The organism is Mesorhizobium sp. M1365 (genome assembly GCF_040317865.1).
Classification (GTDB): Bacteria; Pseudomonadota; Alphaproteobacteria; order Rhizobiales; family Rhizobiaceae; genus Mesorhizobium.
Genome location: NZ_JAMYLG010000037.1, coordinates 1 through 51,960, shown reverse-complemented (window position 1 = coordinate 51,960; position 51,960 = coordinate 1). Strand labels below are relative to the sequence as shown.

The following is a 51,960-nucleotide window of genomic DNA, read 5'->3' as shown; positions in this document are numbered from 1 at the left end:
CCGGCCTCGAGCCCGATCCGCTCGATGCGCAAGGCGGGACCTTTCAGAACCGCGGTGAGGTCGTCGGGGTGGCTGACCACCTTGACCTCGCGGCAGATCTTGCCAGTTTCATCGACAATGCAAACGGCGGTCTCTTTTACCGAGATATCCAATCCGGCATAATGCTTCATGCTGCGTTTCCTTTCCTGATGCTTGTGGCTGTAGCTGCAGACCACGTTCTATCATCAGCTCGGAGCGCAGCACCTCCGTCCATCACCGTCAAAGATGGGGCTCAAGCCGAATATCCCATCTGATTCAGGCTCCTGGGTGGGCGAGCGGACCGTGATGCAGGAAGCGCTGTTCTACGAGTTCAGCATCGAACGTCACGTTGCCATCAGACCATCTGCTTCGCTCGATTCACCGGTTCGTCGACCTGTCCGAACTGCGCTCGCATCTCCGGCCGTTCTATAACGAGACGGCCGGCCCTCGATCGATCCAGAACTGATGATCCGAATGCTGATCGTCGGCTCGGCATCCGCTCCGAGCGCCGGCTCTGGGAGGAAGTACATCTGAATCTCGCCTATCGCTGGTTTTGCCGGCTTGGCCTGGAGGGTGATGGCCCGGACCATTCCACTTTCTCCAAGAACCGGCACGGCCGCTTTCGCGACAGCGATCGGCTGCGCGAGTTGTTCGAGACTACGGTCCGCCGCTGCATCGAAGAAGATCTAGTCGGCAACGAGGGCTTCGCCGTCTATGCCAGCCTCATCAGAGCGGACGCGAACAAGCAGCGCTCAGCCGATGGATCGGAGCAGGTCGACTGGGAGACGATGGCGGCACACGCCGCTCGGTACAGGAGTATCTCGACACGTTGGACGATGCAGCGTGGGGTGCAGACCGTCACGCCGTCGCGGAGAGAAAAGGCACTCCTATCGGCCGCATTCTCACCGGGCAGGCTTTCGCCGGGATCGCTGTGGCATTGCAAAATTGGTATACTCTGTTTTCCCCACTGCCGATGCGGCCTCCCACTCGGAACCTTTGACGGCGTCAGGGCGAAAAGGAATGCGACGCTTCTTAAGCGTGTAAACCGGATCGTGCGGATGCGGTGCTCCAATAGGCTGTCGCTTGCCGAACCGTTCTGCTTCAACGACCGCTGGTGGGATCTGCTCTTCGAGCCAATCGTAGACCACTGTCCGTTCGGCAATCCGCCACTCCCCCTCCCTCTTGTGAAACAGATCGCAGTATCGGCCGCAGAGGAGCGCCTGGCGTACTTCTCCGTCGTTGTCCAGTCCGCGTTGCAGCGCGGTGAAATAGCTCTCGACCGCAGCCTCTGCCGAGCTGATGAATTCGATCAGGACGTTCGTGATCTGATGGATGTTGCGGGGTCCGCTCTTGAAGACGCTGAGCGCAAACCGGATGAAGCCCTCTGCCGAGCCGCAATTGGCCCGGTGATTGTCATGCGCATCGGGCCAGTACGCGCTGCGGAGCGCCGCTTCATCCGCGCGGCAGTACCGATAGAGGCAGTCGCGGATCGCCTCACGGTCAAGTAGTTCGGCAATTTTTTTCGCCTGGTCCATCGGCTCTGTCCCAATTCTGTGATTGGAGAGGTGTTTCGCCAACCCGCGTCCTGCAGTTTGCGCATCAGAGCACAGATGCCCCCCTGCGCAGTTGGATGAGGACGGTGCCGGGACAGGGATCGCGCGCCGTCCTTTCCCAGTGTGCGGCCACATGGTCGATCCCATTCAAGCCAGCCAGACTCTCGACTTGAATGACGTCCTATTCAACCGCGCAGCCGGTGTACGGTCGAGTTCCAGCGCCCGTTCGGGGCAGGATCGCGCGCCTCGCGATGCAGGCAGCTCCTCCCCTTCCGCAACTTCAATGTCACCGGGTAGGATGTAACCCTCGTCATCAAGCTTGAAGATGTCGGGCGCTTGCGCCGCGCATCGCGCGTGACCTTGGCATTTGGAATTTTGGACGATGATGCGCATGGCGCTGCCTCCATTGTCTGTGCCCCGGCTCGGGGCGGGCCTAAGACCAGTCCAAGATCAAATTTTCGATCCCGAACACATGGCCGCCAGTGGTTATGGGTGCCGTACCCCTCTTGATCCTGAAAGCCGGGATGCGCGCCAGCCACTCCTCCAGGCCAATGACAATCTCCCGCCGGGCAAGGTGTGAGCCAAGGCAACGGTGGGGACCATAGCCAAAGGCGGCGTGGCGGTTGTCCTCCCGCTCCAAATCGATCTTGTTGGGGCATTCGAATTCCGCCGGGTCACGATTGGCAATCATCGTGGCGCAGGAAACATAGTCCCCCTTCCGGATGGGCGCGCCTTCGAAGTCGATATCTTTCGTTGCCACGCGGATCAACTGAACGGTCGGATAGACGCGCAGCAATTCTTCGGCCGCGAGCACGATCCGTTCCGGTTCGCTCCGCAGCAATTGCTGATCTTTGAGGTTGCGCGCGAGGTAGGCCAAGTCAAAGCCTATAGCTGCTGCGACCGTGTCGAGCCCGGCGACGAAGACAAGCACGCCGATGCCGCGGACTTGCGTGTCCGTCAGCCGGCGGCCCTCGACCTGTGCCTGCACGATGAAGGTCATGAAATCGTCAACGGCGTCCTCGCGGCGCATGGCTGCAAGTTCGTCGATGAACGCCACGATCGTCCGGGCCGCCGCCGGGCGTTTCACATCGTCACCGTGGAGCAGGTCTTTCCCCCAGCCGACAAATGTGTCGAGTCGGTCATCCGGCAGCCCCAGAAAGCGAAGGAAGATGCTGACTGCGAAAGGAAATGCAAAATCGTTCATGACGTCGCAGCTTGTGCCCGACGCGGCGATCCTTTCGATCAGCTCGATCGCCCGTTCGCGGACAGCCGGTTCCAAAGCCATCACCCGCTTTGGCGAAAGCAGCGGATTGAGTAGCGAGCGAAAGACGCCATGGGCAGGCGGATCCAGTTCAAGCGGGATCATCGGCCAGTTTTCGCCAAGCGCGGACGCGAAGATGCTGCGATGGCTCGAAAACGTTTCGGCATCCTGCAGCACCCGGCGCTGGTCACTGGCGCGAGTGATGACCCAGGTACCCCGCCCATCGCGCGTGTTGCAGGGCGAATAGAAGATCGGCGGCCCGGCATGTACGCAAGCGACGGCTGCTTGCGGATCCCCGTTGGGCGTCGGTGACATCCCTGGTGACGTAAACAGGCTGAAGTCCCTCACCATTTCGGGCGGGACGTGATCTGGAACGGGATTGGTCGCCATTTTGCTTTCTCTACATCAGGCGTTCATGCGCTCGATTGAGGTTGCACTCTGTTCATAGAGTCGATTACCAGCATGGATACGTCCCGGCTTCAGGCGCTTGATATTCTGTTGCGCGACACAGCCCACCTGCGTACCAGAGCGGATGAGATCGGTTGCGAATTCAATCAGAAGGGGCATCTCGTCGCGCTGCGGTCGTAAAGCATAGCCGCCGCTTATCCCCGTTAGGGTTGAGAGACTGGTCAATCACCGCAGAGCTCGTTAGGCACTGCTGACGCCCCGCTGATAAAATTGTTGAAGCAAGTCGCGTGCCGGATAGGCGTACCGATGGCGCTGCATCAAGCGACGCCCAGCCTGCACTGGGCCCGCCGCCGCTAAGTTTGATGACCATCTGTCCATCATTCTTAGGACAACGTCCGACAACCGACATCCACGGTCGGTTTTGTCGAGTCCGCGACACCGGGCTGTTCAGCCTGGCTCCTGCTGCACTGGATTTAAGCCATTGCGTCGATCGCCTGGCGGGTGATGGCGAGCACACCATCCGGAGATGAATGAGGAAAAGATCAGCGGGCTGCAAGAGGTCGAGGTTCGCGATGCCAAGGGCAAGCCTGAGACGCGGTCGAGATCAAATACCGCCGCATCCATGTCCTGCCGCCGATCGGCAAACAGAAGCGCTATCCCGCGCTCGACCTCACGTGCTGTACGCCCAGGAGCGTGAGGAACCAAAGCATCGCCAAGGAACGGCTGGAAGCTGATCACCAACTGACCGTGCATTCCCACGACGATGCCATCGCGAAGCTCGACTGGTAGGCCATGCGCTGGAAGATCGAGACCTTCCAGAAAATCCTGAAATCCGGTTGCACAGCCGAAGAGGCACGGCTGCGGTTGGATGGGCTCAGGCGGACATTATGCGTTTTATCTTTTCTCGCCTTTGGCTGAAGGGATGGGCCGCTCAGGCGAGGGCCATGGATTCCAGATCAGATGGGAAATCGGTCAGCTTTCGGTAGCCATCAGCCGTGATCAGAACGGTGTCGGAATGGCGGTAGCCACCTTGGCGCCAGTAGATGCCCGGTTCGACACTGATGACCATGTTCTCTTGCAAGATGTCGTCGCTTCCCTCGGCAAGCCACGGTCCTTCGTGCCCGCTCATGCCGATACCGTGACCGTCCGGTGCAACAGGTTTCCGCCGAATCCTTCGGGACGCAGGAACAATATAACCTTGTGATCGACCTCATGGGTGCTGACGTGTATCAAGGGACGCTCGTCTGGTCACAGATTGAGACCGAAGATAGGAATCAGCAACTGCAGCCAAGCATCCCTGCCCGGCCGGACAAGAGGGACTTCCAGGCCTGCGCAGGACCAAGGGCGGGATCGCGAGCGGCGCGGTTGAGCGCAAGCCTCAGCGGCTCGCCCGATCTGCGAGCTGGGCTTTGATTTCCTTTCTTCTTGAACTCCGCTCATTCTGCCGCTATATTGCGTCAGAATCATTGGCGTCGAGACGAGGTCTGAGCCATGGGCGTGGCCCAATATGCGGATAACGGGATTTTCGCCCCGCGCCGGATTGCGGAAGCCTTCCGGACGACGAGCGAGGAGATCGCTCGCACGGCCGGGCTGGGCAAGGACGCGATCCAGCGCAAGGATCGGGTCCGGTCGGACAAGACCCAGCGGCGCTTGCGCGAGATGATCGAGATCATCAACAAGGTCGAGCCGCGCTTCGGTTCGGCGCTGATGGCCTATGCCTGGTATCGCTCGGAGCCGCTGCCAGGATTTTCCGGTCAGACGGCGATGCAGCTCGTGCGCAGCGGTCGGGCCGACGACGTGCTCGACTATATCGATGCGGTCGATTCCGGCGTGCACGCCTGACCCTGCGCATGCGTTATGACGGCAAGCTCTATCGGACATTGAACCCGATATATGCCCGCGAGCCGCTGTCGGGACGTGGCGCCGAGCTCTATGGCGGCCGGTTCAATCCTAAGGGCCTGCCGGCGCTCTACACATCTCCGTCCGTTATGACGGCGCTGCGGGAATCCAACCAGGTCGGCAACCTCCAGCCGACAACGCTCGTCTCCTATGACGCCGACCTCGACAACATTTTCGATTGCAGAGACGCGGCCGCGCTTGCGGCCGAAGGAATGGACGCCGCGACCCTCGCCGACATGACATGGCGTGATCAAATGAAGGCGAGCGGCGAGGCGAAGACGCAGGCTTTTGCCCGGCGCCTGATTGGCGCCGGCTACAACGGCCTCCTTGTCCGAAGCTTTGCTGCCGGTGCGACTGCCGAGGATATGAACCTCGTGCTGTGGAGGTGGTCCGACATTCCCCCGGCCCGTCTCATCCTGATCGACGACGAGAACCGCCTCTCGCGATAGAGCGCCTATGCGGCGATCCGGTGGCCCAGGTTGCCGCTGTCATCGCGAGATCCGCCTCGATCTCCGCGAGCTGACGGCTCTTCTCGGAAAATTCGCCGGCGAAGGCGAAATTGCCGCCATCGCGACTGGTAGGTACTTGGGGCTGCTCGAGCGAAGCATAGACCTTGCCTTGGCGGCCTTGTACCGCTGGCGAAAGCCAGTCTTGATCGAACTCGATCCCGTTCTCGATCCGTGTGAGGCGGCTTTCGCCTTCCTCCGGGCCGAAGCAGCTTTCGAAATCATTGCATTCCCGGCAACTGGGGGCGGTGCATAGCGAAAAACCTTCGGCCGCGCAGAGCTTCCGGTATTTCTTCCATTCCATGTTTTGGGCGTTGCCGGGCGCCAGCGTCGGAAAATGCGTGGCAAGCAGGCGGCTGAACTCGGCCCGATTAAGGCCAAGATTCTCCCAGACATGGTCAGCAGCCGTCCATGCTGATCAGCGTGCGGCCTATGCCAGTGAGTCGAGGCGATGGAGGGGTTCGCGAACAGCTCGTCCTCCGATATCGGCGGCCCGGCATTCTTCATCGGCAGGATCATGTCCGGCCTGGCAGTGACGATCGCCTCCTCGGACATCTGCTGTAGCCGGAGAAACACTCGACCGCATTGACAGCTTGATGATGCCGTCGCCTGCTGTGTCGCTGCTCGCGGCAAAGATCTTGCCGTCTTGCGCCGACAGCAGGAACAGGATGCGCTTGCGTTCCTTGATTGCTGCGGTCTGCTTTTCGGCTGCCTTCAGCTTTGCATCCATCTCGAGCGCCAACTTTTCGGCCTTTGGCATCGACGCCGAGCGCCTGGCAGACGACGCGCATCATTCAAGGACCCCTTTATGGCGGTGGTGCCCGGGCAGCTCGATGAAGGGCCCGTTCGATTTCGTCAACACATCGACCGCTTCCTTCGCGCCTTGCCATGCAAGGCCCGAATGTTGGACGGACTGACCGACAGAACACCCTGCGCCGACAGCTGACGCATGTAGCCGACATCGGGCACCTTCAGCGCGGCTTTCGGGTAGTAGCTCGTCGACTTGCGAGCGACGAGATGACTTTCCTCTAAGCGCGTAGACGATTCTCGGTGATCGAGCCGCCTATCGAGCGATCCGTGACAGATCGTACGTGACAGATCGTAAAGGACAGCTACGCCCTCATAGGCCTCGGCAGGCAAAGCGACGGCCAGCAGAACGAAGAGCACCGGCGCAAGCGCCGAGCGAAAACGGAAAACAACGTGCATTGGATCTTACCTCATGCAGCGGTCGGACCGGGAATGCGTGGCAGGTTCTCGGCAAGGAACCGCCAGTCGCCACGCTCGCGTTCGCCTTCCTTGCGCGTGCCGAAGAACTGGATGATCATCTTGCCGTCGGCGCCATAGGCTTCGAGAGACGTGACGTGACCGTCCCTCGTCGGCTTGCGCACGGCCCAGACCTCGCGGATGTGATGGGTCCTAAGATGCAGGTGGAAGGTTTCGTCGAGCACATTGATCCGCGGCCCGATCTGCTTGACCGACTTGATCGGGCCGGAATGGATCTGGACGCAGCCACGATTGCCGACAAAGCACATGATCGGCATCTCGTCTTCGGCCGCGTGTTGGAACAGGGTGCCAACGGCATCATTGTCGAGCAGCCAGGCGTAGTCCTCGCCGGCCATACGCATCGCCTGGCAGCGGCTGAGCTTGAGTGTTTTCAACATATCGTAGAACTGATGCACGTCGCTCAGCCGACTCCAGTGCTCGCGTAGGTCCTCGACCGTGGCGGCTTGGTCCGGACTCACTGCGTTATCGCCCGCACCGCTCGCCTTGACCGATATGATCGGCTCCTGGTCCGAGGATTCGAGCTCTGCCACCAGCTTCTGATAGGCGTAGAGGTTTGAGGCGGGCCTGAGATGCACCTTGTGCACCGCCTCGCCGGTGGCATCAAAGAATTGCAGGCTGCGGCGGATGTGGTCGCCATCGCGCTTCTCGACGGCGAAGCCATACGCCCACACTTTCGGGAAGATGCGCAGGTCGATGTCGTCGCCGAGCACCATGGCATGCTGGTTGCCGGTGACCACTTTGTCGTAGACGCCGATCTTTTCGTGCACGGCACTATCATTGCGGGTCAGCGCCATCACCTCGCCGACCGCTTCGAGGCCGGTCAGCAGATCACTGACGCGCGGCTCGATGCGCACCGATCCGTGACCGCAATGCGCCGCGACCAGTTCCGCTTCCGAAACGCCCAGTCGGGCGGCGAGATCGTGCTCGCGTATCTTCGGATTGTCTTCCCACGCCCGCCGGATTTCGTCCGGCGACGGTTTCTCGCGCTGGTCCATGTCTTACCCCTGCTTCCACCTACGTGTTGAGGATCAGCTGCCCTGCCGGGGGATCTTCAGCCGATAGGGCGCGCCGTAATCCTCGATCCCGATCTGGTGCTCGCCCAAGAACAGAGTGTCGCTGGAGAGCGAGCGCACGTCGACGGCACTCGCCCGAAACCGGGCGTGCTGTCTGAGCGGCGAGACCCGAGTGACACGAACAGGCACATGCCGATCGGATCCCATCAAGCCGGTCGGCGGCCACTGGGCGGTGGTGAGCGATTGTGGATGTCGACGCCAATCGGCCAATCAGGCATTCGGATGCCACGGCGGCGCTGCTTTGCCAAAGAAAGCGTATCTGACCCAGACCTGACATGTTGCTCCCTTCCTTCGCCCCATCGATCGCGAGGGCACCCACGACATGATTGTGGATCGGCAGTCTCTTTCCGCCTCGCCAAATGACTGTCAAAAGCCGTGCCAATTGCGCCGAAGCAAGCTCAGAAGAAGTCTTTTGTACGATGGTCATTGGTTTAATGTGAGTTCAGCCAAGAACTCAGCCCTAACACCCCGTGTGGCGGACTCGACAAACCCGACAGTACGTGTCGGTTGGCCGACACCTTCCCAGCCGGCTCACCAGAACCACAGCAGTGTCAGAGATGTCGCGCTGTGTTGAAACGGTTTTTTGCTTTGGCACGGTGCATGCAACGTGATGCGCAAGCAGGAGAATGGAGCCATGATTACGCTCACCGACAACGCTGTTGCCGCCGTCAAGACTGCGCTTTCCCGCGCCAGCGAGCCGGCGGAAGGCTTTCGCATCATGGTCCAGGCCGGCGGCTGCGCCGGCTTCAAATACTTAATGGGCCTGGAGAGCGTGTCGCGCGAGGGCGACGCGATCACTGAGACAGATGGGATCAAGCTGTTCGTGGACGCGGGCTCCCAACCCCATGTCGCCGGTATGACCGTCGACTTCGTCACCGGGCTCGAATCTTCCGGCTTTGTCTTCGACAACCCCAACGCGCGCGAGAAGTGCGGCTGCGGCAAGTCCTTTAGTTGATCGCCCGAAGCGCCTGCGCGGGTCCATGAAGCGATTGCCGCCGATGGACTCATTGCGGCAGAGGAGGCTTATATGGCCAGCACAACAGATGTCCCCGTCCTCAAGAACAAGGCAAGGTCGAAGCCGATCTTGGGACAGGCAATCGCTTCCGGTAGGATGCAAAGAACGTCGCCTCCCGAAACAGTTCGGTTCCTGGTGGCACCCGAGCTGCTGGCCGTCAAATCGCGCCGCTGCGCCAAATTCGGCTTATCAATAACGTTGTCGCGTTCGGGCGTCCTTACCTGCGGGCTGACGGCGGCGACTGCGAACTTGTCCATGTCGACGCCGATCCGTCTACTTCAAACTGTCGGGCGTCTGCGCCGGCTGCCGGTTCGGGACCATCATCATCAACCGCATGCGCCAGAGGCTCAATGAGGCGGTCTCGCGCTCGCGTCATTCTGATCAACTGAGGATCGCACCTATGAAGCCTGTCTATCTCGACAACAACGCAACCACACGGGTCGATCCTGAGGTCGTGCAAGCGATGTTGCCGTTCTTTACGGATCAATTCGGCAACCCTTCGTCGGCGCACGCTTTTGGCGGCTCAGTCAGTGCGGCGGTGAGAAAGGCGCGGAGGCAGTTGCAAGCGCTGATCGGCGCGGAGTTCGACGATGAGATCACCTTCACCTCGGGTGGGACAGAAAGCGACAATGCCGCGCTTCTTTCGGCGCTCGAGGCGGCCCCTAACCGAACCGAGATCGTGACGTCCGCGGTCGAGCATCCCGCCGTGCTGACGCTCTGCGCGCATCTTGAGAACACCCGCCGCGTCAAAGTGCACAGGATCTCAGTGGATTGCCGTGGCCGGCTCGACCTCGACGCCTATATGGCTGCCCTCACCCCACAGGTGGCAATCGTCTCGATAATGTGGGCGAACAACGAGACTGGTGTGATCTTCCCCGTGGCCAGGCTTGCCGAGTTGGCCAAGGAAGTGGGCGCCCTTTTCCATACCGATGCTGTGCAGGCGGTCGGCAAGCTTCCGATGGACCTGAAGTCGACCGCAATCGACATGCTGTCGCTCTCCGGCCACAAGCTGCACGGGCCGAAAGGGATCGGCGCGCTTTTCGTAAAACGTGGCGTCAACTTCTACGCGCTGATCAAGGGAGGGCACCAAGAGTACGATCGGCGTGCGGGCACCGAAAATACGCCCGGCATAGTCGGGCTCGGCATGGCGGCCGAACTCGCCTCGAAATTCATGGACGACGAGAGCACACGGGTAAAGTCGCTCCGCGATCGCCTTGAGAACGGGGTTCTCCAGCGCATCCCGAACACCTTTGTCACTGGCGACACGCTGGAGAGGTTGCCTAACACCGCAAACATCGCCTTCGAATCTATCCAAGGGGATGCAATCCAAATTCTCCTCAGCCGCGTGGGTATCGCCTGTTCGGCCGGCTCCGCCTGCAGCTCCGGCTCCCTGGAGTCGAGCCATGTCTTGAGGGCGATGAACATGCCACATGGGGCAGTCCGCTTTTCCTTCGCGCGCGACAACGGCGAAGCGGACGTCGACCGGGTGCTCGAGGTCATGCCCGCAATCGTGGAGAGGCTGCGTGGCGTTCGCAATTCCGGGCCGGGCAAGCGAAGTGCCGAAGACCTTCAATTCGGTCTATGCTCCCGCGCCGGAAGAACCGGTAGTCGCTCATGAGCCGTCAGGTCTTTCTCAACGATACGACCTTGCGCGATGGCGAGCAGGCACCAGGCATCACCTTTACGACGACGGAAAAGCTGGAGATCGCCGAGTCTCTTGCGGCGGCCGGCGTCACAGAGATCGAGATCGGCACGCCGGTCATGGGCGCCGACGAGATCGAAACAATTCGCGCCGTGGTCGCGCGGTGTCTCCCGGTTCGGCTCATGGCCTGGTGCCGGATGACGTCGCTGGATCTCGATGCAGCGATCGAGAGCGGCGTCCACGCCGTCAGTCTATCGCTGCCTGCGTCGGACATCCAACTTGCCGCCGAGCTCGGCCTCGATAAGGCGGGAGCGCTCCAGGTCATCGAACATATGGTCAGGCGCGCAGCCGCCGCCGGCTTCTTCGTCGCGGTGGGCTGCGAGGATGCCTCGCGGGCCAATCGGGATCATCTCGCCCGCGTCATCGAGACGGCTGCACGCGCCGGCGCAAGCCGCGTCAGGCTAGCCGACACAGTCGGCGTTCTCGATGCGTTTTCGACCTTCGAACTTGTCGCCCAGCTCGTGGCGCAGTCTCCAATCGACCTTGAATTTCATGCCCACAACGATCTCGGACTTGCTGCCGCCAACACGCTGGCCGCGATCCGCGCAGGCGCGCGCCATGGCTCCGTCACCGTCCTGGGGCTCGGCGAGCGTGCGGGCAATGCCGCGCTGGAAGAGGTGGCCGCCGCGATGGCGGTCCTCGACCGCGCGGATACCGGCATTGAGCTGACCGCATTGCCCGACCTCGCTGCCCAGGTGGCTTGGGCCGCCCGCCGGCAGACCGCGGCCACTAAGCCGGTCGTCGGCGCCGATGTTTTCACCCACGAATCCGGCATTCACGTCGCAGGGCTGCTGAAGGACTCGCGTACTTATCAGGGGCTCGATCCGGCTCTCGTGGGCCGCTGCCGGCGTATGGTCATCGGCAAGCATTCCGGCGCCACTGCGATTGCCCATGTGCTGAGCGAAAGCGGCCGCGATCTCGACCCGGATCTAGCAGCCGCGATGGTGGCCCCCGTCCGGCGCGAGGCGGCCGAGACCAAATCGACCGTCACTGCAACTCAACTGGTCGAGCTCTACGATGGAATGTGCAGCGAGGCATCCCTCGCGGAGCTGTGCGGGTCCAGGTCAGCCGTGCGCGAGCGCACCGACACCACAGTTTTCCGACCAGGGAGAATGCAATGAATTGTTCCGCTGACAGCCGCCCCATCGATGTCACCGACATCCTCGCACGACTGAAGCGCCTGTCGGCCGCGGAGGAGTTCTTCGCAGTCCTTGGCGTCTCCTATGATCCGAAGGTGCTGAATGTCTCGCGGCTCCATATCATGAAGCGCGTGGGCCAATACCTTGCCGAAGAAGATTTCTCCGGTCTGCCCGACCAGGTGATTGCCGCGCGGGTGCGCGCGACGCTCGAACGCGCTTACGAGGACTTCGCGGTTTCCTCGCCGCTCACCCATCGGGTCTTCAAGGTGCTCAAAGACCACGATCCGAACAAACCTGCCACGCCGGGCCGCACCTTTGTCCCGTTCGACTCCGTACTGAAGCGGTTCGGACAGGAATGACCGCGACACGGGTTGCGACGCGACAATGTCGAGAAGCCGACAAATCCGGTCATCACCACGGCGCCCTCAGAAGCAACCAAGCGAAGTTCTAGGAATTGGGGGCAGCGCAAAACAGTTGGCACGAATGATGCGCACCAAAGAGATAACCGCCAAGCCCGCATCCGGACAGGAGCCTGGAGAAACCGCCAATGCACATTGTAATCTGCATCAAGCAGGTGCCGGACTCGGCACAGATAAGGGTCCATCCGGTGACGAACACGATCATGCGCCAGGGTGTTCCGACCATCATCAACCCTTACGACCTGTTCGCCCTCGAAGAAGCCCTCAGACTGCGCGACGCCTATGGTGGCGAAGTCACCGTGCTCACTATGGGTCCGCCCATGGCAGAGGACGCGCTGCGCAAGGCGCTCGGTTACGGCGCCGACCGAGCGGTGCTCTTGACCGACCGCTATTTTGCCGGCTCCGACACGCTGGCGACCTCGTTCGCCCTTTCCCAGGCAATCGCGAAGGTTGGCGAGACGTTCGGCACGCCAGACCTCGTCTTCACCGGCAAGCAGACGATCGATGGCGACACCGCCCAGGTCGGGCCCGGCATCGCCAAGCGCCTCGGACTCCTGCAGTTGACCTATGTCGCGAAGATCGCCTCTATTGACCTTGGTGCGCGCGAGATCAAGGCTGAGCGCCGCTCCGAAGGCGGCACACAGATGCTGAAGAGCAGGCTCCCTTGCCTGATCACCATGCTGGAAGGCACAAACGAGATCCGCCGGGGCTCGATCCAGGACGCCCTGTGCGCTGCGCGCAGCCAGGTCTTGAAATGGAGTGCCGCCGACGCCGGCATTGAGGATCTCACCAAATGCGGCCTGCGCGGTTCACCGACGGTCGTCAAGCGCGTTTTCGCCCCTCCTGCGCGGGCGGAAAAGGCGGCAAAAATCGACACCGCCGAGATGGCCTTGCGCGATGTCGCTGACGAACTCATCACGGCAATTTTCACCCGCCAGCCGGCATTGGAACATGAGCTCGCCTTCAACGGCGGCGCGTGAGAGGGCAAGGAGCAGACGATGTCGACCGCGAACCGAGAAACCCCTCGCCCTGCCGCCGGCCGTGCCGGCATAAAGAAGGAGCTGCCCGCGCATTTCAAGGACTACCGGCACGTTTGGGTTTTCATCGAGCTCGAACGCGGCCAGGTCCATCCCGTATCATTCGAACTGCTCGGCGAAGGCCGCAAGTTAGCAGACAAGCTTCAGGTCCAGCTTGCGGGCGTCGTGCTTGGACCGCCGGGAGAGGCCATCGGGAACGCCGTTGCCGAAGCGTTCGCTTATGGCGCCGACCTTGTCTACATCGTCGAGGCGCCGCTGCTCGCCGACTATCGGAACGAGCCATTCACCAAGGCGATGACGGATCTGGTCGATACCCACAAACCCGAGATCCTTCTTCTCGGTGCCACCACACTCGGCAGGGATCTTGCCGGCTCCGTGGCGACGACCTTGCAGACAGGGCTCACGGCCGACTGCACCGAACTCGATGTGGATACCGACGGTTCGCTCGCCGCCACCCGTCCGACTTTCGGCGGTTCCCTGTTGTGCACGATCTATACGCTCAATTTCCGACCCCAGATGGCGACAGTGCGACCGAGGGTCATGCCCATGCCGCAGCGGGCGGATAAACCGGTCGGGCGTGTCATCCGGCACAAGCTCTCGGTAGCCGAGGACGAGATCGTTACCAAAGTCCTCGGCTTCCTGCCGGATAGTCAGTCGGCAAAGGCAAATCTTGCCTACGCCGACGTCGTGGTTGCGGGAGGCCTCGGTCTTGGCGCGGCGGAGAACCTGCAACTTGTGAAGAATCTCGCGCGGGCAATTGGTGCCGAGCATGGCTGTTCGCGCCCGTTGGTCCAGAAGAGCTGGATGTCGGCTGATCGGCAGATCGGCCAAACTGGCAAGACCATCCGGCCGAAGCTTTACATAGCGGCCGGGATTTCCGGCGCCGTCCAGCACCGGGTTGGCGTCGAGGGGGCGGATCTCATCGTGGCCATCAACACCGACCCGAACGCGCCGATTTTCGATTTCGCTCACCTCGGGATCGTCACCGACGCGATCCGCTTCCTGCCCGCACTGACGGAAGCCTTCACCCGGCGGCTGTCGCCCCACAGTCGCGATAAGCTTGCGAGCTAAGGATGGACATGATTGAGGAACAATTCGACGCCATTGTTATTGGGGCCGGCATGTCCGGAAATGCAGCTGCTTACACCATGGCCAGCCACGGCCTGAAGGTGCTGCAGTTGGAGCGGGGTGAATATCCGGGCTCCAAGAATGTCCAGGGTGCCATCATGTACGCGAACATGCTGGAGAAGATCATCCCGGATTTCCGGGACGATGCGCCTCTCGAGCGGCATTTGGTTGAACAGCGGCTTTGGGTGATGGACGACACATCCCATACCGGGATTCACTATCGGTCGGACGACTTCAATGAGGCGAAGCCCAACCGCTACACGATCATTCGTGCCCAGTTCGATAAATGGTTTTCGCGTAAGGTGCGCGAGGCCGGCGCGACGGTTCTGTGCGAGACGACCGTGACGGAACTCATCCGTGACGCCAAGGACAGGGTGATCGGCGTCCGCACAGACCGGGCCGGCGGAGCCATCTACGCGGACGTGGTCGTCCTCGCAGAAGGTGTTTCCGGGCTGCTTGGCACGCGGGCCGGCCTGCGCGAGATGCCGAAGCCGCAAACCGTGGCGCTCGCCGTCAAGGAAATGCATTTCCTGCCCGAAGAGGTCATTGAGGAGCGGTTCGGCCTCAAGGGCGATGAAGGCTGCGTGATCGAGGCGGTGGGCACGACCTCCCGCAGCATGGCCGGGCTCGGCTTCCTCTACACCAACAAGGAGTCGATCTCACTGGGCATTGGCTGCCTCGTCTCCGATTTCGCGGCGATGGTCGAGAGCCCTTACGTCCTCCTCGACGCCTTAAAAACCCATCCTTCGATCCGGCCGCTGATCGCCGGCTCGGAAGTGAAAGAATATTCCGCGCATCTCATTCCCGAAGGCGGCTACAAGGCTATTCCGCAGCTCTTTGGCGACGGTTGGGTCGTGGTCGGCGATGCCGCGCAACTGAACAACGCCATTCACCGCGAGGGTTCGAACCTCGCCATGACCTCCGGCCGCATCGCGGCTGAGGCAATCATCGAGGTCAGGAGCCGCAACGGTCCTATGACCAAACGGAATCTCGCCCTTTACAAAGCCATACTGGACAAGTCCTTCGTGGTCAAGGACCTAAGGAAATACAAAGACATGCCGGCCTTGCTCCACACCAATTCCTGCAATTACTTCACGACTTATCCGCGGTTGATGTCGCAAGCCGCGCAGAACTTCATGCGTGTCGACGGCATGCCGAAGATCGAGAAGGAAAAGGCGACCACGGCGGCCTTCATCAAGGCGCGCTCGCGCTGGGGGCTGGTCAGCGACGCGGTCCGCCTTGCATTGGCGTGGCGCTGAGGGGAGATGAAATGACGATCGCAGTGACGAAGTCACGTGTCGAGGACAAGCTTTACCAGAACCGCTACTTGGTGGATTCCGGCCGTCCGCATATCAAAGTGCGACCGCACGAGAGGCCAAGCGCGAACTTGCTCGCGCTGACCCACGTCTGCCCGGCGAAATGTTATGAGTTGAACGACAAAGGTCAAGTGGAGATCACTGCCGACGGCTGCATGGAGTGCGGCACCTGCCGGATTTTGTGTGAGACCAGTGGCGAGATCGAGTGGAACTATCCACGCGGCGGCTTCGGAGTCCTCTTCAAATTCGGATGACCGAGGCACGCACCGTATCAACAGGGTCAATCTTGGTACACCTGAGGTCGGGACCAAGGCCAAGTCTATCTTTGCTGGAATGGCCTCGCAACGAAGAGAAGCTCGTGAATACTGTGCTTTCAGAATTCAGATACAAAAGGAGGAGCACTCTGGACGACAACCCCTGAGGTGTTTCCATGGCTCACGTACCGCAAGATCGGGTCGACGAGGAAGCACCTCGGGATACCCGCCCTGAACCGCCCATCAAAAGCATGCCCCAAGCAGATATCGCGCTCAGGGGACTCTACGAGATATCGAAGGTGCTGACCGCCCCCACCGAGCTGGAGATTACGCTCGCCAATGTCGTGAACATCCTGCCTTCGTTTCTGCAGATGCGTCACGGAGCAATCGTCGTCCTGGACGCTGAAGGAGAGCCGGAGATTGCCGCAACTGCCGGCAACATCCACGCACCTCAATCAGGCACTCGCCGCGTCATACCACAGGCCATAACAGATCAAATCGTCGCTACGGGGACGCCGCTGTTCATACCGGACGTCCGCAAGTCCCAACTATTTCAGGCTGACCTTCAAACGTCTTCGAGCAGCGGGACCATCCCAATTGCCTTTATCGGTATCCCGCTAAAGGCTGATCATAAGATCCTTGGGACATTGTCGATCGACCGCGCCGGAGACGGCGTCACCGACTTTCGCGACGACGAGGACACATACTTCCTGACGATGGTCGCCAACCTTGTCGGCCGGACCATCCGTATCCATCGCACCCTGAGTACAGATCGTCAGCGGTCTGTCCATGAACAATGGAGACCGGAGAAATCGCCCAACGAGGGGAGGACCTACGACCCTGCCCGGCATGCGGATGCCAAAATCGACGGGATCATCGGGGAAAGCCCCGCACTCAAGCAGGTGCTCGAAACCGTCTCGGTCGTAGCAGGGACCAATTCCACCGTGCTTCTGCGGGGTGAAAGCGGCACCGGCAAGGAATTCTTTGCGCAAGCCATCCATAAGCTCTCACGTCGGAGGAAGAAGTCTTTCGTCAAATTGAACTGCGCCGCACTGTCTGAAAGCGTTCTGGAGTCAGAACTGTTTGGGCATGAAAAGGGCGCTTTCACGGGTGCTATCTCCCAGCGCGCCGGTCGTTTTGAATTGGCAAATGAGGGAACGCTGCTACTTGATGAAATCGGCGAGATTTCGCCGGCCTTTCAAGCCAAGCTGTTGCGTGTCTTGCAGGAAGGCGAGTTGGAGCGAGTCGGCGGCACCAAAACGCTACAGGTCGACGTGCGCCTCATATGCGCCACCAACAAGGACCTCGAGACGGCCGTCATAAAAGGGGAGTTCAGGGCCGACCTTTATTACCGCATCAATGTGGTGCCAATTATCCTGCCTCCGCTCAGAGAGCGACCCGGCGATATTCCACGCCTTGCGAACGCGTTCCTCAACCGATTCAACAAGGAGAACGATCGCGCACTTGCCTTCGCGCCGTCGGCGCTTGACCTGATCTCGCAATGCTACTTCCCTGGTAACATCCGCGAGCTGGAGAACTGCGTCCAAAGGACGGCCACACTTGCGCGTTCAAGGACGATCACGCCATCCGATTTCGCCTGTAAGAAGAGCCAGTGCCTTTCCTGGCTCCTCTGGAAGCGAGCCGACCGCTCGAATGGCGGCAATGCCATCGACGATCTCGCACGGTTCAACGAAGTGCCCGTCGGATTGCGGCTGCCGGCCAGTCGCATCGGTGCCTCCGCAGGCAAGGTATCTCCCCTTGCGGCGGGCGATCCGAACGATCCCGCTTGTCCCCCGCGTCTGACGGAACGCGACCGGCTGATCGACGCGATGGACAAGGCCGGTTGGGTTCAGGCCAGGGCGGCTCGTATCCTCGGCCTCACGCCGCGGCAAATCGGCTACGCGCTGCGCCGGCATGGTATCGAGGTGAAGAAATTCTAGACGTCGTGATGACGTCAAACGTAAGCCCGGAGTAGTCTCCCTCACACTCTGCGCGCCCAAGGCTGGTAGCCTTCGCGACCCGATTTGCTTGTCCACTGTCGGAAGCCCGACAAAGGTGTGTCGGAGCAATCCCACGGAATCCGACACGAAAGCCAATTCGTGAACCAAAACCGCTCTTTGAGCTGGCATAGCTCTTGCGGTTTGAACTGCGACATTCACCAGCAACGGAGCCGTTCGATGTCCGCACCGGCAATTTCGCTTGAGAGCCTCAGCACGACATTCGATGACGAGTTGCTTGCCACCGTGCAAGCCGGTGGCTGCGCGTCTTCGTCCTGCGGCTCGTCGATAAAGCCGGACGACACGGATCCGGCTATCTGGGAGAAGATCAAGGATCACCCCTGCTTTTCAGAAGAGGCGCATCACTATTTCGCGCGCATGCACGTCGCGGTCGCGCCCGGCTGCAATATCCAGTGCAACTACTGCAATCGCAAATATAACTGCGCCAACGAAAGCCGGCCTGGGGTGGTCTCCGAAAAGCTGACGCCCGACCAGGCGCTACGCAAGGTGATCGCGGTCGCCAACGAGGTGCCGCAGCTTTCCGTGGTCGGCATCGCCGGACCTGGCGATGCGTGTTACGATTGGAAGAAGACGAAGGCAACGTTCGAACGAGTCGCCAGGGAAATCCCAGACATCAAGTTTTGCATCTCCACGAATGGGCTCGCGCTGCCGGACCATGTCGATGAGCTTGCCGACATGAATGTCGATCACGTGACGATCACCATCAACATGGTCGACCCTGAGGTCGGTGCAAAGATCTATCCTTGGATCTTTTACGACCATCGCCGCTACGTCGGCATCGAAGCCGCCCGGATCCTGCACGAGCGCCAGATGTTGGGTCTGGAGATGCTGACCGCGCGCGGCATCCTCACCAAAATCAATTCGGTGATGATCCCCGGCGTGAACGATGAGCATCTGATCGAGGTGAATAGATGGGTCAAGGAGCGAGGCGCGTTCCTGCACAACCTCATGCCGCTGATTTCGGACCCGGCGCACGGCACGCACTACGGACTGAGCGGGCAACGCGGCCCAAACGCAATGGACATGAAGGCTCTTCAGGATCGTGTCGAAGGCGGCGCCCAGTTGATGCGCCACTGCCGGCAGTGCCGGGCAGATGCCGTCGGCCTGCTCGGAGAGGATCGTGGCCAGGAATTCACAGTCGACCGGATTCCCGGCGAGGTCACCTACGATGCCAGCAATCGCAAGGCCTATCGGGAGCTGGTCGCGGAGGAGCGCCGTGATCACGTGGCGGCTAGGAGAGAAGCGATCGGATTGGTCAAGGCAGCGAGCCCGGGCAAGTCCCTTCTCTTCGCGGTGGCGACCAAGGGCGGCGGCCGCGTCAATGAACATTTCGGCCATGCGAAGGAATTCCAGGTTTATCAAGCCTCGCCGAGAGGGATCAGTTTTGTCGGGCATCGGAAGGTGGAGCAGTATTGCCTCGGCGGCTGGGGCGGAGAAGCCGCCCTCGATGGCGTCATCGCAGCGCTTGAAGGCATAGATATCGTGCTGTGCGCCAAGATCGGAAACTGCCCGCAGGATCAGCTCGCCGACGCTGGAATCCAAGCCACCGACGCATATGCCCACGACTATCTCGAGACCGCAATCAGCGCGATTTACGCGGCCGCGTCTGGGACCCCCGCACTCGCGGCGACGGCCTGAGCGCGTCTCATCCATTCGGACCAGGAGTTAAAATGGCTTTCAAGATCATCGCATCCCAATGTACCCAATGCGGCGCCTGCGAATTCGAGTGTCCCTCCGGCGCGATCAAGTTCAAAGGCGAGAGCTATGTGATCGAGCCGCAAAAGTGCACCGAATGCGAGGGGGTCTTCGATGCGCAGCAATGTGCCTCGGTATGCCCGGTGCCGAACACCTGCGTTCCTGCGTGACGGACATTGGGCCGCCGACATGGTCGGGGATGCCTTCGCAGGACACCTGGAACGCCTTTGTTCACAATCTGCAGCCTCAAGAGAAATCAGGGAACGGACATGTCGCTCGGACGCGAAGAGGAGGTCGAAATCCGCAGGCCTCCACGATTCATGCCGGGAGAGCGGGTACGTGCCACTCGCCACATAAAGAATGACGGCACCTATCCTGGCAGGGAGATCGGCGAAAATCTCGTGCGGAAGGGCGACGAGGGATATGTGCGCGACATTGGCACCTTTCTCCAGCAGTTCTTCATCTATGCGGTCGAATGGATCGACCGTGGCACAGTCGTCGGCATGCGAGCGCGTGAACTGATGAGCCTCGACAAAGCCGAGGTGCCCTGCAGTGCTGATAGCAATACCAATGAAGGGACGGCCAGATGAAAGTCATCATCCGCAGGACCGATGCTGGCTTGTCGGCGTATGTCCCGAAGAAGGACCTCGAAGAGCCGATCATCAAGCTCGAGAAGGAAGAGTTGTGGGGCGGAACTGTGACGCTCAGGAACGGGTGGCGGCTCCTCCTACCCGATCTTCCACGGGATACGCGTCTGCCGATCACCGTCGAGGCAAGGAAGGTTTCCGAAGAGGACTGATGCTGCCCGTTCATAAGGTGCGTCGCGAGGAAACGAGCATGAACACCATCCTGACATCGGGCCACCTGGTCATCGTGCGGGACAGTTTTGCCGAAAAGCTGCTTGACCTGGCGAAGGAAGCGCTCGCCGCCGATCAGGTGATCCCCTATCTCGGTCCGGGTCTTCTTGGGTTCAACTGTGCGGAACCGCCTGTGCCGCATACGCCCGAGGTCGTTGCCGCGGCACTCAATGCACGGGCGCCAGCCCCTTCCAGGATCCGCACCAATATGTGGTCGGTTGCGCAGTTCATCGAACAGCGCCGGCATCGCCGGACGCTTCAAGCTTGGATGACCGACTTATTCGCAGCGCCGGTGGCGCCTACCCTCCTCCACGCCTGGCTCGCAAGGCTGCCGCTCTCCCTCATCGTCGACAGCTGGTACGACGGCGCGATGCGCACGGCTCTCGTAGAGACCGGCCGAACGGACGTCGTTGAGATACAAGGCGTCACGCGGGCGAACGAAATCGGTGACATTTGGACGAAAACCTACGATTTGTCCGGGAGGGAACTCGACCCCCGATCGGGGGCAAAGACGGTTCTCTATACACCTCACGGGAGTATTGGGCCGGCGCAAAACTTTCTCGTCGCAGATTCCGACTATGTCGAAGTCCTGACCGAAATCGATATCCAGTCACCGATCCCAGACGTGGTGAAGGAACGGCGCATCACCCGTGGATTTTTCTTCGTTGGCTGCCGCTTCAACGATCAGATGCTGCGCACCTACGCCAGGCAGATCATGAAGCGCTCCCGAGGTCCACATTGCGCGGTAATGGACGCGGAAACGCTGACCAGAAACGAAGCGCGTTTCCTTGCGGCAAGCGGAATCACGGTGATCGACATGCCAGTAAGTGAAGCCGCGGCTCGGCTTATAGGAACGGGCACTGCTGCAGGTGGTGGACAGGATTAACAATGGCGGGCCCCTTTGATGATTGGTCCTTCGGCTTGCCTCGAAGGCGCAAAATGCAGTCGGGAATACACCCGTGAGCAGTGATGCTATCAGCAGCGCAACGAACGCTCTGAATTCGTTGACCGATGTGGAAGCGGCGCGCTGGGGCCGGGATTTGAGTACGCTGTTGCGCATCACGCGTATGAATTTGCGGCATCCCTGGCAGGTCGCCTTCGCTATGGGCTCGACGATCATGGCGGCAATCCTCCAGTTGCTCATTCCCCAGCTTCTCGGCCGGGCTGTCGACCAGACCCAGACAGCCATCGGGGGCGGTGTCGCGGGAACCGCAGCAGGACAAGCGCTCTGGACCCCGGCTCTCCTGCTGCTCGCCGTCAGCGCACTACGCGGCCTTTTCACGATGGCGCAGAACTATTTTGCTGAAGCCGTCGGGCATCATGTCGCGTACGAACTGCGGCTCGCCTACTACGACAAGATCCAGCGTCTCAGCTTTTCCTTTCACGACCGGGTCCATTCAGGCGATCTGATCACCATCGGAATGCTCGATCTCCAAGGCGTGCGGATGTATTTTTCCACCGCGCTCGTTCGCGTGGTCCTGCTCACCATGCTGATCGGGATCGGCGCCTACATGATGATCTCGACCGATCCCATGCTCGGCCTGGTCGCGCTGAGCTTCGTGCCTTTTGTCGCCTGGCGCTCATCGGCCACACAGCTTAGGCTGCGCGCCACCTGGCTCGACCTGCATGAGCGGCTTTCGGTACTAAGCCGCGTGATGGAGGAAAATCTCGCAGGCATCCGCGTGGTCCGCGCTTTTGCGGCTCAAGCCTATGAGATGCTGAAGTTCGACGGCGCTTCCAAGAACGCGCTCGACCTCGCCCACGACCGAGTTGACATCTACGTGCCCAGCACGTCGGCGATGACCTTGTCCTTCTTTTTCGCAATGGGATTGGTGCTCTGGATCGGTGGCAGCAAGCTCGTCGCTGGCGAGATAAGCGTCGGAACGGTGGCGACCTTCCTGACCTTCATGACAATCCTGCAAATGCCAGTCCGCCAGATCGGCCTCATGGTCAATGCCTTTGCCCGCGCTTCTAGCTGCGGTTCGCGGCTTTTCGGTCTCCTCGACCAGGAGATCACAATCAGGGATGCTCTCGAGGCCAGACCGCTCGAGATAAGCGACGGCACTCTGCGCTTCCACAATGTCTCGTTTGCGTACCCCAGCGCCGAAAACCGCGCCATTCTGAAGAACGTCAGCTTTGAGGCCCGTAGAGGCGAGACGATCGCGATCGTCGGTCCGCCGGGTTCGGGCAAATCGACGATAGCTCATCTGGTCCCCCGCTTTTATGACGTGACCGGTGGCGCCATCACGCTGGACGGCCAGGACATACGCAATGTCACCCTCGCGACGCTTCGCAAGGCGGTCGCCGTCGTACAGCAGGATGCATTCCTATTCACCACTACGATAGAGAACAACATCGCTTATGGCGATCCCTGGGCGAAGAGACAGCGAATCGAACGCGCTGGCGAATTCGCCCAGCTCCACAACTACATCCTCGGGCTCCCAGCGGGCTACGAGACGGTCGTGGGCGAACGCGGCGTCTCTCTCTCTGGCGGCCAGCGCCAGCGTCTCACGATTGCTCGCACCATGATGCTGCGCCCCTCCGTCGTCGTTTTCGACGACTCAACGGCCGCGATCGATGCCGGCACCGAGCAGCGCATCCGCGCGGCGATGCGGCGCTTCGCCAAGGATCGGGTGACGATCATCATCGCGCACCGGCTGAGTGCGCTTGTGCATGCCGATCAGATCCTTTTTGTCGATAACGGCGAAATCGTAGAACGCGGCACGCATCAAGAGCTTTTGGCGAAGCGGGGACGCTACAGGGCCCTTTACGATCTCCAGACGCGCCCGGGTGATGACAATATGACCCAGTATGGGGGCGCCCGCTGATGGCGCAGGGCCGCGCCGGCGAAGTCGAAGCCGAACGTGACGACGGTAGACGCCCTCCGCGCGCGGTTGTCGGCTCGCACCGCATCGAGGAGGAGATGTTCGGCCGGGCTTTCGACAAGAGCATCCTCCGGCGCATCTGGGCTTTCGTCCGTCCCTATCGGGCCAGGGTAGTCATCACGATTGCAGCAATGCTGATCTTCACCGGGACGCAGCTTCTCATCCCGTTGATCATCCGCTACGCGCTCGACCAGGGCATGAACCCGGCAAGGACCGATCGCTCAGCCCAGCTCGCGGCCGTCGGCGCGTTCGTTTTGGCGATTTTGGTCAATTTCGCTGCCGGCTACATGCAGGAAACCGTGGTTGGGAAAGTGGCCGAAACTGTCCTGTTCGACATCCGCCGCGCCATGTTTGGCCATCTGCAGAAGGTTTCGCTCTCCTTCATGGACAAGACCGAGGTCGGACGCCTCATGTCGCGCCTGCAAGGCGACGTCAACTCCATACAGGAATTCCTCGAAACCTCGGTATATTCCGTAGGCGATGTTGCGCTTCTCTTCGGCATCGTTTTCCTAATGCTGTGGCTCGACTTCCGCCTCGGCCTCCTGACGCTCTCGGTTCTGCCGGTCCTGGTGATCGTCCGCATTGTCTGGCTGCCGCGTGCCCGCGACGCCTTCATGGCCGCACACGAGACTAATTCCGTCGTCAACGGCGCGCTGGCCGAAGCCATTCACGGCGTGCGCACCGTCCAGTCAATGGACCGCCAGCAGGTGAATTTCATCCTTTTTGACGACAACGCCCATGCCAACCTCAGGACCCACCTGATCGCTGCCAAATATGCACTGGTCATGGTGCCTATCGTCGATGGCCTCACCGGCCTCGCCATGGCCGCCGTTATTGTGGTCGGCGGCTCGATGGTCCTGAATGGCCGCATAGATGTGGGCGTATTGGTTGCCTACCTATTTTACATCCAGCGCTTCTTTGACCCGATCCGCTCACTCACCCTGCAATATTCGGTCATGCAGCGCGCCATGGCCTCAGGCAAGCGCCTGGCCGATGTGCTCGACGTCAAGATCGATGTTCAGGACAAACCCAATGCCGAGGTGCTTTCGCCCGAAATGGACGGCTCGGTCGAGTTCAGGGACGTCACCTTCGGCTACAATCCGAACCGTTCGGTGCTGAAAAATGTTTCCTTCCGGGTCAATCCCGGCGAGACGGTCGCACTGGTCGGGCCGAGCGGTTCTGGCAAATCGAGTGCGATGGCCCTGGTCCACCGCTTCTATGATGTTCAGCAGGGCCAAGTGCTGGTCGGTGGATATGATGTGCGCGATCTCACTCAGGAATCGCTCGGCCGCCAGGTCGCCATGGTGCTGCAGGAGCCATTCCTGTTCACCGGGACGGTCTTCGAGAACATTCGATACCACAAGACAGAGGCCACGCGAGACAAGGTGATCGAGGCGGCCAAGGCGGTCGGCGCCCACGACTTCATCATGAGCCTCGCCGATGGGTATGAGACCCAACTTGGCGAACGCGGCGACAACTTATCTCTCGGCCAGCGCCAGCTTATCAGTTTCGCCCGCGCCCTCGTCGCCGACGCCAAGATCCTCGTGCTCGACGAAGCTACCGCCAACATCGACAGCTACACGGAAATGCAGATTCAGAAGGCTCTGATAAAGCTGCTTGAAGGCCGTACTGGCCTCGTGATCGCCCACCGTCTTGCCACGATCCGGGGTTCCGACCGCATCATCGTGCTTCAGAATGGCCAAGTTATTGCGGCTGGCAACCACGATCAGCTAATAGCCACGGGGGGCCTCTATTCCAAACTCTACAATCTCAACTACGCCTCCTTTGACGATATTCCAGAACACGATACGACCGTACAAGCCGGCTCCCAGACCTGACGTCTTGGCGGCCTTGTGGTACTGACATTGACCTCGGGCGTGCCGGCGGACACTCAGGCCGCCGCAGACGAGGAAGCAGGCAGCATTCATGCAAAGCACTCGCGCGGATCGTGAAGACCGGCTGCGAACGATTTCCTCCAGCGTCGTTATCCGACCGCGGTGCACGCCGCGACATCGGCGAACTCGCTCCAGGTGGTGTCGCTCGGGGTAGCAAAGCCGCTCGCGAGCGCGCCCTCAACAGCGCCGTAGCGAGTGACGGCTTTGCTACCGCCGAGCCGCTGATGAAGCTGGATGCGGGAGCCGCCACCGGCGCCGCCCCGGTCGAGAAGAACCTCTTGCGGCGGGCTATGGGCAACGACTAGCGCGAGCGCGACGAGCAGATGCGTGCCGGCATCGTGACGCGCTCGGCCATCATCTCCTTAGGATCGTGCAGTCTCACACCGTGCCCAGATGCCGGCCAACGCACAAATCTGGTAATCTGTGCCGCCGGCTCGTCGTCAGTTTGGCCTCCCTCACGATTTCCCAATCCCCACCACGTGCACGCTCGAGCAATGTGAGGGAGCGCTGTTACAACGATTTACCTTCGGATCAGACCGCGAATTTCATGGTCAGCCAAGTCGAGCCATGATTTCGGATTGAATGGTCGTCGCGGTGTACAGGGAAGCATCTAGCGGCAGATTTCCAAATGCCAGTTGACAAAGCAGGTAGTTGGCACCTGCCTCTTCCAACTGATCTAACAGAGCTTTTCGCACAGATTCTGCTGATCCTACCACACACAATTCACGCTCTATTGCCGCATCGAAGGTCAGCGGCAGGTTTGGTGGAGTCGGGATGGCATTAAGGTCGTAAAGGAATTGGAAGCTCTTGAGCCATCGATCGTAAGCAGGTGCCGCGATCGAATACGCGTCTGTTTCAGAACGCCCAACCACGACCATGCGGAGCAATCCAATAAATGGCGCTTGATCGCCCGCGCCAGCGTTGTCCTCTCGATAGGCGCGGAACGCATCAGTAGTTTTGCGAACAGAAGAGGAAGGTCCTACACACGCGATATTTGCTCCATTCGCAGCGGCCCAGGCTGCGGACTCGGGTCGATTGGCAGCGACCCATGTCGGCGGATGTGGACGCTGATGAGGTCTTAGCGTCAAGGGAACGTCATTGAGCTCAAAATGATGGCCTTGATAGCACAGCGTGCCGACCTTCATCGCATTAACAAGTATTTCAATAAGAATTTCGCTGGCTTCCGCATAGCGGCCCGGCACCGCGTCCGCACCAATCCCGAAGTAACCCAATTCGATCGGGAGAGCACCGCGCCCTATGCCCAGTTCGAGCCTGCCACCGCTCAACTGGTCCAGCATACAGATCTCTTCGAACGCACGCAGCGGATGATAAAGGGCAAGCAGCATCACCAAGGGTCCGAGACGCAGGCGCCGGGTGCGCTGGGCGACGCTCGATAAGAACAGATTCGGCGATGGACCTCTCCCATGGGGGGTACAGTGGTGCTCTGCGAGATGATAGGCATAGAACCCTAGCTGATCGCACGCCTCTGCTAATATCAGGCGATCTTCGTACTGCCGGGCGATATCGCGGCCGTCCTCGTCCAGATGATCGAAGATGCCGAAGGCTAGGTTTGAAGGAAAGACGTTTGTCACTCGATATTGTCCCCGATTTTAAAGCAGGCTGTTCTCTTGCTGGGATGACCAAGCAAGCCGAAAGATAGCAGTGTGTGATCTCGGATTAGCGTCAGCGTACCGAACAAGCAGAGCCTGACGCTCCCCTGCCCGCGGTGCTTGGTATGTTTAAGCTTCCAACTATATCGCGAGCGGCAGCAACAAATGCATCCAATTGCTCTTTTGTGCCGATGCTGACGCGGATGCAATGTTCCAAACCATTGTCCGGAAAGTAGGCAACGAGTATCTTTTGCCTTTCCAAGGCTGCTTGCCACCATGAGCCGTCCTGTCCCGCTGGCACACGGGCTAGCAAGAAATTAGCGTGGGAGGGCGTTACGGAAAATCCAAGTTGCGACAGTGCGGCTGTCACTCGCTGTCGTTCATGTCTGATGTGCTTGTGGTTCTCTGCGTAGGCGCCGCGATGCGCAAGCACGCTGATACCAACCGCATGCCCGATCACGTTCATGTTGAAGACGTTCTGGATGTTGCGCAGCCTGCCAATAATCTCAGGGTGACCAAAACCGAAACCGACGCGAATGCCGGCGGCGGCATAGCTCTTCGAAAATGTTCTCAAGATCAGAAGGTTCGAATAACGGTTGATGAGGCGCAGCCCGTGATCGGGTGCAAAGTCGACGTAGGCCTCATCAAGGACGACCAGGCGATCCGATTGTGCCACGAGGCGTTCGATATTGCTTATCGAGAGGAATGTTCCGGTCGGATTGTTTGGATTGGCCACCAGAATGAACTTGGCGTCTTTTGCCGGACCGGAAAGCAATTGCTCCATTGGCAGCGCATGAGTTTGACATCCGATCTCGAGAAACTCAGCACCATGCAACATGGCAAGTTTGCGGTTGAACGAAAACCCTGGCGATATCATCGCCACCTTGTCGCCAGGGGCGAGGAAAGCTCTGTAGATGAGTCCGAGCAGTTCAGACGACCCGTTGCCTGCGATGACCTGATCCGTGGATACGCCATAGGTATTGGACGCTGCTTCCCTCAAGCTGATGTTATCGTCGTCCGGATACAGATACTGGCGCTGGAGGGCCGCCACTGCACTTTGCATTATGATTGGCGGCAACGGAAACGGGTTCTCATTCGTATTCAGCTTGACAAAACTTCTGTCCGGCGCTGGTCCGTTGGACGGCAGAGCATCTAACTGTCGCGTCCCTTGCGGAAGAGACGAAAGCACAGCTTGCAGTTTTGGATCGGACATATTTTATCTCCGTTTCAGTCGCACAGGGCATCCGTATGAGCTCGCAACGAGAGCAACATGGCAGACGGATTGACGATGGCAGCGTCGCCTTTCACAAGATGGTCGCAACGCCGGCTGCCACGGGAATTCGGCCAGGCTGTCCTCGGTCGGATTGACTTGACGCGGACGCGGATCTGCATCCCTGCGCGGGCCAAGCCGCTAAGCGGTCTCAGCTAATCCGGCTGAGTCATGCTTTCACAGACGCTTGACCTCGATGCCGTATTTTCTCAGCACGTAGCCAATCTGGCGCGGGGTCAGTCCAAGCAGGCGCGCCGCCTTTGCCTGCACCCAGCCACATCTTTCCATGGCAGCAATGACGCGCTCGGCGTCGGTGGTCCTCGCGCCCAATGAGTGGGTTGCTCCGGCAGGCGGGACTGTGGTGGCGGCCGAACGAGCGGCCGCATCCGGCGGCGTGGCCGGATTCACTGCCTCTGGGAGGATTGGCGCTGGTTGCAGCGCGGCCTTGCCCGATCTGCTCTTCCGCAGCGCCTCGGCAAAGCATTGGTCATGGGAGCACGCAAAGTCGTTTCTCCCGATTGATAGTCCCTCCGCCAGGATCGCTGTCCGGTGCACGCAATTTTCAAGCTCGCGAATGTTGCCGGGAAATTCACATTTCATCAGTACTTCAATCGCACGCGCATCGAAGGTCAGCGTACGGCCGTTCTCATCGTTGAAATTCTTGAGAAACTCAGCTGCGAGGAGCGGAATATCGCTGCGCCTTTGGCGTAATGCCGGCACCAGCAAGGGAACCACGTTGATGCGATAATATAGGTCGGCGCGGAACTCATTCCTTGCAACCGCCTCTTCAAGGTTCCTGTTCGTGGCGGCAATCACGCGAACGTCGACCTTGATGGTCTGGTTGCTGCCGACGCGCTCAAACTCCTGCTCCTGCAGCACGCGCAGTAGCTTTGCCTGGAAGGAGGCCGAGATCTCGCCGATCTCATCCAGAAACAACGTCCCCTTGTCGGCGAGCTCAAAGCGACCCTTGCGGGAATTGAACGCGCTTGTGAAGGCACCCTTCTCATGACCGAACAATTCGGATTCCAGGACTGTCTCTGGCAGCGCTGCACAATTGAGTTTGATGAAGGGCCGCTTGGCGCGCGGCGACAACTCGTGAATTGCCTTGGCGACCAGCTCCTTCCCGGTACCGGATTCGCCTCGCAACAGAACCGTGGTCTTTGCCTTGGCTACCACTGCGATCTTCTCGAGCAGCGCGCTTAGCGCCGGACTGTCGCCAATCATTCCCTTGACGTGAACCTTCTTGCGCTGCGGTGCAGGGTGCTTGACATCAGAGAATTGCGTTTGCAGCCGATCTTCCACCTCTGTCGGTCGTTCGCGGTCGCCCGCGGAGAAGCGGTGCAACTTGACTGTCTGTGCCACCATGTTGGCGATCATGGTGAGCAGCCGGACATCATAATCGAGCCGATACGTTGACCTGCTGTCCAAGGCGCGGTCGATAGTCAGCGTGCCTACGGCGTTCCCATCAACACGAATAGGAACGCCGATGAACGACACGGGGTCGGAGGCCCCAAGCACCTCTATGTCAGCGGCAGTGAAGGCCGAATGCACCGCTATGTTCTCGGCGACGAGCGGCGTGTCCGTCGTCACAATCCGATCGATTGCCTTGCGCGGCAGACGCATCCGGGAGCGCTCATCGCTGTTCTCGTCGCAGCCGGTGACTACGGTGATGTCCAGTATGCCCTCAGCGTCGAAGAGAGCGATGATGCCGTGCCGCATCTGCACAAACGAGGGCAGGAGATCGACGACCTTGGCCAACGTGACTTCGAGCCGGGCGGGGTCGGTGAGTACTTTCGATATTTCGAAGATGCCGGTAAGCGCGTGCTCGTGCGATGGCACAAAAGGGACCGCGGTGTTCGTCTCGGACTTTGGGTAAGCCCTTTTCGCATCCGGAAGCGAAATGCGGCACTCGCTGGCATTTTGTTCTGATTTGGGAATGTTGTGGTGCATGTGATCCTCGATCTCGCGCCATCAAATGAATGCCGGCGGCATGTGCGCCCGTGACGTCGCGGGCAAGCGCGAAAATGCTCTGACGTGAACTCGTGCCCCGGCGTGTGGTCGAGTGCAAAGCGGGTCGACCCCTGACGCATCGCTTGGCTCTCCCTCCACGAAGCTTGGCTACGTTCTCGGCTTGCACCGGGGCAACCACACGTTGATTCAAAAGACTGGAGCGAGGCGGGATAGTCAATCGAGCTTTCTTTCATTCGTGAAAGGAAACCTCGCGGCCTATGATAGAATTCATCAGTTCTAATTTTTGTCGGCGATGTTGAACGACAGAAATACGGCGCCGGCGATGCGGTTCCCGAGCGGCTGACCGCCCAGAGTGTAAATTGCCGGGCCGCGCCATTGACCAGCGCCTGCGAACCAGGGGCGGGAGCGATAATCACTGCCGACGACACTGGTCGGCGGCAACCGCCATTTTCTCGATATTGATGACGCAGATAAGGCGGCGGCGTCGCGTGTGAAGGCGCGAAGCTGGCGGTCGAGCGCGGCTTTCTCGGCGGTGCTCGGAACTTCTGAACCGCATCGTCGCGGTCAGCACCAGCGGCGTCAATCTCTACGTCTCGACGTCGCTTTCAAGCTGTCGCTGCAGCGGGAGCGCGGCAAAGAGCACGGCAATTCTCCCTGGTGCCAGCGATGCGGCCCTTCCCAAAGTCGGCAAACCGAGGGGCCCACCACGATGTGCAGCAAAACCGCACGCCAGAGAGATCGACCGGCAATCTGCCGGAGAACATCAAGGGCGTGCTGGACGGCGGCCTTGTCATTCCCGTCTTGTGCCACCGGACTCATCCCATCATTGGCGAGCCCAACGTCAGTTCAGGTCATGCGGATCCATTTGGCATGGGTATTGCGGCGGCGTTGGTGCAGCGTTCGACCGGAGCGCCGCGATAGGGAGAAGCCCGGGAGAAGTCACGCCACCTCGATCCGGTCAGGGAGAGAGAAACAGTGTCAGCTGCACAAGTCCGCGGCGCGAGTCCCGCGCCCCGCAAACCCTTCTATGCCAAGCTTTACGCGCAGGTGCTTGCTGCCATCGCCCTCGGCGTCGCAATTGGCTATTTCTATCCGGGGACCGGCGAGAGCCTGAAGCCGCTGGGTGATGCCTTCATCAAGCTGGTCAAGATGATCATCGCGCCTGTCATCTTCCTGACAATTGCGACCGGCATTGCCGGCATGAACGATCTTCACAAGGTCGGCCGGGTCGCCGGCAAGGCAATGGTCTATTTCCTCACCTTCTCGACGCTCGCGCTGATCGTCGGCCTCATCGTCGCCAATGTCGTCCGGCCTGGCACCGGCCTCAACATCGATCCGGCCTCGCTCGATGTCCAGGCCGTGAATACCTACGCCGCAAAGGCCCACGAGCAGTCGGTCACCGGCTTCCTGATGAACATCATCCCGCCAACGATTGTCGGTGCCTTCGCGGAAGGCGACATCCTGCAGGTCCTGTTCTTCTCGGTTCTGTTCGGCATGGCGCTGGCGACGGCCGGAGAGACGGGCAAGCCTGTCGTTTGCTTTCTTCAGGTGCTCATCGCGCCTGTCTTCAAGCTCGTTGGCATTCTGATGAAGGCTGCGCCGATCGGCGCTTTCGGCGCAATGGCGTTCACCATCGGCAGATATGGCATCGGTTCGGTCGTCAATCTCGCGATGCTGGTCGCGACGTTCTATTTCACCGCCTTCCTCTTCGTGTTCGGGGTTCTCGGCGCGGTCTGCCGCTACAACGGCTTTTCGATCTTTTCTCTCATTCGCTACATCAAGGAAGAGCTACTGCTTGTCCTCGCAACGTCCTCCTCGGAGGCCGCGCTTCCCTCGCTCATGCAGAAGATGGAGAAGGCGGGCGCCAGGCGTTCGGTTGTGGGTCTCGTCATCCCGGCCGGATATTCGTTCAATCTGGACGGCACCAATATCTACATGACGCTGGCGGCCCTCTTCATCGCGCAGGCGACGAACACGGATCTGTCAATCGGCGATCAGGTGCTGCTGCTGCTCGTTGCGATGCTTTCCTCCAAGGGCGCTGCAGGTGTGACAGGTGCGGGCTTCATCACCCTGGCTGCTACGCTCGCCGTAGTTCCGAGTGTTCCCGTTGCTGGGATGGCACTGATACTCGGCATCGACCGCTTCATGTCCGAATGCCGGGCGCTGACGAATTGCGTTGGTAACGCAGTGGCATCCCTCGTCGTCGCCCGCTGGGAAGGAGAATTGGACCAAGCGCAGATGAAAGCCGCCTTCTGCGGTCATCAGCTTGCCGAGGCATCAAACCGGCTATCCTCCGCCGATTAAGGGCGACGCACCGCGACCGGTTTCGCCAAGCTGGTCACATGACCTGAACGATCGACTCGCAGGCTCTAAACGGCGCCTCACGGACCATGTATCAGAAGCGCTAAATGTGTGAGTGCAAATCGTCGCCGCCCTAAGCGAATGAACCTTCCGTTATACCCGGCCGGTCTACGTCTGGAGTAGTCCAATACGCTGTCGACCATTCAGTATGCGGGCGTCTTCACTTTGCCCACCCGAAACCATTGTCGAATCGCGCTAGGTGACAGAGAGCCAGCCTGCGTCAAAAACCAATCAGAATAGGACCCATGACCAAGCGCCCCACAATTGCCGATCTCGCCCGCGAAGCCCGAGTCAGCGTAGCAACGGTCGATCGGGTTCTGAACGCCCGCCATCCGGTGCGCGAGGAGACCGCGCGGCGGGTCCACGACGCCGCCCACGCGATCGGCTATCATGCTGCCGGGCTCATCAAGCAGCGCTTGCGGCGAGACCTACCGTGCTACCGTCTGGGCTTCATCTTGAGAAAACCGGCCCAGCATTTTTACCAAGACTTTGCGCGCGAGGTCGAAGCGTCGGTCAATTTGGCCCAGTCCTTCCACGGCATTCCGCTCATCCAATTCGCCCCGTCACATATGCCGAGCGACCTAATCGCACCGCTCAAGGATTTGGGCGCACGCTGCCATGCGATCGCGATGGTGGCACCGGACCACCCGAAAATTACAGCAGCGGTTGAGGACCTCAAGGCCAAAGGCATTCCGGTTTTCTCGCTGCTTTCCGACTTCGCCGCCGGCGTGCGACAGGGCTATATCGGCCTCAACAACCGCAAGGTGGGACGCACGGCCGCTTGGATGGTGTCCAAAGTCGCAAAACGGCCCGGCAAGGTGGCGGTGTTTGTGGGCAGCCATCGTTTCCAGGGGCACGAGCTCCGCGACGTCGGCTTTCGCTCCTATTGCCGTGAGAACGCGCCGACGTTCGAGGTGCTCGATCCGCTCGTGAACCTCGAGAAACGGCAGATCACCTACGAGGCAACGCTTGACCTCATGCAGCGGGAACCGGAGCTCGTCGGCTTCTATGTCGCAGGCGGCGGGATGGAGGGCGCCATCTCCGCGGTCCGTGAAGAGGGCAAAAGTCGGGATCTCGTCGCGATCGTGAATGAAATCACGCCGGAATCTCGGGCGGCACTCGCAGATAACATCATCACGATGGCGGTCGCCACGCCAATGCGCCGGCTTTCCCAGGAGCTGATAACGCTGATGACGCGGGCTATCGAGACCGGCACTGCTGAAACACCAGGACAGACATTTCTGCCGTTCGACATTCATCTGCCGGAAAATATATGAAACTGATGGCTTCTATCGTAAGCGGGGAAGTTTCCTTTCATAAATGAGAGAAAGTTGATTGATGATCCCATCCACGCGGGGTAGCCGCACCCCACAGGCCTCAGCCGCGGCCCAGGATGAAGCGCCAATTGGGTGAACGGATCGGCCACGCGTTCAGGCGGAAGCGCGAGGTCCCGACCGGCTTCATTGCCAACATCTCGACGTTGTCGGTCCAGGGCGGTGTCGTCAAGGATGCCTCACGCCAGTAGCCGAGCGAGGCCGGCACAGTCCATTGGGATTGACCTCGTCGACCGGCATCTCCTCGCCTGGCCGCGCGTGAAAAGCCGCGGCAAGGCCGGCAAAGTTGGCATTTGAGTGGGGCTAGACATCTTCTGGGACTTCGCACGCGAAATCGGAGGCGGCAGTCAACTCAGCACCAACCCGGGCATGTGTTCTGCTCGTTCCTGGCCCTCGTACTCAGCAAGGAACTGCGCCGCTCTGCCGAGCCAAAGGCCTGACGCCCGAATGGCAACCGCTCCTACGCGATCGCGACCGCCTCCAGGAAGCCCGAGACGCTCAATAGCTTTCAAGCAAAGGCGCCAGGCGAGATGCCTCCTGCAACATCATTTCCCGCATCCACAGGCTTGCCGGATCAGTATTGTGAAGCGCGGGCCATTGGACGGCCTCCGTGAATGCGGGATGAGGAAGTGGCGGCGGAAGTCCGACAATCCGCAGGGGTGTTGTTTTTGCGAAATGCTGCGCCAGCCGTAAGGGCATGGTCCCGATGCGGTTGGTGCCTGATAGGACGGGCGCGATCAGGCTAAAGCCCTGTACGACGACCTCGATACGTCTCTCGAAACCGTGCTCGAGCAAATACCACTCCTCCATGGTGGGCTGCCGGGTGTGCCTGAATTTGAGCACGACATGCCCCATCGACAAGTATCGCTCGAATGTAAGTGGCTCTGACAGCTGCTTGTTCGTGCCGCAGCCTACGCATACGAGCATATCTTCGAACAGGGCTGCGCGAGGATGTTTCGACATGAACACTTCCGGCATAATCAGAAAATCAACGTCGCCGCGCCGGAGAAGCTCCTCGGGGTCGTCGCAAATAGGCAGGCATTCGAAGCGGACGGCGGGAGCTTCCCGCGCAGTACGCTCTACGATCCTCTTAAAAAGCACGAGCGTGAGGTAATCGGAAAGCATGATTCGGAAGAGACGATCCGATTGGGCTGGGTTAAAGGCGTCGGAGGAAATAATCGATAGCTGGATGTGCAGCAATGCGTCCCGGACTGCTGGGGCAAGCCCCTCCGCGCGCGGTGTCAAAATGAGCTCGCGGCCGTTCATCGTAAATAGCTCATTGCTGAAGTAGGCGCGTAACCGAGCGACGGCGGCGCTCATGGCCGGCTGGCTCAGGTTAATACTGTTGGCCGCGGCAGTGACTTTACGCTCCCTGATCAGAGCGTCCAGCACAACGAGGAGATTCAGATCCAGCCCCTTAAACCGCATATCCTGATCTATCCAGCGTGTGGATGGGCATCATCTAAACAATCAATTTTACGAATTTACGAACCATGCATTAGAGGAACGTAAATGACCGACGTCAAGCTCAAATCGACGGCGCCGCGACGGGCGGGAACATCGAGAGAGCTCATTGGCGAGCCCCACCGGCTGGCTCACCTTCGCTAACGACAACGGTTGAGTGCAGCCAACAACGCCGCCGCTTTGGCCGGGTAATGCGGCCCGCAAGAAACTATTTTGAAGAGAGGTCCTGAATGCGCCCTCAGGTGCAGTGGAAATTGTGCTGGGAAAACGAGTTGCAGCTCTCGGACCACGTCGAGCTCGCCCAGTTCTTTCGTAATACCTACGGGCCGACTGGGGCGTCCAACGCAGAACCGTTCAAAGGTAGTCGAAGCTGGGCCGGAGCCAGGCCTGAACTCCGCGCAATCGCCTATGATTCGAGCGGTGTAGCGGCTCACATGGGCATACTGCGCCGTTTCATCAAGGTTGACGCGGTCGATCTGTTGGTGGCTGAGCTGGGCCTGTACGGGGTACGTCCGGATCTTGAGGGTCTCGGAATCGCCCATTCAATCCATGTCATGCTTCCAATACTGCAGGAGCTTGGCGTTCCATTCGCTTTCGGAACCGTCCGGGACGCGCTGCGGAATCATGTTGAGAGGTTCGGGCGGCGATACAGCCCTATGGCCGTTTTGTCGGGAATTCGCGTGCGCTCCACCCGACCAGAGGCGCGCCTCGACCTGCCGCCCACACGCATCGATGACGCACTCACCATTGTTCTGCCAGTTGGACGGCCGATCAGCGAATGGCCCACGGGCACGATGATCGATCGGAACGGACCAGAGCTATGAGCCGTCCCGATTGCTTGTACGAAGTGCGCCGTGAGTGCTCTGACGGCACCGGCCGTCGCAGCGTTTATCTGACGTTTGACGACGGTCCCAATCCACTTTTCACACCGGAGATTCTGGATGTGTTGGCAGAGCAGCGGGTGCCGGCGACTTTCTTCGTCATCGGCGCCTACGCCTTAGAGCACCCGGATCTAATCCAACGAATGTTTGCAGCAGGGCACGAGCTAGGCAACCACACGATGACTCATCCGGATCTGTACAAATGCGGCTTCGGCGAAGTGCAACGTGAGATCTTTGAAGCGAACGGCGCCATCATGAGGGCGTGCCCTCAGGCCTCGGTGCGCTATATTCGCGCGCCCTACGGGGCCTGGAGCGAAGAAGTCTTCACAGCGTCACAGATCGCCGGGCTGACGGCCCTCCATTGGTCCGTCGACCCTCGAGATTGGTCTCGCCCTGGGGCCGACGCGATTATCGATACCGTGCTCGCCTCTGTCCGGCCGGGCGCAATCGTACTCTTGCACGACGGATGCCCTCCCGGCGAGTTGAGCCAGGGCGCTCACGCCGGTCTGCGCGACCAGACGGTCACGGCGCTGTCCCGGCTGATTCCAGCACTTCATGAGCGCGGATTTGTAATCCGCTCACTTCCTCAACATCACTGAACAAACGAGATCCCATGACTCTTCTTGGTACAACCAGCACTGTGGCCATTTCGCTTTATGCACTGCTCTCGACTGCTTATAAGAGCATGCAGGGGATTTATGCTCTGCCGACAAACGACTCATCGGCGTTGGAGGATCTCGTCGGCTCCGATCAACTGCCCAGCGTGGATGTCATCGTCCCCTGCTTCAACGAGGATCCGCGCACGCTTTCAGAGTGCCTGGCGTCCATTGCAGACCAAGAATACGCCGGAAGACTTCGGGTCTATGTGGTTGATGACGGTTCTGGAAATCGCGAAGCCGTAGGAACTGTCCACGAAACCTACGCGCGCGACCCTAGGTTCGACATCATTTTGCTTCCCGAGAATGTTGGAAAGCGCAAGGCGCAGATCGCCGCGATACGCCGCTCATCCGGGGATTTGGTGCTTAACGTTGATTCAGACACGATACTCGCGCCCGACGTCCTCACCAAGCTTGTACCGAAGATGCGAGATCCAGCGGTCGGCGCAGTCATGGGTCAGTTGATTGCCAGTAACCGGAGCGAGAGCTGGCTGACAAGGCTGATAGACATGGAGTACTGGCTGGCTTGCAACGAGGAGCGCGCGGCACAGGCTCGCTTCGGTGCCGTTATGTGCTGTTGCGGCCCATGTGCCATGTACCGCCGGTCTGCGCTCCTTTTGTTACTGGACCAGTACGAGTCGCAATTTTTTCGGGGCAAGCCAAGCGACTTCGGGGAGGATCGCCATCTCACTATCCTCATGCTGAAAGCAGGCTTTCGAACCGAGTACGTTCCGGGCGCCATCGCGGCCACAGTCGTTCCGAACAGACTCGGACCGTATCTGCGCCAACAACTCCGTTGGGCACGAAGCACATTCCGGGACACGCTGCTTGGGCTGCGCTTGCTGCCCGGCCTCAATAGCTATCTCACGTTGGACGTGGTCGGACAGAATCTCGGGCCGCTACTCCTCGCCCTATCGGTACTAACGGGCCTCGCACATTTCGCACTGACAGGCACTGTGCCTTGGTGGACAGGACTGATGATTGTGTCCATGACCATGGTCCGATGCAGCGTGGTAGCATTTCGTGCTCGACAGTTTCGATTTCTGGGCTTTTCCCTGCACACGTTCATCAACATCTTTCTCTTACTTCCCTTGAAGGCCTACGCGCTGTGTACATTGAGCAATAGCGATTGGCTGTCGCGAAGCTCTGCTGTCGCTACATCGAACACTGGGGGAAAACAGGCCCCCACCCAAACTCCGATCACTGGATCAAGCAGGGCAGAATTCTCACCGCATGCGGCTCCGCTTCGCAGGCTCAATCTTGCGCGGATTCTTCGGGATTAGCGCTGTCGAGCAACATCTGCGGCGACGAGTGATCGCTAATTACCTAGGTGGACGAGAGGTGGACGAGTTTGACCCAGAACATGAATCATCAGTTGCTCGATCGGGAATTGGCCGCAGACGATCCGTGGCGCCTCGACGGCAATCCGTTCGAGCGGGAGCGCCACACGCAAATGCTCCAGCTGGCGCTTGCCCAAGGCTCCATTACAAATGCCCTCGAAGTCGGGTGCGCTGCCGGCGCATTCACGGAAAAATTAGCTCCCAACTGCCAAGGGCTCACCGTCATCGATGTCGTGGCGCAAGCGATTGCTCGAGCACGTCAACGGATAAAGGAGCCGTCGCGCATCAACTGGATAGTCTCCGATGTTCAACAGTTTTCGACCGACGAGTTGTTTGACCTGATCGTTGTGGCGGAGGTCCTATACTACCTCGAAGACATAGCCGAGATGCGCGCGGCCGTCAAAAACCTGGTGCGGGTGCTTGCGCCAGGCGGGCATCTGATCTTCGGATCGGCAAGGGATGCTAATTGCCGTCGCTGGGGTCACGCCGCTGGTGCTGAGCCGGTCATCGCCATGCTGAACGAAACGTTGATCGAGGTAGAGCGTCTTGAGTGTCGGGGCGAGTCGGTCAACGAAGACTGCTTGCTCGTCCGTTTCCGGAACCCGCTTTCCGCTTCCTGATGAATCGAATCTATCGCCGTTAACGTGGAGACAGTATGCGCATCTGTGGTACCAAGCTGACCCATGATGGGGCGATCGCCCTTGTCGAGGATGGACGGCTCGTCTTCTGCGTTGAGCAGGAAAAGCGGCACAACAATCCGCGTTATCAAACCATCGATAATCTCGACGCAATTGTCGCCGCTTTGGCGGAACAGGGGCTAAATCCTTGTGATGTCGATCAGTTCGTTATCGACGCCTGGGATGGCGAAGACGAGTCACAGTTTCAGGTCCGGCAGGCAACCAAACAACCGCCAGTCTTGGCGTCCCCCTCGGTAAAATGAACCCATGTCCATGGTAGCGATCGATCTTACTGACGTAAGCAAAACTTATGACAAGCTCGTTGTCGACAGACTGTCGTTCCGCGTTGCGGCGGGGGAATGCTTCGGGCTCTTGGGACCGAACGGTGCGGGCAAAAGCACGATTGCGCGTATGGTCCTCGGCATGACATCGCCTGATGCGGGGAAGATTACTGTGCTCGGCGCTCCAGTGCCGGCGCGCGCGCGTTTGGCACGTATGCGCATCGGCGTGGTCCCGCAGTTCGACAATCTTGATACCGCGTTCACTGTACGCGAGAACCTGTTGGTGTTCGGGCGCTACTTCCGGATGAGCAGACGCCAGATCGAAGCGGTCATACCGTCGCTGCTTGAGTTCGCCCGCCTCGAGAACAAAGCGGATGCGCGCGTCGGCGAACTGTCCGGCGGCATGAAGCGGCGCCTGACGCTCGCGCGTGCGCTGATCAATGACCCGCACTTGCTGGTGATGGACGAGCCGACCACCGGCCTCGATCCGCAGGCCCGCCACCTGATCTGGGAACGGCTGCGATCGCTGCTGGCGCGGGGCAAGACTATTCTTTTGACTACCCATTTCATGGAAGAGGCCGAGCGGCTGTGCGATCGGCTGTGCGTTATGGAGGAGGGGCGCAAGATCGCCGAAGGCCGCCCGTCCGCACTCATTGACGAGCAGATCGGCTGTGACGTGGTCGAGGTCTACGGCGGCAATCCGCATGAACTGGGTGCGCTGATCCGGCCGTACGCACAGCGCATCGAGGTGAGCGGTGAGACGCTTTTTTGCTATGCACCCGATCCGGAGCAGGTGCTGGTGCAGCTACGCGGGCGCGCGGGTCTGCGCCTTCTGCAGCGACCCCCCAATCTCGAGGATGTGTTCTTGCGGCTAACCGGGCGCGAGATGGAGGACTGAACAATGGGCGAACGTTATGCGGCGGCCATGCCCGCCAATGCATGGAATTGGGTCGCGGTTTGGCGCCGCAACTATCTTGGATGGAAGAAAATCGGGCTTGCATCGGTTCTCGGCAACCTCGCCGATCCGATGATCTATCTGTTCGGTCTCGGCTTTGGCATCGGAACAATGATAGGTCCTGTTGAGGGCACTTCGTACATTGCGTTTCTCGCGGCTGGCATGGTTGCCACAAGCGCGATGGCATCGGCGACTGCTGAAACGGTTTACGGGAGTTTCGGCCGCATGGACAACCAGCGCACCTGGGAAGGAATGCTATGCACTCAGCTGACGCTCGGCGATATCTTACTCGGCGAAGTGGCGTGGGCAGCCACCAAGGCCCTGATGGCGGGCACAGCAATCACTATTGTTGCCACCACGCTCGGCTACACATCGTGGCCATCCATCCTCTGCTTGCTGCCAGTCATCGCTCTCAGTGGCCTCGCCTTCGCGAGTCTAGCGATGGTCGTCACGGCGCTTGCGCCCAGTTATGAATATTTCATATTTTATAATACGCTTGTTATAACACCCATGCTGTTCCTTTGCGGCGCGATGTTTCCGGTCAACCAATTGCCCGGCGCTTTTCAGGACGTCGCCTCCTTGTTGCCGCTCGCACATGCAATTGACCTCATTCGTCCGGCGATGCTTGGCCGTCCGGCCGGCAGCATGGGCCTGCATATCGGCGCGCTTTGCATATACACGGTTTTACCGTTCTTCCTATCGGTTGCTCTATTTCGTCGTCGGCTGATGCGTTGACGCTACTCACCATTCGTAAAATTGATTCTTTGGGCGATACCCATCCACGCGTCGGATAGGTCAATACATGCGTTTTAAGGGACTCGATCTAAATCTCCTCGTTGTGCTGGACGCTTTGATCAGGGAGCGTAAAGTCACCGCCGCGGCCCGCAGTATTAACCTGAGTCAGCCGGCCATGAGCGCCGCCGTCGGTCGGTTACGCGCCTATTTCAGCGATGAGCTATTTACGATGAACGGCCGCGAGCTCATTTTGACACCGCGCGCGGAGGGGCTCGCCACAGCAGTCCGGGAGGCATTGCTGCACATCCAGCTGTCGATTATTTCCTGGGACGCCTTTAACCCGGCCCGATCGGATCGTCGCTTCCGCATCATCCTTTCCGATTACCTCACGCTCGTATTTTTTAAGAAGATCGTAAAGCGTGCTGCGCGGGAAGCTCCCGCCGTCCGCTTCGAATGTCTGCTTATTTCCGACGACCCCGAGGAGCTTCTCCGGCGCGGCGACGTTGATTTTCTGATTATGCCGGAAGTGTTCATGTCGAAACATCCTCGCGCAGCCCTGTTCGAAGATATGCTCGTGTGCGTAGGCTGCGGCACGAACAAGCAGCTGTCAGAGCCACTTACATTCGACCGATACTTGTCGATGGGGCAGGTTGTGCTTAAATTCGGGGACACCCGGCAGCCCTCCATCGAGGAATGGTATTTGCTCGAGAACGGTTTCGAGAGACGTATCGAGGTCGTCGTACAGGGCTTTAGCATGATCCCGCCCCTTCTATCAGGCACCAACCGCATCGGGACAATGCCCTTACGGCTGGCGCAGCATTTCGCAAAATTAACACCCCTGCGGATTGTCGAACTTCCGCCGCCACTTCCTGCCGCATTCACGGAGGCCGTCCAATGGCCTGCGCTTCACAATAATGATCCGGCAAGCCTATGGATGCGGGAAATGATGTTGCAGGAGGCATCTCGTATGATTACCCCGCCTAAGAGCACCGGACGTCTCAGTTGTCGGCCGACGACCCCTCGGTTATGAGAGGAGGCATGGATGGCGATTGGGATTGGGCGATTCCTGCATTGTCGAGAACGATGCAGGGAGAGCAGATCCTTCAGCCTGAAGAGGTGGCAACGATGCTGCGGCTGCATGAGCTTGGCTGGGGAATGAACCGACGGGGGAAGGAATTCGGGTGCGCGCGCAACACGGTGCCTCGGTATCTAAGCGAGGGCGGGACTGTTCCGTTTCGCAAGCCTGTGCGGCCGACCGCGTTTGACGGACCGGACAATTGGCTGCGGGAGCGCTTCTTCCCCCATGGCTCGGGCTGGATGACGATCTCGACCCGCTCCAGATGCGCCGGGAACGCCTTGCGCGGTCGCGCAGCACGTCGCGGCTCGCCTGTCGGTCTTGCGGCCTCGAGCTCGGACTCAATCGCGCCGAGCCCAGTCTGGATTTCGAAGGCGAAGGCCTGCTGGGCACGTTCGAGCTTCTCGGAGCTGCGACCGAAGCGGCGCGCTCCAGCTGCTTGATGATCCCATGAAGGTCGGCGATCTTCTCCTGGGCACGCTCGTTGAGTGTCGCCATCCGGACGATCTCGGCCTTGAGTGTTTCGCTCCGGAGTTGTTGCAGTTCGGCCTTCTCCGCCGCCATGGCGACGAACATCGCCTTGAGCGGATCGATTTCGTGGGGACGGGCCGAAGCGCTTCTCGTCATGACGCCGACAGGAGCTTATTTTGCACGGCCTGAGGCCCGCCTTTTGCGCCTGAGTCACTTCGCCACGGCCTATCCGGCCGACGTCGGACGCCGTCTCCGTTCGGCTCAAACGCGCCAGTCCATGCCTTCGACGAGCGCCATCAGTTCCGCGCGGCAAGCCGGATCACGCCGTTCTCCACCCGCGGCCAGCGGAACTTGTCCTCGTCCAGCGCTTACGGTGCGGGTATGCCGGCGTCGAGCAAACAGAGAGAAGTTTGGGGCCGAACCAGGTCGGCCCCGTTACGAAGTGTTGTCCTGGTGGTTTGAGTGTCGAATCTTCAGATCGATTGCTTGGGCGACCAGCGTCCCCGCCGCCAGCGAGCCCGCAACTGCTCAGCAGAAGGAAGTGAACGTGAGTGCATCCATTTCGTAAATGTGTGCCTATCCAAGCAATCGATTTCTCTAATTATCCGATGAGCAATATGAACGCGTCAGGCAGGGTGCATCATTAGGAGTATTTTCGATGGCAAAGATTATCGAGGGTGGCCCGGGTGCCGAAACACTCATCGGCACCGAGCTTGACGATTGGATGGAGGGTTTCCAGGGCGGTGACTGGATTGACGGTCGTGGCGGCAACGACGAGATCTCGGGTGGCCCGGACAGTGACCGACTCATCGGCGGCAAGGGTAACGACCGCATCTTCGGCGGAGATGGCTGGGACGATCTCTCCGGCGACAACGGCCGCTTCAACCCGCGCGTCTCCGGTGAGGACAATGACAGGCTCAGCGGCGGTCCCGGCCAGGATGTCCTCTACGTGGGTGACGGCCAGGACACGTTGACCGGGGGCACCGACAGTGACACGTTCGTGTTCCAGTTCCACAATCCGGTGCCTGGGGTTGTCGGGTCGAAGTCGGACATTACCACTATCACCGATTTCAACCCGGCGGAGGACAAGTTCGCCTTCGATGCGGTGGGCCTCTACAATGACGGTTTTGGCGCGAACTTCGTCAACAACGCCAGCATACAGTCCGGCTACCCGGTGAGCAGCTTCTACAGTGGTGCGGCCTCAGGTGCGAACGGCGAACACGTCGTGGTAATCACTGGCGAATCTTTCAACTCTGCTTCTGAAGCCGCGAGTGCGATCTCCGGCGAGCACGCCGGCGACATCATTGTCTACCAAAGCAGCTACACCGACAGAGTCGCAACTCTGGCCTATGTCACCGCCGACAACAACGCGCATGAATTCGTCCACCTGGGCGGTGTGGTCACCGTGGCCGACCTAGGCCTGACCGCGTCGGACTTCACCTTCGTTTGATCCAGAAAACCCATACGGAACAGCGCCCCGCCCCCCGGGGGCGGGCGCTTTCCGTTTCCGCTACTTGCGATGGGCCGGGGCGCCCGGGAGCAGTCGCAGCGTGTACAGCTTGACGAAGCCCTGCACGTCGCGCTGGTCGTACACCGAAATCTCCCTGAAGGCGTGGAGGCGGAAGCCTGTTCGGGCCCTTGCGGCCGGCCACGATGACGTTGCCCTTCCAAACCTTCAGCCGGACGGTGTTGTTGTTGACCCGCTCCATTAGATGCCAAACCAAACACATTCGGCGGGAGCACTGATCCTGAATCAGCGCGCGGATGCAGTCGGTTGCCGCTCGGGGAGCAATATAGGGAGCTGGGTCGCCAGATCTTCACGGAGCCCTACGTGAGTAACCATTCCTTGAAGGATTCAGCTTTGAGACCTTTCCCTCTGAGTTCCGCTATTTGGGGAATTCTGTTGATCAGCGGCGTGGTCAACGTGCTTGCGCTGATCTCGCCGCTGTTCATGCTTCAGGTCTACGACCGCGTTCTGGCAAGTGGCAGCGTATCGACGCTAGTGGGGCTCGTCGTGCTTGCTGCAGGGCTTTATGCGTTCCAATGCCTGCTCGACGTTTTGCGCGCCCGCGTGCTGCTGCGGATTGGCGAGCGTTTCGATGAACAGTTTTCCGGACGCGTTCACGATGCGATCGTTCGCCTTCCGCTTTTAACGCGCATGCCGGGCGACGGCTTGCAGCCGCTTCGCGATCTCGACAATATTCGCGGATTCTTAGGTGGAAACGGTCCGACAGCGTTCTTCGATCTGCCATGGATGCTGCTTTATCTTGCCATTTGCTTCCTCTTTCATTTCTGGATCGGCATGACGGCCCTTATCGGGGCGATCGGTCTCACATCTCTGACACTTCTTGCCAACACTCTCTCGCAACAACCGATACGCGATACCATTGCCCACAACATGGCACGAAATGGTCTACTGCAAGCAGCGCGTTGCAATGCCGAGGTCGTGCAAGCTCTCGGTCTCGGAAGGCGGATCGCTGCCCGATGGCACACGGCCAATGCCAAGTATCTGGCCGCCAGCCGGAAAGCCGGGGACGTGGCAGGTGGGCTGGGTGCCATTTCAAAGTCGCTGCGCGTGCTGCTGCAATCGGCCATTCTTGCCGTCGGCGCGTACCTTGTGATCAGTCAGGAGGCTACGGCCGGGGTCATGATTGCAAGTTCGATCATGATGGGGCGTGCGCTGGCTCCGGTCGATCTGGCCATTTCAAGCTGGAAACCCTTCCTCATGGCGCGCCAGGGTTGGGCGCGGCTGGAGGACCTCCTGGGAAAGGTTCCTGAAACCGCTCCTGTTATGCCAATGCCTGCACCTGAACGCGAACTCCGCCTCGAAGGCGTGACAATCGTTCCGCCCGGCGAAAGGAAGCCGACCGTGACCGGCCTTGCGTTTGCCGTTCAGGCGGGAAGCGCACTCGGGATCATCGGTGCATCGGGTTCGGGCAAGTCGACACTCTCGCGCGCCATCGTCGGCGCATGGACGCCGGTCGCCGGAAAGGTTCGCATCGACAGCGCAAGCCTCGATCAATGGGACCGGGAAGCGCTAGGCCGTCATATCGGCTATCTGCCGCAAGGTGTTGAACTATTCGACGGCACCATTGCCGAAAACATCGCTCGTTTTGAAGACGATCCTGACCCTGAGGCTATTGTCGCCGCGGCGAAGGCAGCGGGCACGCACGAACTGATCCTCCGATTTGAGCGCGGCTACGAAACCCCGATTGGTGAGGCCGGATCGGCACTTTCCGCCGGGCAGCGCCAGCGTGTCGGTCTTGCCCGTGCCCTTTATCGAGACCCTTTCCTTGTTGTGCTCGATGAACCCAATGCCAATCTCGATGCGGAAGGCGAGGCTGCGGTCGTTAAGGCGATCGCCTCCGTGCGCGAGCGCAAGGGCATTGCGGTTGTCGTTGCCCATCGGCCGAGCGCCATCCGCGCCGTGGATTTGGTGTTGGTGATGGAAGGTGGACGGCAGCGAGCATTCGGTGCGCGTGATGAAGCGCTTTCCAAAGTCCTTAAGGGGGCAGCGATGGCATCAGGCGCTGGGGTCAAGGCCATCGAGTCTACACAGGATAACGAGCGCGCTGACATGGAGGATCCCGGTGTCCGGCATTCATCAGAACAATGACGTTTCCAGGTCCATTCGCCGGCATCTGGTGGCGGGCCTGCTGGCGAGCGTGATCTTTGTGGGAGGAGCCGGAGCCTGGGCGGCCTTCACGAATCTGTCCGGCGCGGTTGTCGCGTCCGGACACTTTGTCGTCGATTCCTATGTGAAGAAGGTGCAGCACCCGACCGGCGGGGTGGTGGGAGAAATCCTGGTGAGCGAAGGTGATAAAGTAAAAGCCGGCGACATCCTCATGCGGCTCGACGCCACCCAGACGCGCGCCACTCTCGCTGTAGTCACCAAGCGGCTCGATGAGCTGGCCGCCAACCTGGCACGACTCGAAGCTGAGCGTGACGATCTGGCGGAGATCGCCTTCCCGGACTGGCTGCTCGCCCGCAGAGATGTTCCGGACGTAGCTTCGGCAGTACATGGCGAGACGCGGCTGTTCGAATTCCGCAGACAATCCCGCGACGGAAGGCAGGCGCAGCTAGCGGAACGCATCACTCAATATGAGCACGAGATCGAGGGGCTCAAGGCGCAGGAAATCGCTTGTGAGAAAAGCACCGAGATCCTCCAAAAGGAAATTGCTGCCCTGAGTGGGCTGCGCGTCCAAGGCATTGTCTCGGACCAACGCTTGAACAGTCTGAAGACGCAGGTTGCCACTTTCGGCGGCGAACGCGGTGAGAAGATTGCACAACAGGCACAGAGCGCAGCCCGCATAGCCGAAACGCGCCTGCAGATCCTGCAGATCGATCCGGATTTCAAGACGGAAGTCGGCCAAGAGCTCAGAGAGGTTCAGGCGCAGGTTGGGGAGTATGTTGAGCGCAAGGTGGCGGCTGAACAGGAACTGCGACGGATCGATATTGTCGCGCCGCAGTCAGGCGCCATTCAACAACTCGCAGTTCATACTGTCGGAGGAGTGATCACGCCCGCCGATCCGATTATGCTAATCGTGCCGGAAGGCGACGATCTTGCGCTTGAAGCACGAATCACCCCGAAGGACATCGACCAAATCCAGCTTGGTCACAAGGCCGTGCTGCGGATGTCAGCCTTCAATCTGAGGACCACGCCGGTATTGAACGGATATGTCAGCCGGATCGCAGCCGATCTGGCGACGGACGAAAAAAACGGCGTTTCGTATTACCTGGTGCGTCTGTCGGTTCCGCATGCGGAACTGACGAAGCTCAAGGACCTGACGCTCGTGCCCGGCATGCCGGCCGAAGCGATGATCCAGACGGGCGAGCGTACGGCGCTTTCTTATTTTGTGAAGCCGCTGTCGGACCAAATCAGTCGCGCATTCCATGAGGAATGAAAGTGATCCACAGAAATATTTTGTTGGTATTCTTGTTGGTTGTTACGCATGCATGAGAGTCATAACCGTCTGAAAACACAACCATGCGTTCCTCAGTTGGATTGCGCCTCTGACTCAGATACGTGGTTCCGCGGTCATTTTGCCCTTGCAAGTCGCTGCCCATTCAGTTCTTGGCCTCGAGCGCATTAAGATACCCATCATCGTACACAAAGGCTGGAAAAGAGTCCGGTGTCTTGAGCGATCCTAGGTCTGGAGACCTAGGTGAGCCTGCAAGCACAGGGCCAGGACATGATTGAGCGTCTGCAATATTCGGACAGGTGCATAGAAAGACAGGCAGGCGCCAAAGACGCGCTTTCAACGCACTAAACCGATGCTGCGCACCCCGAGCGTCTTGCCGCCCTCGCTCCCGCCGGTAGGAATCAATCGCGAGCAGGCTGCGACGTTCATCGGCGTAAGCTCAACGACCTTTGATGAAATGGTCCAGGACGGCCGGATGCCGCAGCCACGAATGCCGAGCAAGGGGCGCATTGTTTGGGACGTCGAGGAACTTGTATTGGCGTTTCGAAAGCTCCCTCACCGCCAAATCGGAGGAGCACCAAAGCTTGACGAAGATTCGCCGCCACTAGACAATCCTTGGGATCGAAAACCACGAACATGACGGATGAGCCCGTGAAGGTCGATCTTAAGGGCGTAGTGAAGGACACTGATCGCCACGGCAATGATCGGTACTATTTTCGCGCACCGGGTCGGAAGAAGGTCCGGCTCCGTGAACCGACCGGCAGCGACGAGTTCCTCGAGGAACTGCGGTGCGCGCGCGCCGAGGTCACTTATGTTCGGCCCGGCACTCTTCCCGAGATTTGCCGGCGCCTCCCCAAGCCTTCCGAGCCAGCGAAGAAAGGCACGTTGCTGTGGCTTTGCCAGGAGTATTACCGTCGGGGCGGCACGGAAATCACCCAAGACACTATGGCGCGCCGACGAGCAATTCTGGAGCGCGTATGCGAATTACCTCATCCCCTCGAAGGTGACCCGGATCCTCAGTATCCCACCAAGGGATCTCTGCCATTCGCCGGTATGAAACGGTCTCATGTTAAGGAGATCAGGGACACCAGGCTCGACGCCCTTGGCGCGGCAAACAATATCGTAAAAGCCATCAGCGCGATGTTTGAGTGGGCAAAGGACACAGAGATTCCGGGCGTCGACTCCAATCCCGCCCGCGGCATCAGACGGCTAAAGAGCGGCGACGGCTGGCACCCATGGGACGTGTCGGAGATCGTTCAATATGAGAAGCGGCATCCGCTGGGTACCGCAGCCAGACGTGCGCTCTCGATCTTCATGTTTACTGGCCTGCGGTTGTCCGACGTCGCGATCTTCGGTCGACAGCACATCACGCTCGTCTACAACGAGGAGACCGAGCAGTGGGAGAAGTGGATCAGAATTAAGCCTGGGAAGACCAGTCGTAACAAGGATGCGGTGTTGGTGGAGCTCCCGCTTCTGCCCGAACTAGAGGCGGAACTTGAGCACACGCCCTCCGACCAGATGACCTTCCTGGTCAATGAGTATGGTCGCCCGTTCTCGGAGAACGGTCTGGGCAACAAGATGCGCCAGTGGTGTGATCAAGCTGAGCTGCCGCACTGCAGTGCTCATGGAATTCGCAAGGCCGGCGCGACGATCGCCGCTGAGAACGGCGCGACGCACGAGCAGCTGAAGGCGATATATGGGTGGACTACGTACCAGCAGCCCGACCACTACATCAAGAAAGCGCGTCGCCGGAAGGTAGCGAGAGCGGCGAAATACCTGCTGGTTATCGATCGAAAAGAGAACAAAATTGTCCCACTTTCTGAGGGGGTTGAAAGAGGTGGGACAAAAATGGCCAAAAAATCCAATTAAATCAACGGCCACAAAAGCCAATGGTGGGCCCGGAGGGACTCGAACCCCCAACCAAGCGGTTATGAGCCGCCGGCTCTAACCATTGAGCTACAGGCCCCACGGCGCTGGATTAGTGTTTTTCCCTGAACCGCACAAGGCTTTCCGAGCAGGCGTTCCAAGGGGGCTGGCAGGGATCGCCCAAATCAGCCCATATTGATAACCTATTGCACGTCGCCCATTGGACGCCGGCCAACACTCGGCTGTCTTGGGATCCCAGATCGAGGAGATTTCATGACCAGACGTATCTTGCCCCTGGCGATTGCCGCCGCAATCGCATTTCCGGCGATCGCGGCCGCCGCCGATTCGCCACCGCCGCCGCGTATCGTCGTCACCGGTGAAGGCGAGGCGGCGATAGCACCCGATCTGGCTCTGCTGACGCTCAGCGTCATGCGCGAAGCCAAGACGGCACGTGCAGCGCTCGATGCCAATAACGACGCCATGGCCGCGGTGATCGCTGCCATGAAATCGTCCGGCATCAAGGAGCGCGACCTGCAGACAGCGGGCATCCAGATCAATCCGCGCTATAACTACACCAACAAGCCCGACGGCAGCCAGGAGGCCGAGCTTGTCGCCTATCAGGTGACCAACACGCTTTCGGTGCGCGTCCGCGACATCGACAAGACCGGCGACATTCTCGACAAGGCGGTGTCGCTCGGCGTCAACCAGGGCGGCGGCATCTCCTTCTCCAACGACGATCCGGCGGCAGCCGTCACCGAGGCGCGCAAGAAGGCCGTCGCCAATGCCATGGCCAAGGCCAAGACGCTGGCCGAAGCGGCCGGCGTCGGCATCGGCCGGGTCCTGGAAATCACCGACCAGAATTTCGCACCACCGCCGATGCCGATCAACGCCAAGGCATTCGATGCCGCCGGCGCGTCGGTCCCGGTGCAAGCCGGCGAGAATTCCTATACCGCACAGGTGACGGTGACTTTCGAATTGAAATGATCATCGCTTGCAGCATGAAAAAACCCCGGAGGATCGATCCTCCGGGGTTTTTTGAGCCGCGCTTTCCGTCCTGGCGGAAAGGGCTCCGCTACTCTACCGGCTGCAAGTCAGCCGGCCGCAAGCCCGAAGACCTTAGCGATAGATGATCGGACAGCCGCGCTCGTTGGCGAATACGATTACGACGCGGTCGCCATACTGGCGGCCGGCGACCTTGACCGTGCGGCGGTTGATGTCGATGATGCGGGCGCGGTGCAGGCCCATGCGTTCGGCCTTGTCAATGGCACGCTCCGGCGAACAGGACCGGCGCCAGCCGCCATGACGGCGGTGTTCGCGATAGTAACCATCATCTTCGTCGCCGGTATAGACGCCGACGCGCGGATCCTGGTTGTTGCCGAAGCCGAGATAGATGCTGTCAGCATGAGCGGGGATGGCAGCAAGCGTGCCAAGGCCGACAAGTGCCGAAAGAGCAACCGTCTTGATGGTATTGAACATTGTCTTCTCTCCTTGTTTGAGGGTTTCCACCCGTTTTCGTCAAACCTATGCGAGGAGAATGCACCCGCCTGTCTGAATTTTTTGCGAACCGGCCATTCATCCCCCGTTCATGCGGCAAGAATGGGCCAGCCGTTAGTCTGTCCGTTTCTGGAACCGTTCTATGCAGGGCAGATGGGGAACGTACCCTTTTGCCATGGTTCCCGGTCTTCGTTACCGCAGGAAATCCTAAGGCTCGTCCGCGAGCATATGGTCGAAATAGTCGTCCGGCTCGGCAAGGTCGGTCTCGCTGGCGCTGACCCGGCCGCGCATCGAGATGCCGGCCTCGTGCACGGTCTCGTCGCTTCCCGACACCAGCCTGTGCCACCAATAGAGATCGCGGCCCTCGGCCACCAGCCGGTAAGCGCAGGTCTTGGGCAGCCAGCTGATGGTGCGCACGTTCTGCGGCGTCAGCCCGACGCAATCCGGAACACGCGCCAGCCGGTTGGCATAGTCGGAGCAGCGGCAGCTTCCAGCGTCGAACAGCCGGCAGCCGACGCTGGTCCAGTAGATCTCTCCGGTGTCCTCGTCTTCGAGTTTCGACAGGCAGCACTTGCCACAACCGTCGCAGAGTGATTCCCACTCGGCCGGGGTCATCGCCTCGAGCGTCTTGGTCTTCCAGAACGGCTTTTCCATCGTCGGCATGTGGCCCCCGGACGCTTCAAGGTCAAGCACGGCAACCGTGCACCCTCGTCCGAACGATACGCCGGGACCATACGCCGGAACATACGCCAGGACCATACGAATGACATGAAGTCGCCTTCAAAACGCCGGTCAATCGCCCTGTGCCACAGCTAGAACCTACAAACAGGAACCAAACATGGTTGCTGAAAGTTTGGGCATGGATGGGACGCCACAAGGAGTGTTTATGATGAAACGCCAACCACGGATTCTGGCAGGCACGGCGCTTGGCCTGTTGATGGCGTCCGCGCCGCTAGGCGCGTTCCCACTGCAAGGCGACGCCGCATTCGGCCCCGTGCAACGTACCGCAGCGCCGCTCATCCCAGTGCAATCGAGTTGCGCCGAGGGCGAGTCGGCGGAGGCCTGCGCGCAAAGCCAGCAGGCAGAGCAGCCCAGAAAGAAGAAGCGCGACCAGCAGCAGCAAACGGAATCCGCTCCGGCCGAGCAGGCGGCTCCAGCCGAGTCCGAGCAACCCCGCAAGAAGCGGCGCAATCAGCAGCAGCAAACAGAATCCGCTCCGGCCGAGCAGATCGCTC

The 51,960-nt window shown here is 59.9% G+C and carries 50 protein-coding genes, 1 tRNA gene and 7 pseudogenes; 39 read left to right on the top strand and 19 right to left on the bottom strand.

Annotation, left to right across the window (positions count from 1 at the left end; genetic code table 11):
* Positions 1 to 170: pseudogene (locus NKH04_RS26760) on the bottom strand (IS110 family RNA-guided transposase); the annotation flags it as partial.
* A gap of 154 nt (positions 171 to 324) precedes the next feature.
* On the opposite strand from NKH04_RS26760, the pseudogene NKH04_RS26755 reads away from it, so the two are divergent.
* A pseudogene (locus NKH04_RS26755) lies at positions 325 to 871 on the top strand (transposase); the annotation flags it as partial.
* Between the two features lie 49 nt (positions 872 to 920).
* On the opposite strand, the gene NKH04_RS26750 reads toward NKH04_RS26755, so the two are convergent.
* From NKH04_RS26750 to NKH04_RS26730, 5 genes are all read right to left on the bottom strand, one after another.
* Positions 921 to 1,553, bottom strand: a complete 633-nt coding sequence (locus tag NKH04_RS26750; protein WP_353045222.1) for a nuclear transport factor 2 family protein — start codon at positions 1,551 to 1,553, stop codon at positions 921 to 923.
* Between the two features lie 165 nt (positions 1,554 to 1,718).
* Positions 1,719 to 1,964, bottom strand: coding sequence for a ferredoxin (locus NKH04_RS26745; protein WP_353045221.1), 246 nt, complete (start codon positions 1,962 to 1,964; stop codon positions 1,719 to 1,721).
* 40 nt (positions 1,965 to 2,004) lie between these two features.
* Positions 2,005 to 3,222, bottom strand: coding sequence for a cytochrome P450 (locus NKH04_RS26740; RefSeq protein WP_353045220.1), 1,218 nt, complete (start codon positions 3,220 to 3,222; stop codon positions 2,005 to 2,007).
* Between the two features lie 15 nt (positions 3,223 to 3,237).
* Positions 3,238 to 3,399: a hypothetical protein gene (locus tag NKH04_RS26735; RefSeq protein ID WP_353045219.1), complete on the bottom strand. Its 162-nt coding sequence runs from the start codon at positions 3,397 to 3,399 to the stop codon at positions 3,238 to 3,240.
* Between the two features lie 772 nt (positions 3,400 to 4,171).
* Positions 4,172 to 4,375, bottom strand: a complete 204-nt coding sequence (locus tag NKH04_RS26730; RefSeq protein WP_280940439.1) for a M24 family metallopeptidase — start codon at positions 4,373 to 4,375, stop codon at positions 4,172 to 4,174.
* Between the two features lie 356 nt (positions 4,376 to 4,731).
* Here NKH04_RS26730 and NKH04_RS26725 point away from each other — a divergent pair, with 356 nt between their 5' ends.
* Complete coding sequence (locus tag NKH04_RS26725) at positions 4,732 to 5,082, top strand: MbcA/ParS/Xre antitoxin family protein (RefSeq protein WP_023723076.1); 351 nt, start codon at positions 4,732 to 4,734, stop codon at positions 5,080 to 5,082.
* Between the two features lie 8 nt (positions 5,083 to 5,090).
* Positions 5,091 to 5,588 (top strand): RES family NAD+ phosphorylase, encoded by a 498-nt coding sequence (locus NKH04_RS26720; protein WP_353045218.1) that lies wholly within the window; start codon positions 5,091 to 5,093, stop codon positions 5,586 to 5,588.
* A gap of 211 nt (positions 5,589 to 5,799) precedes the next feature.
* Here the strand turns inward: NKH04_RS26720 and NKH04_RS26715 are convergent.
* The 5 genes and pseudogenes from NKH04_RS26715 to NKH04_RS26695 form a co-directional block, all read right to left on the bottom strand.
* Positions 5,800 to 6,045: pseudogene (locus NKH04_RS26715) on the bottom strand (nitrogen fixation protein NifQ); the annotation flags it as partial.
* Between the two features lie 30 nt (positions 6,046 to 6,075).
* Complete coding sequence (locus tag NKH04_RS26710; protein WP_353009117.1) at positions 6,076 to 6,405, bottom strand: TroA family protein; 330 nt, start codon at positions 6,403 to 6,405, stop codon at positions 6,076 to 6,078.
* Between the two features lie 95 nt (positions 6,406 to 6,500).
* On the bottom strand, positions 6,501 to 6,851 hold the full coding sequence (locus NKH04_RS26705; protein WP_023723072.1) for a TroA family protein: 351 nt from the start codon (positions 6,849 to 6,851) through the stop codon (positions 6,501 to 6,503).
* An 11-nt stretch (positions 6,852 to 6,862) separates the two neighbouring features.
* On the bottom strand, positions 6,863 to 7,924 hold the full coding sequence (locus tag NKH04_RS26700) for a hemin-degrading factor (RefSeq protein ID WP_353045217.1): 1,062 nt from the start codon (positions 7,922 to 7,924) through the stop codon (positions 6,863 to 6,865).
* 33 nt (positions 7,925 to 7,957) lie between these two features.
* Positions 7,958 to 8,212 carry a hypothetical protein gene (locus tag NKH04_RS26695; RefSeq protein ID WP_352894494.1) on the bottom strand — a complete coding sequence of 85 codons (255 nt, stop codon included), beginning with the start codon at positions 8,210 to 8,212 and terminating at the stop codon, positions 7,958 to 7,960.
* Positions 8,213 to 8,636: 424 nt separating this feature from the next.
* Here NKH04_RS26695 and NKH04_RS26690 point away from each other — a divergent pair, with 424 nt between their 5' ends.
* From NKH04_RS26690 to NKH04_RS26610, 17 genes are all read left to right on the top strand, one after another.
* A complete protein-coding gene (locus NKH04_RS26690; RefSeq protein WP_031195445.1) occupies positions 8,637 to 8,957 on the top strand; it encodes a HesB/IscA family protein in 321 nt (106 codons plus the stop codon).
* A 460-nt stretch (positions 8,958 to 9,417) separates the two neighbouring features.
* Positions 9,418 to 10,635, top strand: a complete 1,218-nt coding sequence (gene nifS, locus NKH04_RS26685; RefSeq protein ID WP_353045216.1) for a cysteine desulfurase NifS — start codon at positions 9,418 to 9,420, stop codon at positions 10,633 to 10,635.
* Positions 10,632 to 11,840: a homocitrate synthase gene (gene nifV / locus NKH04_RS26680; RefSeq protein ID WP_353045215.1), complete on the top strand. Its 1,209-nt coding sequence runs from the start codon at positions 10,632 to 10,634 to the stop codon at positions 11,838 to 11,840. The genes nifS and nifV overlap by 4 nt, the downstream gene beginning before the upstream one ends.
* Positions 11,837 to 12,217: a nitrogenase stabilizing/protective protein NifW gene (gene nifW / locus NKH04_RS26675; RefSeq protein WP_352503026.1), complete on the top strand. Its 381-nt coding sequence runs from the start codon at positions 11,837 to 11,839 to the stop codon at positions 12,215 to 12,217. Before nifV ends, nifW begins: the two co-directional genes overlap by 4 nt.
* Positions 12,218 to 12,405: 188 nt before the next feature.
* On the top strand, positions 12,406 to 13,257 hold the full coding sequence (locus NKH04_RS26670; protein WP_352975519.1) for an electron transfer flavoprotein subunit beta/FixA family protein: 852 nt from the start codon (positions 12,406 to 12,408) through the stop codon (positions 13,255 to 13,257).
* Positions 13,258 to 13,275: 18 nt separating this feature from the next.
* The gene (locus NKH04_RS26665; RefSeq protein WP_352763178.1) at positions 13,276 to 14,385 is read left to right on the top strand and encodes an electron transfer flavoprotein subunit alpha/FixB family protein; all 1,110 of its coding nucleotides are present in this window, start codon (positions 13,276 to 13,278) and stop codon (positions 14,383 to 14,385) included.
* Between the two features lie 8 nt (positions 14,386 to 14,393).
* On the top strand, positions 14,394 to 15,701 hold the full coding sequence (locus NKH04_RS26660; RefSeq protein ID WP_353045224.1) for an FAD-binding protein: 1,308 nt from the start codon (positions 14,394 to 14,396) through the stop codon (positions 15,699 to 15,701).
* An 11-nt stretch (positions 15,702 to 15,712) separates the two neighbouring features.
* A complete protein-coding gene (locus NKH04_RS26655) occupies positions 15,713 to 16,012 on the top strand; it encodes a ferredoxin family protein (protein WP_023678245.1) in 300 nt (99 codons plus the stop codon).
* Between the two features lie 176 nt (positions 16,013 to 16,188).
* Entirely contained in the window at positions 16,189 to 17,952 is a 1,764-nt protein-coding gene (nifA, locus tag NKH04_RS26650) for a nif-specific transcriptional activator NifA (protein WP_353045214.1), read from the top strand.
* A 237-nt stretch (positions 17,953 to 18,189) separates the two neighbouring features.
* Positions 18,190 to 19,668 (top strand): nitrogenase cofactor biosynthesis protein NifB, encoded by a 1,479-nt coding sequence (gene nifB / locus NKH04_RS26645; RefSeq protein WP_352937929.1) that lies wholly within the window; start codon positions 18,190 to 18,192, stop codon positions 19,666 to 19,668.
* Positions 19,669 to 19,700: 32 nt separating this feature from the next.
* A complete protein-coding gene (locus NKH04_RS26640; RefSeq protein WP_353045213.1) occupies positions 19,701 to 19,895 on the top strand; it encodes a 4Fe-4S dicluster domain-containing protein in 195 nt (64 codons plus the stop codon).
* A 99-nt stretch (positions 19,896 to 19,994) separates the two neighbouring features.
* Positions 19,995 to 20,315, top strand: coding sequence for a nitrogen fixation protein NifZ (locus tag NKH04_RS26635; protein ID WP_352450751.1), 321 nt, complete (start codon positions 19,995 to 19,997; stop codon positions 20,313 to 20,315).
* The gene (gene nifT / locus NKH04_RS26630) at positions 20,312 to 20,524 is read left to right on the top strand and encodes a putative nitrogen fixation protein NifT (protein WP_353045212.1); all 213 of its coding nucleotides are present in this window, start codon (positions 20,312 to 20,314) and stop codon (positions 20,522 to 20,524) included. Before NKH04_RS26635 ends, nifT begins: the two co-directional genes overlap by 4 nt.
* Positions 20,525 to 20,562: 38 nt before the next feature.
* Complete coding sequence (locus tag NKH04_RS26625; RefSeq protein ID WP_352937927.1) at positions 20,563 to 21,468, top strand: SIR2 family NAD-dependent protein deacylase; 906 nt, start codon at positions 20,563 to 20,565, stop codon at positions 21,466 to 21,468.
* A 73-nt stretch (positions 21,469 to 21,541) separates the two neighbouring features.
* Entirely contained in the window at positions 21,542 to 23,410 is a 1,869-nt protein-coding gene (locus tag NKH04_RS26620) for an ABC transporter ATP-binding protein (protein ID WP_353045211.1), read from the top strand.
* Positions 23,410 to 25,305 (top strand): ABC transporter ATP-binding protein, encoded by a 1,896-nt coding sequence (locus NKH04_RS26615; RefSeq protein WP_353045210.1) that lies wholly within the window; start codon positions 23,410 to 23,412, stop codon positions 25,303 to 25,305. The genes NKH04_RS26620 and NKH04_RS26615 overlap by 1 nt, the downstream gene beginning before the upstream one ends.
* A 110-nt stretch (positions 25,306 to 25,415) precedes the next feature.
* On the top strand, positions 25,416 to 25,667 hold the full coding sequence (locus NKH04_RS26610) for a hypothetical protein (RefSeq protein WP_353045209.1): 252 nt from the start codon (positions 25,416 to 25,418) through the stop codon (positions 25,665 to 25,667).
* A gap of 246 nt (positions 25,668 to 25,913) precedes the next feature.
* On the opposite strand, the gene NKH04_RS26605 is transcribed toward NKH04_RS26610, so the two are convergent.
* The 3 genes from NKH04_RS26605 to nifA (NKH04_RS26595) all read right to left on the bottom strand — a co-directional run bounded on the left by NKH04_RS26605 (position 25,914) and on the right by nifA (NKH04_RS26595) (position 30,192).
* Positions 25,914 to 26,954, bottom strand: a complete 1,041-nt coding sequence (locus tag NKH04_RS26605) for an LLM class flavin-dependent oxidoreductase (RefSeq protein ID WP_353045208.1) — start codon at positions 26,952 to 26,954, stop codon at positions 25,914 to 25,916.
* 91 nt (positions 26,955 to 27,045) lie between these two features.
* The gene (hisC, locus tag NKH04_RS26600) at positions 27,046 to 28,185 is read right to left on the bottom strand and encodes a histidinol-phosphate transaminase (protein ID WP_353045207.1); all 1,140 of its coding nucleotides are present in this window, start codon (positions 28,183 to 28,185) and stop codon (positions 27,046 to 27,048) included.
* A gap of 234 nt (positions 28,186 to 28,419) precedes the next feature.
* Positions 28,420 to 30,192, bottom strand: a complete 1,773-nt coding sequence (gene nifA / locus NKH04_RS26595) for a nif-specific transcriptional activator NifA (RefSeq protein WP_353038409.1) — start codon at positions 30,190 to 30,192, stop codon at positions 28,420 to 28,422.
* A gap of 732 nt (positions 30,193 to 30,924) precedes the next feature.
* Here nifA (NKH04_RS26595) and NKH04_RS26590 point away from each other — a divergent pair.
* The 3 genes from NKH04_RS26590 (at position 30,925) to NKH04_RS26580 (ending at position 33,851) form a co-directional block, all read left to right on the top strand.
* Entirely contained in the window at positions 30,925 to 31,134 is a 210-nt protein-coding gene (locus NKH04_RS26590; protein WP_353045206.1) for a hypothetical protein, read from the top strand.
* Positions 31,135 to 31,188: 54 nt separating this feature from the next.
* The gene (locus tag NKH04_RS26585; RefSeq protein WP_353045205.1) at positions 31,189 to 32,517 is read left to right on the top strand and encodes a dicarboxylate/amino acid:cation symporter; all 1,329 of its coding nucleotides are present in this window, start codon (positions 31,189 to 31,191) and stop codon (positions 32,515 to 32,517) included.
* Between the two features lie 302 nt (positions 32,518 to 32,819).
* Positions 32,820 to 33,851 carry a LacI family DNA-binding transcriptional regulator gene (locus NKH04_RS26580; protein ID WP_353045204.1) on the top strand — a complete coding sequence of 344 codons (1,032 nt, stop codon included), beginning with the start codon at positions 32,820 to 32,822 and terminating at the stop codon, positions 33,849 to 33,851.
* Between the two features lie 555 nt (positions 33,852 to 34,406).
* Here NKH04_RS26580 and NKH04_RS26575 read toward each other — a convergent pair.
* On the bottom strand, positions 34,407 to 35,336 hold the full coding sequence (locus NKH04_RS26575) for a LysR family transcriptional regulator (RefSeq protein WP_352457033.1): 930 nt from the start codon (positions 35,334 to 35,336) through the stop codon (positions 34,407 to 34,409).
* A gap of 266 nt (positions 35,337 to 35,602) precedes the next feature.
* Here NKH04_RS26575 and NKH04_RS26570 point away from each other — a divergent pair, with 266 nt between their 5' ends.
* From NKH04_RS26570 to NKH04_RS26530, 9 genes and pseudogenes are all read left to right on the top strand, one after another.
* Entirely contained in the window at positions 35,603 to 36,196 is a 594-nt protein-coding gene (locus tag NKH04_RS26570; protein WP_352715590.1) for a NodA family N-acyltransferase, read from the top strand.
* Positions 36,193 to 36,852 carry a chitooligosaccharide deacetylase NodB gene (nodB, locus tag NKH04_RS26565; protein ID WP_352715587.1) on the top strand — a complete coding sequence of 220 codons (660 nt, stop codon included), beginning with the start codon at positions 36,193 to 36,195 and terminating at the stop codon, positions 36,850 to 36,852. Before NKH04_RS26570 ends, nodB begins: the two co-directional genes overlap by 4 nt.
* A gap of 14 nt (positions 36,853 to 36,866) precedes the next feature.
* Positions 36,867 to 38,192 carry a chitooligosaccharide synthase NodC gene (nodC, locus tag NKH04_RS26560; RefSeq protein WP_353045203.1) on the top strand — a complete coding sequence of 442 codons (1,326 nt, stop codon included), beginning with the start codon at positions 36,867 to 36,869 and terminating at the stop codon, positions 38,190 to 38,192.
* An 80-nt stretch (positions 38,193 to 38,272) separates the two neighbouring features.
* Complete coding sequence (gene nodS, locus NKH04_RS26555) at positions 38,273 to 38,869, top strand: nodulation methyltransferase NodS (RefSeq protein ID WP_031194123.1); 597 nt, start codon at positions 38,273 to 38,275, stop codon at positions 38,867 to 38,869.
* A gap of 35 nt (positions 38,870 to 38,904) precedes the next feature.
* Positions 38,905 to 39,186: pseudogene (locus NKH04_RS26550) on the top strand (carbamoyltransferase N-terminal domain-containing protein); the annotation flags it as partial.
* A 7-nt stretch (positions 39,187 to 39,193) separates the two neighbouring features.
* The gene (nodI, locus tag NKH04_RS26545; protein WP_352715578.1) at positions 39,194 to 40,105 is read left to right on the top strand and encodes a nodulation factor ABC transporter ATP-binding protein NodI; all 912 of its coding nucleotides are present in this window, start codon (positions 39,194 to 39,196) and stop codon (positions 40,103 to 40,105) included.
* A 3-nt stretch (positions 40,106 to 40,108) separates the two neighbouring features.
* Entirely contained in the window at positions 40,109 to 40,897 is a 789-nt protein-coding gene (locus NKH04_RS26540) for an ABC transporter permease (protein ID WP_353045202.1), read from the top strand.
* 67 nt (positions 40,898 to 40,964) lie between these two features.
* Positions 40,965 to 41,927, top strand: coding sequence for a LysR family transcriptional regulator (locus NKH04_RS26535; RefSeq protein ID WP_352516375.1), 963 nt, complete (start codon positions 40,965 to 40,967; stop codon positions 41,925 to 41,927).
* Positions 41,928 to 41,935: 8 nt separating this feature from the next.
* Positions 41,936 to 42,202: pseudogene (locus tag NKH04_RS26530) on the top strand (hypothetical protein); the annotation flags it as partial.
* 29 nt (positions 42,203 to 42,231) lie between these two features.
* Here the strand turns inward: NKH04_RS26530 and NKH04_RS26525 are convergent.
* A pseudogene (locus NKH04_RS26525) lies at positions 42,232 to 42,390 on the bottom strand (IS66 family transposase); the annotation flags it as partial.
* A 32-nt stretch (positions 42,391 to 42,422) separates the two neighbouring features.
* Between NKH04_RS26525 and NKH04_RS26520 the strand changes: the two are divergent.
* From NKH04_RS26520 to NKH04_RS26500, 5 genes are all read left to right on the top strand, one after another.
* Positions 42,423 to 42,632: a hypothetical protein gene (locus NKH04_RS26520; RefSeq protein WP_352811373.1), complete on the top strand. Its 210-nt coding sequence runs from the start codon at positions 42,423 to 42,425 to the stop codon at positions 42,630 to 42,632.
* A 469-nt stretch (positions 42,633 to 43,101) separates the two neighbouring features.
* The gene (locus NKH04_RS26515; RefSeq protein WP_352483785.1) at positions 43,102 to 43,893 is read left to right on the top strand and encodes a calcium-binding protein; all 792 of its coding nucleotides are present in this window, start codon (positions 43,102 to 43,104) and stop codon (positions 43,891 to 43,893) included.
* Between the two features lie 396 nt (positions 43,894 to 44,289).
* Entirely contained in the window at positions 44,290 to 46,059 is a 1,770-nt protein-coding gene (locus NKH04_RS26510) for a type I secretion system permease/ATPase (protein WP_353045223.1), read from the top strand.
* Positions 46,034 to 47,347 (top strand): HlyD family type I secretion periplasmic adaptor subunit, encoded by a 1,314-nt coding sequence (locus NKH04_RS26505; RefSeq protein WP_353045201.1) that lies wholly within the window; start codon positions 46,034 to 46,036, stop codon positions 47,345 to 47,347. Before NKH04_RS26510 ends, NKH04_RS26505 begins: the two co-directional genes overlap by 26 nt.
* A gap of 654 nt (positions 47,348 to 48,001) precedes the next feature.
* The gene (locus NKH04_RS26500; RefSeq protein ID WP_353045200.1) at positions 48,002 to 49,234 is read left to right on the top strand and encodes a tyrosine-type recombinase/integrase; all 1,233 of its coding nucleotides are present in this window, start codon (positions 48,002 to 48,004) and stop codon (positions 49,232 to 49,234) included.
* 21 nt (positions 49,235 to 49,255) lie between these two features.
* Here the strand turns inward: NKH04_RS26500 and NKH04_RS26495 are convergent.
* Positions 49,256 to 49,331 (bottom strand) — tRNA-Ile (locus tag NKH04_RS26495).
* 173 nt (positions 49,332 to 49,504) lie between these two features.
* Between NKH04_RS26495 and NKH04_RS26490 the strand changes: the two genes are divergently transcribed.
* Positions 49,505 to 50,215, top strand: a complete 711-nt coding sequence (locus tag NKH04_RS26490) for an SIMPL domain-containing protein (protein ID WP_352472400.1) — start codon at positions 49,505 to 49,507, stop codon at positions 50,213 to 50,215.
* 132 nt (positions 50,216 to 50,347) lie between these two features.
* Here NKH04_RS26490 and NKH04_RS26485 read toward each other — a convergent pair whose 3' ends face one another.
* Both NKH04_RS26485 and NKH04_RS26480 read right to left on the bottom strand, forming a co-directional pair.
* On the bottom strand, positions 50,348 to 50,707 hold the full coding sequence (locus NKH04_RS26485; RefSeq protein WP_352637442.1) for a hypothetical protein: 360 nt from the start codon (positions 50,705 to 50,707) through the stop codon (positions 50,348 to 50,350).
* A gap of 225 nt (positions 50,708 to 50,932) precedes the next feature.
* Positions 50,933 to 51,379 (bottom strand): YcgN family cysteine cluster protein, encoded by a 447-nt coding sequence (locus NKH04_RS26480; RefSeq protein ID WP_023678278.1) that lies wholly within the window; start codon positions 51,377 to 51,379, stop codon positions 50,933 to 50,935.
* A gap of 232 nt (positions 51,380 to 51,611) precedes the next feature.
* Here NKH04_RS26480 and NKH04_RS26475 point away from each other — a divergent pair.
* A pseudogene (locus tag NKH04_RS26475) lies at positions 51,612 to 51,960 on the top strand (OmpA family protein); the annotation flags it as partial.

Excerpts from the sequence above, each read along its gene's own strand:
- NKH04_RS26690 (WP_031195445.1), top strand. The coding sequence starts at position 8,637 with ATGATTACGCTCACCGACAACGCTGTTGCCGCCGTCAAGACTGCGCTT.
- nifW (WP_352503026.1), top strand. The coding sequence starts at position 11,837 with ATGAATTGTTCCGCTGACAGCCGCCCCATCGATGTCACCGACATCCTC.
- NKH04_RS26515 (WP_352483785.1), top strand. The coding sequence starts at position 43,102 with ATGGCAAAGATTATCGAGGGTGGCCCGGGTGCCGAAACACTCATCGGC.
- NKH04_RS26570 (WP_352715590.1), top strand. The coding sequence starts at position 35,603 with ATGCGCCCTCAGGTGCAGTGGAAATTGTGCTGGGAAAACGAGTTGCAG.
- NKH04_RS26745 (WP_353045221.1), bottom strand. The coding sequence starts at position 1,964 with ATGCGCATCATCGTCCAAAATTCCAAATGCCAAGGTCACGCGCGATGC.
- NKH04_RS26485 (WP_352637442.1), bottom strand. The coding sequence starts at position 50,707 with ATGTTCAATACCATCAAGACGGTTGCTCTTTCGGCACTTGTCGGCCTT.
- nodS (WP_031194123.1), top strand. The coding sequence starts at position 38,273 with ATGAATCATCAGTTGCTCGATCGGGAATTGGCCGCAGACGATCCGTGG.
- nifA (WP_353045214.1), top strand. The coding sequence starts at position 16,189 with ATGGCTCACGTACCGCAAGATCGGGTCGACGAGGAAGCACCTCGGGAT.
- NKH04_RS26490 (WP_352472400.1), top strand. The coding sequence starts at position 49,505 with ATGACCAGACGTATCTTGCCCCTGGCGATTGCCGCCGCAATCGCATTT.
- NKH04_RS26635 (WP_352450751.1), top strand. The coding sequence starts at position 19,995 with ATGTCGCTCGGACGCGAAGAGGAGGTCGAAATCCGCAGGCCTCCACGA.
- NKH04_RS26540 (WP_353045202.1), top strand. The coding sequence starts at position 40,109 with ATGGGCGAACGTTATGCGGCGGCCATGCCCGCCAATGCATGGAATTGG.
- NKH04_RS26705 (WP_023723072.1), bottom strand. The coding sequence starts at position 6,851 with ATGCACGTTGTTTTCCGTTTTCGCTCGGCGCTTGCGCCGGTGCTCTTC.
- NKH04_RS26700 (WP_353045217.1), bottom strand. The coding sequence starts at position 7,924 with ATGGACCAGCGCGAGAAACCGTCGCCGGACGAAATCCGGCGGGCGTGG.
- nodB (WP_352715587.1), top strand. The coding sequence starts at position 36,193 with ATGAGCCGTCCCGATTGCTTGTACGAAGTGCGCCGTGAGTGCTCTGAC.
- NKH04_RS26660 (WP_353045224.1), top strand. The coding sequence starts at position 14,394 with ATGATTGAGGAACAATTCGACGCCATTGTTATTGGGGCCGGCATGTCC.
- nifT (WP_353045212.1), top strand. The coding sequence starts at position 20,312 with ATGAAAGTCATCATCCGCAGGACCGATGCTGGCTTGTCGGCGTATGTC.
- NKH04_RS26480 (WP_023678278.1), bottom strand. The coding sequence starts at position 51,379 with ATGGAAAAGCCGTTCTGGAAGACCAAGACGCTCGAGGCGATGACCCCG.
- NKH04_RS26720 (WP_353045218.1), top strand. The coding sequence starts at position 5,091 with ATGCGTTATGACGGCAAGCTCTATCGGACATTGAACCCGATATATGCC.
- NKH04_RS26710 (WP_353009117.1), bottom strand. The coding sequence starts at position 6,405 with ATGCCAAAGGCCGAAAAGTTGGCGCTCGAGATGGATGCAAAGCTGAAG.
- nifS (WP_353045216.1), top strand. The coding sequence starts at position 9,418 with ATGAAGCCTGTCTATCTCGACAACAACGCAACCACACGGGTCGATCCT.
- NKH04_RS26655 (WP_023678245.1), top strand. The coding sequence starts at position 15,713 with ATGACGATCGCAGTGACGAAGTCACGTGTCGAGGACAAGCTTTACCAG.
- nifV (WP_353045215.1), top strand. The coding sequence starts at position 10,632 with ATGAGCCGTCAGGTCTTTCTCAACGATACGACCTTGCGCGATGGCGAG.
- nodC (WP_353045203.1), top strand. The coding sequence starts at position 36,867 with ATGACTCTTCTTGGTACAACCAGCACTGTGGCCATTTCGCTTTATGCA.
- NKH04_RS26520 (WP_352811373.1), top strand. The coding sequence starts at position 42,423 with ATGAAGGTCGGCGATCTTCTCCTGGGCACGCTCGTTGAGTGTCGCCAT.
- NKH04_RS26735 (WP_353045219.1), bottom strand. The coding sequence starts at position 3,399 with ATGCCCCTTCTGATTGAATTCGCAACCGATCTCATCCGCTCTGGTACG.
- NKH04_RS26580 (WP_353045204.1), top strand. The coding sequence starts at position 32,820 with ATGACCAAGCGCCCCACAATTGCCGATCTCGCCCGCGAAGCCCGAGTC.
- NKH04_RS26740 (WP_353045220.1), bottom strand. The coding sequence starts at position 3,222 with ATGGCGACCAATCCCGTTCCAGATCACGTCCCGCCCGAAATGGTGAGG.
- nifA (WP_353038409.1), bottom strand. The coding sequence starts at position 30,192 with ATGCACCACAACATTCCCAAATCAGAACAAAATGCCAGCGAGTGCCGC.
- NKH04_RS26500 (WP_353045200.1), top strand. The coding sequence starts at position 48,002 with ATGACGGATGAGCCCGTGAAGGTCGATCTTAAGGGCGTAGTGAAGGAC.
- NKH04_RS26615 (WP_353045210.1), top strand. The coding sequence starts at position 23,410 with ATGGCGCAGGGCCGCGCCGGCGAAGTCGAAGCCGAACGTGACGACGGT.
- NKH04_RS26670 (WP_352975519.1), top strand. The coding sequence starts at position 12,406 with ATGCACATTGTAATCTGCATCAAGCAGGTGCCGGACTCGGCACAGATA.
- NKH04_RS26725 (WP_023723076.1), top strand. The coding sequence starts at position 4,732 with ATGGGCGTGGCCCAATATGCGGATAACGGGATTTTCGCCCCGCGCCGG.
- NKH04_RS26665 (WP_352763178.1), top strand. The coding sequence starts at position 13,276 with ATGTCGACCGCGAACCGAGAAACCCCTCGCCCTGCCGCCGGCCGTGCC.
- nifB (WP_352937929.1), top strand. The coding sequence starts at position 18,190 with ATGTCCGCACCGGCAATTTCGCTTGAGAGCCTCAGCACGACATTCGAT.
- nodI (WP_352715578.1), top strand. The coding sequence starts at position 39,194 with ATGTCCATGGTAGCGATCGATCTTACTGACGTAAGCAAAACTTATGAC.
- NKH04_RS26535 (WP_352516375.1), top strand. The coding sequence starts at position 40,965 with ATGCGTTTTAAGGGACTCGATCTAAATCTCCTCGTTGTGCTGGACGCT.
- NKH04_RS26625 (WP_352937927.1), top strand. The coding sequence starts at position 20,563 with ATGAACACCATCCTGACATCGGGCCACCTGGTCATCGTGCGGGACAGT.
- NKH04_RS26575 (WP_352457033.1), bottom strand. The coding sequence starts at position 35,336 with ATGCGGTTTAAGGGGCTGGATCTGAATCTCCTCGTTGTGCTGGACGCT.
- NKH04_RS26640 (WP_353045213.1), top strand. The coding sequence starts at position 19,701 with ATGGCTTTCAAGATCATCGCATCCCAATGTACCCAATGCGGCGCCTGC.
- NKH04_RS26750 (WP_353045222.1), bottom strand. The coding sequence starts at position 1,553 with ATGGACCAGGCGAAAAAAATTGCCGAACTACTTGACCGTGAGGCGATC.
- hisC (WP_353045207.1), bottom strand. The coding sequence starts at position 28,185 with ATGTCCGATCCAAAACTGCAAGCTGTGCTTTCGTCTCTTCCGCAAGGG.